Here is a 49237-nt window from a genome sequence, read left to right as displayed (position 1 = left end):
CCGTCCAGGCATCCCACTGTGATGGGTATGCAGAACACGTCTGCACGACCCGCGTCAGCTTCCGACCCTCATCCGTACTCATCCGACGATGGTCGCGCAGCCTCAGGCGCCCGCCAATCGACTTCAGTCCGTCGTCGAGCCTCAAGCAGGACCAGACGAACGCCATCGTTGACCGGCCGGACAGCTCCTGGGCGAGGGGTCTTCGGGACCCGCGGCGTGGTCGGCCGACTACACGTTTGCTGGGCCCGGCACCGCTGCTTGTGGCGCTGCCGGGGAGTTGCCCTCCCTGGTCACTACCAGGCTCGCTGTGCTCGGTGAACGAGCTTGCGTTGCAGGCAGGGAAGTCCGGTCTGGGGGTGAGCGGCGGAGAGCTGCCCGGCGGGCCCCGTTACGGCGAGCCGGACGCGGCGACGTTTGGGTGGTTTGAACTCGGCGCCGATCGTTCCTGTCGCACACCAAAGGAGGCCGGGGGAGCGGGGCGTGGATTATACGGCAAATGGTCAGGGTCGGAAGGTCAGTTGGGGATTCAGTCCGGATTGCAGTCGTTGTTTCCATCGGATGCAGGTCACCCAGAGGAAGAAGGGGTGACGCAAGCCGATGGGCAGGGAGGGATCCCCATGAATGGTCAGACGGATCGAACGGCAGTGCTTGTCCTCATTGGGTGTGGGGTGGTGTACGCGAGCCTCGAGCACCCGGCGTTCGGCGCCGCACTGCTGGTGGGAGCCGGCGTCGTGACGTTGCTCCATCTCCTGTGGAAGGACCAATGACGGTGTCGCAGCATGCTGATGGGGATCTCTGCAAGGGCGGAGGAGTATGAGCGGTTCGACGGCTCTACGACCGGATCGCGGACGCCTTGTCGCTGGTCGCCCCGTCAGGTCCGGTCGCCGAGCTGTCGGGCGGCCAGGCGCCGGGATTCCTTGTCCGGGGATGCCCCCTCGCCGCTCGGGCCGCCGACGGCCAGGGCCAGGCCCACCGCGCCGAGCGTGACCGCCTCGAAGAGGATCACCAGGGCGCCGACCAGGTAGAACCCGCCCGGGATCCGGCCGAAGGTGTTCTTGCCGCGGCCGGAGTGGAACGCGCGTCTGGGCTGGGATGTCTGCGTCATGCCGTCCCCCCTCACGCCCGGCCGCTGTCGCCGGACCGGCGGCCGGCCGGCTCGCCGGCGAACCGCGTGGCCAGCAGCCCCGCCTCCCGCGCCTCGTCCAGCATCCGGTGCAGGTCCTGGAACCGGGACCGGCCGGCGAGCCCCTCGATCTCGGCGACGGCCAGCTCGTCGCGCACCGTGTTCACCACCAGCTCGTGCATGTCCTCACCGAGTTGCTCCAGCTCCCGTACGGCCCCCCCACGCGCGGTACGCCGCGTCCGCCGCGCGCGTGTTCTCCGCGTACCGCTCCGGCGCCTTAACCCGCTCCTCCAGCGCACTCGACGACAGCCGCAGCGCCTGCCGCTGAGTCCGCAGCACCTCCTGCCACCCGCGAGCCGGAGGCGTCCCCGGCAGCGGTGCGCACCTTCCGCGCCAGCCGGGTCAGCTCAGCCAGGCGCTGGGCGATCTCGTACTGCTGGGCCGGCAGCGTCACGCCGTTGGCGATGTCGTCCAGCAGGGCCGTCCCGGTCGACCTGCGACTGCAGTACTGCCGTCACGGCGGCCTGGGCGCGCTCCATCCGGCGCAGCGGCGCGTGGCCCAGCAGCCCGCGCAGGGAGCCGTCGCCGAAGTCCTCGGCCAGGTAGTAGCGGCCGTGGCGCAGCCGGGCCACCCGCCGCCGCTCGTCCATCCCGCAGCCCAGGACGACGACCAGCAGCCAGGCCAGCAGGTGCACGCCCACGACGGTCAGGACGAACGCCTCGAACCCGAACCGGACCCCCACCCAGACCAGCCCCGCCTGCGCCGCGAGCCCGACGGCCAGGCCGGGCCACACGCCGATCAGCGCCCACAGGATCGTCACCGGCAGCAGCGCGCACACCGCGGAGACCCCCAGGGCCGCCCAGATGTCCGCCCTGGTACGGCCGCCCAGCCCCGGCTCCCCGGGCAGCGGCAGCGTGGCCGGGAACAGTCCGTCGGCGGACTTCTCCAGCAGCGCGCGCTCCGAGTCCTCCAGGGCCGGATCCACCACCGGCCGCAGCGCAATGTCCCGCGCCATTTCAGCAACACCCCCCACAGATTGGGGGAGATCGTGACACACGCCGCAGGGGCTGCCCACGCCACCCCTGTTCCCGGCCGCCGACTGAGACGGCGCGAACCCGAACACAAACTGTCTTCCACCCCTTGGCCTGATGCTGCTGAGGCCGACGGCATGCGACACGCAGCCAGACGCGCGAGAGGCACCCCTGTCCAGTGGCCGGCGCCCCCAGTCCTGCGCCCGGTGACCCCTGTCCGGGCGCTGGCAATTGCCACTTCACACGCTTGTGTGCATTGCCTTGGATGTAACTGGCGCGTCCCGCCGGCGACCGCGTTGTGCCCGACACCGGCCGGCCGGTCCCGTACACGCCACCGCACGGCCCGTCACCTGGCGGGAGTTGCGCAGTGCTGGCCCTCGGCGAGCGCATGGATTGACTTTTGCTGACTGTCTCGCCGGCAGAGGCCGGGGACCAGCTGTCTGCGCCCCAACTCCGGCCTTGTCGTTTGCTGGACGAGAATCGCCCGCGGATTCAAGGGCCTTGACATGCTGGCGGAACTGGGCTGTTGCGTCTCGTTCGGGTGGCGGCGGGGGGTGGTGCTGGCGTGGGCCGGGCAGCGGGCCGGCGGATGCTCGCGCCGTCGCCAACACGTGCCGGTACGTCAATTGATCGGCTCAAGCTCTTCACCGTGATCGACGCCGGGGCCTTGATGAGGCTCGTTGAATTTCCCCACCCGACGCTCAGAGGTTCCCCAGGCCTGCTCACGCTTCTCCGCACCCGCAGCGCGTGGACCTGCGGACGGATGTCACTCAGGAGGGGCCGCTCGATAACCAGCCCAGCCCGAGCTGGAGCGGCCGATGCTATGGATGCTCGGTCGCCGCCGGCAGGTTGTGCCATGCATGTCCGCAGGCGCCTTTGCAGTACCTCTCGCGGCGGCGAGTGTCAGCAACGGCGAACACGGAAACGAGGACGCGGAACGCCTTGACGTGTTCGGCGGAGGGCAGGCCCGCGAACCCGTAGCGGGGCGGGTCCATGCAGATCATGACCGAGGGGTTAGCCGTGGGCTTCACACCAGACCGCGCCACCCCCGCACGGCCGTCCGCAGCTGTAATGTGCGCCTGCATCGCATAGTCAGCGACTTCCTGAAGAACCATCTGCTGGCGTGTCGGGGCGAGGTCGGAGAACCAGCTCACCCCGGCGTCCAACGTGCGGAGCTCTTGGGCGATCTCGTTGACGACCCGCTCGGTCTCGCGCCGGCATGTGCGGCCGTCGTCGCTGCTCGGTTCAGTCATCGCTGGATAATTTCACGACGCTGCTTCCGGGCGAGGAGCGGCATCAGCACCCGACACAGCGCGGGCGACGCCGGCCATCGTTGCCTCCGGCAATCAAGCGGGGGGCGAAGAGCAGCACTGGCCGATTTCACAGATCTTCATCAGCCTTGGCGTGTTCGTCTCCTGGGTTGGTCTTTCCCGGCCGCCTCGCGGTCTTGGTCAGGTCTGTCGTGGTCTGCTGGTGGGTTGTTGGTGGTGGTTGAGGGTGTGCCAGCGGCGTTCGTAGTCGGGTGTGTGGTCGGTGATGTAGGTGGTGGTGACGGGCCGGTTGTATTGGGCGGTGATGCCTTGGGTGGTGCATGCGTGGGCGATGGTGTCCGCTGTGGGCGGTTCGCCGCGCGTTCGGTACGCGGACCATACGTTGTAGACGCGCCAGGACAGCAGGTAGCGGCGCAGGGTGGAGGGGTGGACGGGTTTCCCGCCCCGGCCGTGGATGTTGTTCTGGGCGAGGTGGGCGGACAGTTGCTCGGCGGTCGGCTCGTGGCCGTGCTCGTTGTGGTACTCGCTCCAGGCCAGGTAGTAGCGGTCGACGGTGGTCAGGACGGTCCGCTTGCCCCCCTGATCCTCGGCGGTGGCCTTCACGGGCGCAGGGCGCTGCCCGGCGGCGGCGCCCGCCTGCACGGGGCGTTCCGCGCTGGTTTGCGCGCCCGTTGCTGACGGTGTGGTCTGGCCGTCGCCGCGCAGGCGGGCGTCGTGAGCTGCCGGCTTGTCCTCGCCTGGTGAGGTGGATGGTGTGGGCGCGGGGGCGGGTTGCGGCTGCTGGGGTTGTGGGGTTCGCGAGGGTCTGGTGTGCGTGGCGTCGTGGTGGACCCGCTGGTGGTCGGGGAGAGCGCCGGTGCGGGTGGCGCCTTGGGCGTGGGTGGCGGGCTGGCTGTTGGTGTGCGGGAGGCGGGGCTGTGGGTGGGCGGCTGCCGCGCGTTCGCCGGTGCGGGTGGGGTGTGTTCCTTGCGTGGGGGTGTGCCGGGGGCGGGGGATCGTCGGGGGCTGATGGCGGGGCGGTGCCGGTGGGGTCGTGTCCTGGGTGTTGCTGTGGGGGGTGTGGGGCTGTGCGTGTCTGCCGGTGTCCGCCTCGGTGTTTTCCTCTGCACGCTGATGCCCTGGCAGGGGTGGCACCTGCCCGCCTTCCGCAGTAAGCGGTGCGCCGGCTGTGGTGGAGGGTGTGGTGCGGTCGCGGGGCTGCGGGGCGTGTTGCGAGGTGGCGGGCTGGCTGTGAACGTGTGCCGCGTCTGCCGCATGGGGGTTGGCGAACCGGTCGTCGGACGTTGCGGTGGAGCTGTGCGGTTCCTGCGGGCGCCCGGGCGCGGGCGCTGAGGCGCGGGCCGCGGCAGGCTGCTGCTGTGTCGCTTCCACTCCGGTCGGCTCGGGCAGGGGCACTGACCGCTGCGCGGACCCGATGGGCGGCGGGGGCATTGCGGCGGGGTCTGCGGCGGCGGGTCCTGCCGGGATTGTGTGGGTGAGGGGGAGGCCGTGGCGGGCCAGGCGCAGTGGCATGAGGGCTTCGACGGGTGCCCTGTGCCGCCAGGCGCGTCCGTAGCGGGCGCGGAGGCGAGCCTGGTAGACGCGTCGTTCCTGCTCGAGCGTGATGGCCTGGTCGTAGGAGCGTTGTTCCCACAGCTTCATCCGGCGCCACAGCAGAAACGTTGGCACCGGGCTGAGCAGCCAGCGGGTGAGCCGTACGCCCTCCATGTGCTGGTCAGCCGTGATGTCCGCGATCCGGCCGATGGCGTGCCGGGCCGCCTCCACGGCGACCACGAACAGCACCGGGATCACCGCGTGCATGCCGGTGGCGAGCGGGTCCGGCCAGGCGGCCGCCGCGTTGAACGCGATCGTCGCGGTGGTCAGCAGCCACGCTGTGTGCCGCAGCAGGGGCAGGGGGATGCGGGTCCAGGTCAGCAGCAGGTCCAGGGCGAGCAGCACGCAGATACCGGCGTCGATACCGATCGGGAACAGGGGGGAGAACGTCCCGAAGCCTTTCTTCGCGGCGAGTTCGCTAACGGCGGTGTAGGAACCGGCGAATCCGATACCGGCGATGATCACCGCGCCGGAGGCGACCACGGCGATCAGGACGCGGTGTGCCCGTGTCAGCTGGACGGGTGCGCTCATCTCTCCTGCCTTAGTTCTGCGTGCTGTTGTGCCGCGTCACTGATGGCTGCTGTCCTGCCTGCGGGCGGCTTGCTCGGCCGGGGCCCGCGGTACGGGCTGCCGGGCTCGGGGTGCGGGGCCCGCGGTACGCGGTGCCGGGCTCGGGGTGCGGGGTGCGGGGTGCGGGGTGGGGGGTGTCGGTTACGGCCTGGTGTGTGTGTCTGGCTGTCCTGGCCGGGGGTTGAGGAGTTGGTGGATGAGGGTTTCGGTTTCGGGTTCGAGGGAGCAGTCCAGCGCCCGGTTGACCTGTTGCAGGCGGGTGATGGCGGTGTGCAGGCCCTGGCGGTTTGCGGCTGCGTGTTCGGTGCGCATCCAGTCGCGGTAGAGGAGTTCTGCGCTGTCGTCGGTGTCGAGGCCGGTGGCGACGGCCCGGCGTGCGGCGCTGAGGTCGTGGTGGGGGCCGGGTGTGGTGCGGTGGGTGGCTATGGTGTGGGCGACGTCGATGATCCGGGTGGTCATTTCCTGGGCGTGGGGCTGGGCCCAGGCGGGTGGCCGGCCGCCGAAGGGTTTGCCCCTCACCAGGGTCAGTGCCTTTTCCAGGTCGGCAAGGCCGCTCGTGCCCTGTCGCAGGGCGTGTTCGACGAGGTGCAGGAAGCGGGTCCAGTCGCAGCGGACGGTGGGGGCGAGCCGGTAGGGGTCCTCGGCCGCTTTGCGGCGCGGCACATACGGGTTGCCCGATGTGTCGTGGCCCAGACAGCTGCGCAGGCCCTGCATCCGTGCGTTGAGGGTGCTCGTCGACCAGGGGCTGACCGGGTCCATGTCGGCACACAGCACATCCGCGCTGCGGCCGGGCCGGAAGTACAGCAGGGCGGCGAGCTGCGCCATTCTGGGGCCGTGGCCGGTGCTGGCGACGCCTGTCACCTCGAGTGGCCCCAGGACCCGGATCTCGGGGGCGTGCAGGTCATGCGCGTCCTCCTGCGGCACCGGGTGCTCCGTGGAGGGGGCTGGGGTTGGGGTTGGGGTTGGGGTGTGAGCCTTCGCAGGTTGTGCCGTGCCGGCCACATTCACAGTGGTCGGGGACATGGGGGCATCAGACGCCGCTGCTTCGGTGCCCGGTCCGGTGGTTTTGTCGTCGGGCTGGGCCGGCGGTGCGGTGGGGGAGAGGAGACGGAGCCCGGCCGGGTCGGTGCCGGCGGCGAGGAGGGCCGGGAAGGCCTCGCCGGCGTCTGTTGCCGCCTCGGGTGTCGGGAGGGAGGCGGCAGTGGTTGCGGGCGCCGTCTTGTCCGGCGACGCCGGTTCGGGCTGGTGCGTGGGGGCGGGCTCGTCGGGGACGTCCCTCCAGGGCCCCTCGGCGGGGTGGGGCGGCTGTGCGGACACTTTCAGCGCGGTGGTGATCTGCTGGTAGGCGGCGTGTTCCAGGCGCTGCACGGTGATGGTGGTGCCGGTGTGGTCGAGTGGCTGGGGTTCGTCGAGGGAGGCGTTGAGGATTTCGGCCTGGGGGAAGTGGGCGGCGGCTGTGCCCGCGGGGGCGATCAGCGTGACGGGCAGGGGGCCTGCTTTGTCGATGACGTCGGCGAACTGCCAGGCGGTGTCGTCGTCCAGGGCGGAGGCGCACAGCAGCAGGTAGGGCCGGTGCCGGGTTTCGGGCATCTGGTGCGCTTCCAGCAGGCGTTCGCCCAGATCCCTCAGTGCGTGTGCGGCCTGGCGCATGTGGGTGATCCGTGTGGTGGGCAGCAGTTGCGGCAGGTCCTCGCCGAAGCCCACGGTGACGATGTCGACGTCGGCTGCCCACGGACTCATGGCGAGTTCGAGGGCGAGTGAGGTGCACACTTCGGTGATGTGGACGGGGTTGCCGTCCAGCAGCAGTGCGGGCTGCTGCGTGAGGTTGAGCAGCAGCAGGTCGCCGGCCTTCGTGCTGCCGATCGTGACCAGCCCCGGATACGGTGCCGGCACCTCGTGGGCGGCCTTCTCGTCCAGGAGGGCGGCCTCGGCGGGAAGGACCCACCAGCCGCCCGGCCCGGAGACGAAGGGCGCCGTCGGTTCCTGGGCGAGGTCTTCGGGCAGCACCTGAACTGCGCGAGTTGTGATGCGGGCGGCCCGCAGCGGCGGCAGGACCGCGTCCTCTTCCTGCTGGGCCACGTGGTGGGCCAGGGTCCGCAAGCCCGTATCCAGGCGGGCAGCGCTGCCGGGCTCGGCGGCCGCTGCCAACTGGGCCTCTGCTGGGGAGGTCTCGGCTGCGATGGCGATCTTCTCGCCAGGCTTGCGGCGTCGGCGCTGCAGCGTCCGGCGCAGGGCGAGCGCGCCGGTGACGGCCGCGGCGAGCAGTGCGCCGGCGCCGAGCACGATCCGCAGGTTCAGCGGGCTGGCGCCGACCGGGGGTTGTCGCCGGGGCGGCGGGCGTCAAGGAGGAGGCAGCGGAGCCGGACGGCTCGGCCGCTGCCGACGGCGGGAGGGCAGAAGGCGAGGCGCTGTCGCTTGGCTGGGGTGCCGCCGGCGTTGCTGCGGAGGGTGAGGGCCCCTGTCCGGGCTGTGCGGCCGGGCTGGGCGGGGTGGCCGGGCGGCTGGACGGCGCGGTGGGCGCCGGCGACTGCGGTGCAGGCACCTGGGGTTGGCGGGATGCGGGCGCTGGTGCATGGCCCGTCCTGTTGTTCGGCGTCTGCGGGTCGTCGGGATCCTGTGTGGTCGGGGGAGCGGTTGCCTGGCTGCCGGACTCCTCACCATCGCTCTGCTCGTGGGGCGGCTGACCGGTCTGGGTCTCGGGCACGGTGACCTGCTGCCCCGCGTAAATGGTGTTCGGGTCGGTGATGGTGGGCAGGTGGTGCGGCTGCGGCTTGCCGCGGCTGGCGTCGAACAGCTGCGGCCATTCGGCGCCGTCCCCGAGCTCCCTTTCTGCGATCTTCGACAGGTAGTCGCCGGAGTGGACCGTGACGACGTGCGCGCCGTCTTCGCGGGCCGCCGGCAGGCTCTCACCTGGCTGCGTACGGACGCCTGCCGCGGCTGCGGCGGATTGCGCTGTCTCACCGCTTTCGTCGTCTGCCGCAGGGCTGTCGTCCAGCTGTGTGCGGGCGCCCGCCGTGGCCGCTTGGGGCATGTTCAGCTGCCAGCCGGGCTGCAGGAAGCTGTTCGCGCGGAATACGGTGCCGTCGGCCATGGTGCGGCCCTCGTTCAGTTCGGCGATCTCCTGCCAGCGCTCGCCGTCCCCCAGTTCCCGTTCGGCGATGCCCCACAGGTTCTCTGCGGGCCGCGTCTGGCGCACCGTGTAGGTGGAGCGGGTGGATGCTGTGCCCGCCGCGGGCGGCTGGGCCTGCTCGCCCCCGGCGGGCTGGGGTGCCTGGGCCTGCCCGGGGTGGCGGCTGGCGGTGGGTGCCGGGGCGGCCTGGGCGTCAAAGGCGAGTGCCGAACTGGTAGGCACAAGGACGAGGATGCTGCCGATCAGCAGGGCCGCGGCGCGTTGCGAGGCGCCCATCCCGCGCGGCGGATGCCAGGTGCGGCCCCGCACCTGCGCGGCCAGCTCGCGTACGGCGCAGAACGTGAACTGCGCCCACCCGGCCCACCCCACGGCCACGAGCAGCAGGAGGAACACACCGCCGGTGTCCTGCCGGTCGAGCAGGTGCAGGACGTCGTCGTGGGTGGCGGCCCAGATGACGGGGGTGGCCCAGGCGAGCAGCAGCGGCAGCCCGGCGAGGGCGGCGGCCAGGACGAGCAGGCTCGTCACGGCCTTGGTGACCCGGCCCAGGGTGCGGCCCGCCGCCGCGGCGGGGGAGCGGGTGGTGGTGCGCATCAGTTTCCTTCCGCGGCGGTGACGCCGTGCAGGAGGGTGGCCTTGCCGTGGCCGGTCACCGGCAGAGAGCCGATCCCGGCCACCGACAGGAACTTCGTGTCGTAGGTGCCGTTGACCGTGACGGTGAGTGTCTTGCCGTCGCCGGACACGCCGACCGTGCCGGTGGCACCGGCGGATCGCAGGTAGGACTGGGCTGCTGCGGCCGCGGCCTGCGGGTCCACAACGATCGCTCTCCCGCTGATCGCGTCGGCCGGGTCGATGGCCTGCCCGCCTGCCCGTGCGGCCTCGCCGGCGACATAGTCGGCGCGCTCGGTGGCGCGCATCTTGCTGCCGCCGTCGACGGCGACGCCGATAATGCCGATCAAAGCGAGGACGCACACGGCGACAAACACGGTGACACCTCCCGCATCGCCCAGCCGCGTCCGGCGCCGCAACAGCCAACGGGAGATCATCCATCCCCCCGCGTCGCAAGATCCTGCCGGGCCCGCCGGTCCGCGAGCGCATCGCCGCCTGCCTCGGCTACCGCACCGCCACCTGGCCCGACACCGCCGACCCGCACCTGTCCAACAACGCCAGCCTCCGCTACACCGAAGTTGTCGACCACCCCGGCTTCACCGACACCGACCCCTTTGGTTGACCGATCCCGCCGAGCTTGAGGCCGAACCGCTCCCGTACGCTCACGGCCATGCCCACCGGTCTCACCCCCTGCCACTGCGTCGTCTGCCAGGACATCAACGAACTGGACCCCCGCACGCAGTCGACCGTCGACGTCATTCAGCAGCACGGCTGGCAGGTCACGATGATTCCCGCCGATGACCAAGGACCGGGCTGGGCCTACACCACCGGTCTCTGGCATAGCAGACGGATGCCTGAGGTTGCGATGTTCGGCTTGGACGTGCGTCTGATGCAGACGATCCTCAACCAACTCGCTCAGCGAGCTGTCCAAGGACAGCCCTTGGAAGCCGGCCGCGAGCGCCACGATGTCGCAAGCGTCCCCGTGGTATTCCGGGCCGTCGACTACCGCTGGTACAAGGCGTTCTTCGGAACCGCGATCAGCTACTACCGCAAGCCGCCGTTCCCGGTCCTCCAGGTCGTCTGGCCCAACCGCGACGGAGCTTTCCCCTGGCAGGCCGGCGGGGAAGGCCTCCTGTCCCACCAGCCCAGGCTCGACCTGCACCCCGACGAGCATCCCGTCGGCGTATGGACGCAAGACCTGTAAGCGTGCGACGGCGGCGTCGTGGCGGACCATGACGGCATGAGGCACTGGTTCCGCAGCTACTGGACCGAGGAAGGCACCTGGTTCTACTTCGAGGTCGACGCCGACGGCTGGGTCACCCGCCAGGTTGAACTCCAAGGCCCCAGTGCGAAGCCGATCGCCGCAGCGTCCCTGGCCGAATGGCAAGCCGCCCGGACTGCCGGAACACTGGCGGACTGCGAGAAGACGTTCGGCGCCGCTGCTGAGGTGCCCGTCCATGAGTGGGACAATCACGAGCTGCACGGCCTCGTCCTCGAAGAGTTCGAGACCGTCTGGCTCGCAGCACGAACAGCCTGCCAAGCACGAGCGCGGAATCGCTCGGCGAGCGGAGCTTGAACCCAAGTACTCTCGCACGCTCACTGCACGGCCCCCCTACCTCGGTTCGCGCCCCATGACCCTTCAGGATTCGCGAACCCGAGAGCTCGCTGCCGGTACTGGTCCACGACCGACGTCGCCGTCGAGGTGAGCGTCTTGGCCCCCGGCACGCCCGGCAGCAGCAGATCCGACAGAGTGACTGTGCAGGTGACGGTCACGGTGACCGTGCCGACCTGCCCCACCGGCACGCTCAGGCCGCCGGTGTTGACGGTCACGGATGTCGACGCGCACTTGATTCCCTGGTCGCCCAGGGATTCAGCTGCTGCTGCCTGTGCGGCGCTGTGGGCGGCCGCCTGTGTGCGGTGGATGGACGCCTCCCGGGCTGCGTCCTCGGCCGCCGCGTCGATCTTCGAGCCGGAGGTGACGATCCGGCCCCCGGCGAGCACCAGACACAGAAACATGATCAATGCCGGGAGGACGAGCGCCGCCTCGATCGCAGCACTGCCCTCATCCCTGCGCAGCCCCCCGGCCCGAGGGGCCGGCGCCGCCTGGATCGCGGCACTGCCCTCGTCGCTGCGCAGCCTGCCGGGCCGCCGGGTCGGCGCCGCTTCGATTTCGGCCCTGCGCTCATCTCCGTCAAGTCTGCCGGCCTGGCGGGTCAGCGCCGTCTCGTTCGCGGCACTGCCTTCGCCGCTGTGCAGTCTGCGGGTCCAACGGGCCATGGATCGCATCGGATTCACTCTCCCGGGACTGTCCAGCGCTCCACGGGCCCGGACGCCGACTGGGTGATCCCAAGGCCCGGTACACCGGGGATCATCGACAGGGCCGTGCCGGACACCTCAACGCGCACACGCTGGCCGTTGCTGTACGCGCTCACGCTGTAGCCGTTCAGGCTGTCACCCGCGGTGCGCGCCAGCACGGCCCGCGCCTGGGCCGCACCGTCGGCCGGGCCCGACTGGTAGGTACGCGCCGCGGTGGCGCCTTCGCGGGCAGCGGTCAGGGCGATCTGCCGGGCGTAGTACCACAGGGAGGCCTGGACGACGGCGAGGGTGGCGAGCAGCACGAGGGGGAAGACGATCGCCATCTGGATGCTGGTGTCCCCGCGGTCCTCGCTCCACCTGCGCCCCTGCCACCGGTGCGACAGCCGCTGGATGTGGCTCATCACAGCCCGTTGAGGATGCCGTTGTACCTGGCGAGCACCACGGCGATGGTCCCGGCGATCAGGATGGCACCGCCGACGGCGGCCACCCAGATGATGACGGTGGTGGTGGAGATGTCGCCGCGGTCGGGCCGGCGCCAGGCCTCCTGGAGGCCTTGGCGCACGTGCCCGGTCAGTCCGAGGACCGCACCCTTCGTGCGCGCCCGCACGCGCGCGCTCAGCGCGGGGACCGGACCGCCTGCGTGCGCCCGGGCATGCGCGCCTCGGTGGCCGGGCCCGTGGCCCGGTGCGGGTAATGCGGTGTGCGGGCCGGCGTGCGGGTGCGGGCTCGCGCGGAGCACGGCACGGCGGGTGCGGGCTGCGGTGTGCTTCATGTTCCTCGACCTCTCTCAGCAGGTGGTGAACAGGGGCGATGGTTTTTTAGACGGTGAGCATGCGGATCACGGCGGGGAAGGCCATCAGCAGCATCACCAGGACCGCCAGCAGGGCTCCCGGCGCGGTCATCTTTTCGCTGGCCGCGTTCGCCTCGGCGGCCTGATCGGCCAGCAGTTCGGCATTGAGCGCCGCGGTGCGGGCGCGCAGCGCCTTGTAGACGGCGGCTCCGTCGGTGGCTGAGCCGCGCATGATGTCGGCGACATCGTCCAGGACAGGCAGGCCGTACTCGTGGGCGAGTTCGGTGAGCGCCTGGTACGGCGGAATCTTCTCCAGCCGGGCCCGGCGCAGCGCGCCCTGCAGATACAAAAAGGGCCAGCCCTCGCCGACCTCGGCCGCCTTCTGAAGCGCCTCAGCAGGTCCGGCGTCGGCGGCCCGCTTGAGCGCGACCAGGTCCAGGTAGGCGGACAGGGCGTGCGCGAACTCCTCCCGCGCCCGCCTGGCCTGGTCCCGCACCGCGAGATCGGGTGTGATGAACAGCAGGGCCGCGACGAGGAGTCCGGCGCCGGCGGGCACGTAGAACGGCAGGCCTACGCCCGCGATGATCCACGGAACCGCCGCGATCACGGGGCAGAGCAGGCCCAGCACGGCGAGCGCCGTCTTCTTGAGCATGAACTGGCCCGGACCCTGCCCGAGCAGAGCGAGGTTGACGGTGGGAACCTTGACGCCCGGAAGCCGCTCGAGGCGGGCCAGCAGCCACCGGCCCCACACCTCCTCGCGCTCCAGCTCCGGCTCGGGCATCGTCAAGGTGGCCGGGGCACTGCGCGTCAGGGCCGGCCGCAGCGCGGGCTGGGACTGCAGCAGTTCCCGGATCAGCAGCGCGAGACCGGCACCGGCCGTGCCGCCGGCCACGACGGGGAGCAGGTTCACGGGGCGGCTCCTTCCGGCTCACGGGCGGCGACCGGCACATCCGCCTCCGGCCCGGGCGTGGGCGCGGGCAGGCGGACGGTGCTGGCCGGGTCGGGAATGAGGAAGCGGGGGATACGGCGGAAGGACCCCAACTGCCGCATCAGAGCGAGCACGCCGACGAATCCGGCCGCCATCAAGGCGAGCACGAGCTGTCCCAGGAGCGTGGAGTACGGCCTGGTGTAGCTGGGCACGAAGAACCCGGCCACCACGACACCCACGGTGATGATGGTCATCCACCGCACCGTGGTGCGCGGTTTTGCCCGGTCCGCCTCGATGCCACGCTTGCGGGCGACCTCCTCGCGGACGGTGCCCGACAGGTCCTCCAAGGCCTGCGCCAGGCCCGGGCCGCGGTCGCCCGCGGACAGGATGAGCGCCGCGGCCACCTTGTCGGCGGTGACATCGTCGAGTTCGTCGGCGAACGCGCGCAGCGCTTGCTGCGGCCGCCACCCCAGGCGCAGCCGGTCGGACAGGTTGACGATCTGCGGGGCGAGAGCGTCCGGCGCCCCCTGACGGCTGGTGATCATCGCCTGTTCCAGGCCCATGCCCAGGCGCAGCAGGCCGGCCAGACGCTGCGTCCACTCGCTCAAGCCCTCCAGCTGCCCGATGCGCTCCTGCGCCATCTGTGCCGGCGTGATCAGCCACGGCACGCCGATCACGGCCGCGCCCAGCACAACCCCGCCGGCGAAGTTGCCGGAGACCAGCCACACGACGACGAAGACCACGACGGCCGCGACCCTGAGGGTCCGCCGCCGCATCCGGGCGTCCCCGCTCTGCCTCTTCCTGCCGTGCAGGGCCAGCCAGCGCTGACGCAGCGAGGGCCGCCGCGGCGCCGTGGTACCCACGACACCGGCCACGACCCCGATCAGCCCACCGGCCACGGTCATCCCGCACAGCAGCCCGAACAGCCACGTCATCGACTCACCCCCACCTTCAGCGGCAGCGGCGCCGCCCAGGCGCCGTAACGCTGCTGAAGCAGGCCCGAGTCGAAGCCGACACGGCGCAGGTCATCAATGCACTGGGGATCCATCCGCGGAACCGCCCGCAGCTCACCGAACTCACGGCCGGGGGAGAAGATCTCGTTGGTCGCGGGCCGGCCCGTCTCCCCGATCCCGGTCAGTTCCAGGACGTGGGAGACGTAGCGGTGGCGGCGCCCGCCGATCTGCGTCTCGTCCGTCATATCGACGTAGACGATGAAGTCCAGGCCGTTGGCGGTCTGCCGGTAGGCGAGCTGCTCGGACAGGTTCCCCTGGGCCAGCGCGTACAGCTCGGCGATCCGGTCGAAGATGATGTCCGGCCGCCGCGCGTGGATGGTGCACAGGTTGCCGCCGGAACCGTTCGTCAACGCCTGCATCATCGCGACGACTTCGCTTCCGCGGACCTCGCCGACCACGATCCGCTCCAGCGACATCCGCAGCGCCGGATGTATCAGATCCAGGAGCGTGACCTCACCGGCGCCGCGCCCGGTGACGTCCTTCTCCCCGTTGGACTCGCGGCCCACCAGGGACACGACCTGCCTGTGGTAGCCGCCTGCATGAGCGAACAGCTCATCCTCGGTCTGGATGGTCGCAAACCGGCACTCCGGGTCGAACTCGCGGAGCATCGCCCGCAACAGCGTGGTCTTCCCCGCCTTCTGCTTCCCCGCGATCATGATGTTCTTCTCCGCGCGCACACACGCACCCAGGAACTCACGCAGGATGGGGTCGATCGTGCCCAGTCGCACGAGGTCGTCGAGCGTCGCGTGGGAGATGCGGTGCCGGCGGATGACCGCATACGTCATCGGCCCCAGCCCGGTGATGGCCTGCAGACGCGAGCCGTCCTGCAGGGACAGCGCGAGGGTCGGGTTCGCGGTGGAGATGGTGCGCTCGCTGTGCCCGGACCCCCGGGCCAACTCCCGCAAAAGGTCCAGCAGTTCCTCTTCGGAGTCCGCGACGGGGCCGACCCGGCGGCGCTCGCCGTCACCGTAGTCGAGCCACACCTCGCCCGGGCCCTGGATGATGATGTCCTCAACCCGGTCATCGTCCAGGTACGGCTGCAGCCGTCCGGCCCGAAAGAGCAGGTCGTACACGGCGCGCCGCAGCGCCTCGTCCTCGGGCGGCGTCATCGCCTGGGCGTCCGACCACAACGCGACAGCCTCAGCAATCCAGTTCAGACAGCGCTGCTCCTCGCTGGCCCGGTCCATGTCGGGCTTGGTCTTGAGCAGTTCCTCGCGCTGCTTGGCGACCTGGGACGCGATCTCGCGGGCCACCCGGTAATCGACGGTGACCTCAGGAGCCGCCGCGCCGAGCACTTGGGTACTCGAGGCAGCACCGGCCGGCGCCGGTGTGCCGCTGGACTGCCCAACCCGCTCCTGAGGCAGCGGCGCCACCGTGGGGTCCGGGTGCAAAGGCCTAGCGTGCACGGCTCACCTCCCCGCCTGCCCGGGCGGCGCGCGGATCGAGGCGGGCCCGGCGCATGGCGGCCTGCTGCAGCAGCAGCGTGCTGGTCGTGCGGGCGGCCTTCATCAGCGGCGATCTGGTGAAGTGGCGTGGCTGTTCGGCGCCGTCGGACAGCACGCGGGCATCCTTCGGCGCATGGGGCAGGGTGGCGGTCACCGGCACCTGCAGAACGCGCTGCACTTCCCCTGCGGGATAGGGGCCCTCGTTGATCATCAGCACGCTGACGTCTCCGACGCGTTCCGCCAGCGCGCGAACCCGGCCTTCAGCGGCCTGCAGACAGCGCAGGGTGTTACGGACCACGACGAAGGTGGCGTCGGCCTGTTCGGCCAGGACACCGCAAGGCCCGTAGGCCCCTCGGCGGCCGAGGTCGATCAGGACGTCGTGGCCGCTCTCGGCCTCGATGCCGCGGAACATCTGCGCGAGGATCTTCCAGACCGAGGTGAGGCTCGCCGACTGTGCGGGGTCGGTGATGCCAGGCAGCAACAGCCGGTCGCGCGGGGACATCTGCTTGCCGTCCTCGCTGCTCAGGTCGATCAGCTGCCGCCAGAAAGCGTCACTGAACTCGCCTTTGCGGGCAGCGACCGAGAGGTTGCGCAGCCCGTACCGGTCCCCGAGCGTGCCCTGCAGCAGCCCGTGCAGCACGGCACCGCCGTCCGGGTCACACTCGGCCAGGATCATCCGCCGGCCCGCCTCCAGCGGCCACGACAGCAGCAGGGCGAGAGCGCTCGTGGTCACACCGGGAGCACCGCTGCAGCCTGCAAGCGCGATCACAGCCATCAGCTGCCGTCCGGGGCAGCAAGGACCAGGCGCAGGGCGCCTTCCGCTTCCCACGCGGCGGCCGTGGGACCGTCCGTGGCGGAGGTAGCCACGTCCACGACCACAACTCCCGTGCCCGGGGCAGCGCCGGAAGCCTTCACCACCCTTGCATCGATGGTCCGCACCGCGGCGTCGGCCGGCTTACCCGCCTCCGTCGTTCCCTGAGCCGGGACGTGCACCAGCTGCAGCTTCTGGCCCGGCACCAGAGCGGTAGCCGGGATCTCCTTGGGCTCCAGACCGACCGGCACCAACTGCTCGCCGGACTTCACCAGCGAGTCCCTCGTCACCTGCGAGGGTGCAAGCAAAGAACCGGACTTGAGTTCCACCGCGGCCCGCTTGCCCACCACCGACTGCAGATCGTCGGCGCGCACCGCCCTGACAGCCGGGTCCAGGGCCACGGACGCCCTGCCCAGGTCGTCCTCGGAGCGGACCTGCCCAACCTGGACGTCACGGACCACGGTCACGACCTCCGTACGGTGGCCGACCTGCAGTAACAGGACAGCCACCCCGGCGCCACCAGCGGCGATCAACGCCAGCGACAGTGCGATGACACCCGGTCGCCGCCTGCGAGCCGACACCCGGGGCGGCGCCACTGGACGAGCCACACGCACCTGCTGGGAGACCCCGCTCGGGGCTGTGTCTAAACGTTCCTGGATCTTGCTCACCGTCTTGTCCTTCCGGTGGCGTTACCTGACGACCTGTACTTCTCCGATTGCCACATCCACGTTGTTCTGCCGGACCTCGGTGAGCTGGCCGGCCTCTCCGCCGCCCTGCCAGTTGACGGTCCACGTTGAGGTCGCGGTCACTGGAAACCTGCCACTGGGGGCGCCGGCCGAGGTCTTGGAATACACGTGTCCGCAGGTCGGGGACTGGGCCATGCCCTGGGACGACGTATAGGGCGTGCCTGGGCCGTTGCAGGTCACAGAAGCGCCGTCGCCCATCGTCCACACGATCTTCGACACCTTCGCGACAGCGGTGACGGTGATCCCGCCAGCCGACGCCGAAGCGCTGTTCGGCCCGTAGGTTGTGGCGCTCTGGTTGACCCACATCCACATCGGGACACCCACGGTGTACTTCCCGGCCGCACGCGGACTGGCTATATCAGGTCCCAGCAGCAGCATCTTGTCGACCGCCTGCTGAGCAAGGATCTCCGGATCCACCGCCTGCTGAACAGGCGGATTCGCCAACCAGACCATTCGGGCAATTGTGTTGGTGAAGTCCTCCCAGCCGCATTCCTGTTCGTACACCGCGCCGTCGCCAGGCTCATGGCCTTCCCAGTCCAAGCTGCCAGCGGGCGGCTGCGGGTCTGCGAGTTTGTAACTGCATACCTTCTTGCTGCCGTCGTCCCCGGCAGACGAACCGCTTTCGCCGGTTGCAGTGTCGCTGCCGCCCGCCTGACCGCCGTCCTGGCCGGGGACGGTGACTTCGACCTGGCAGGTGAACAGGTAGCAATCGGTGCTGCCGCTGCCCTTGGGGGCCTTGTCTGCGTAAGCGTTGGGGGAGACGGAGAGCGTAGCTAGGACAGTCATTGTGGTTATGGCGACGCTGTGACGTCTCAGCATGACTTTCCTTGTGGCTCGTCGCGGGTGACGCGCCACCCCTCGGGATACTTCTCGACGGTGCTGACGACTACGTACTTCAGCAGCCGGTTGGCCGGGAGGTTCGCCGGCTCCTTGTTCTTGGCATCGACCGTCTCCCACTTTGAGATGTCCAGACAGTTCGACAGGGTGACGTTGGGAACCTTGCCCGTCGTGTCGGTCTTCGTGGCGGTGGAGCTAGAGATCGTTACGCTGCCGATGATGATGTTGCCGTCGTCGTGGGCACGTTTTGCGTCGGTCTGGGCATTCTTCAAGGCCGCGGATGCTGCGTATCGATCAAGATGGGCGCTTTTGCCGGCGGGGTCGGCGTAGAGCTTCTCCATCTCACGCCAGTAGGCGCGGTAACGGGCAATCGCCTCCTGCTCCGCAGCCAGTGCCGGGTCGGTCGACGCCGAGGGGCTGGGTGCGGGAGCAGTCGTGGAAGTCCCAGACGTGGACGGAGAGCTGCGTGATGGTTTGTCGGCAGCCTCGTCGCCTTCGCTCGACGAGCTGCACGCGCAGAGCGCCAGCAGTGCTCCAGCCGCCAGAGCCGCGGCCAGCAGATTCCGGCTGCGAACAGCGCAACGTTGGTTTCCGTTTACCGGGACGTTCACATTGCCTCCCCGTGCGACGCCCTGGCCGTTCCGTGCCCGGGTCGCTGGTGCACGGCGGCAGCCCATGGCTGCGCCAGGGGCCAAGTGCGGTGATGTGACTGCGAGGTCGCAAGGCTATGCATATGCCATTCAACTTCCCAACGGGGTTATCGAGTTCGTCTGAATAACTCGGGACGTATCCGGTCACTTCTGGAACGGGATGGCGATTTCCAGCCGCCTGTGTTCGCTGCGTTCCGTCCGCACACAGCCCCCCGAGCGCGATGGCGTGGCGCGAGAGCGGGCCGGGATTCGGCGTGGGCTGAGAGGCCGTGCGGATGCGGGTGCGAGTGGATCGCGTGCGGCCGCGTGTTCCGGGCGCTGCGGCCCGCAGGCTGCTGCGCAGGGGGCGGGGTGGTCACCCTGTTCCCCGGGGCCGGGGCCAGACGGTGATGACGTCGCCGTCGAGGGTGACGCGGTGGTGGGGGAACTGGCGGCGGACGAGGTTGAGGTCGTCGATGTCGAAGTCGCCGCAGGCGTGCACGACGTAGGCGTCGTCGAGGTGGGTTACGGCGAGGGTGGCGCCGGGCCACGTGCGAGTCGGTAAGTCTTCGTTGCTGCGAATGTCTTCAGCGGCGTGGTTCATCGGCTGTCCTTGAGTTGGCAGGTGTACAGGGAGATGGGTTGTGTGGTCCGTAGTCTCGGTAGAAATCTAAATGTTCGCGTGAGCAAAGTTCAAGAGGTTTTGGGGAGTTGGATGATCCGTCTCGGTGTGGACTCGTGCTCTTGTGCGCCGCAGGCGGTCCGCCTCCCGTTCGGCGGTCGGCAGACGGCGGCCCTTGTAGAGCCTCATCGGTTGCTGTGCTGCGGCAGGTGGATGGGTGCGTGCCTGGGCAGGCGCCGTGAGCGAGAAGGGGCCTGGTGTGCTGTGAAGCGGTTGCGGGGAGGCGACCGGCTGCCGGTCGCGGGCGTACGTGCGGCACGGGTGTCATAGCTCTACCCATGACCGCCGTTCACCGCTGGTCAGTGGGGTCCACACCGTGCCGGTGGGGCTGTGCTGTTGGAGGTCTTCCAGGGTGGCCGCGCCAAGGGGTACGTGCCGGGCAAGTGTGGCGACGAGGGGATGCTGGTCGGCCATGGCTTGAAGGTCGCTGATCCGGTTGGCGAGGACGTTGCGGGACGCCCCGGTCAGGACGAACAGCACGCGGGGGAAGACGGGATACCAGCGCAGCCAGACGGCTGCCGCGGGTGTTTGGCGTGTGCGTTGCCGGCTGTTGGGTTGTGGCTCGTAGGCCCAGAGCCTGGCGTATTCGATGAGTTTGGATGCGAGGCGTTCGCTGCTCATGGTGGTGCGGTCGACTTCGATGAATGCTCTGAGCTTGGTGCGCTGCTCCTGGTCGTGGCCGGTGAGGGTGTAGTGCATCAGGGCGTCTGCGATGACCTTGTTGCCGTCGCTGAGGGGGTGGGAGACCTCGGGTGTCCAGTCCAGATAGCCGTGCTCGTCGCCGCGTGTGCGGGCGTCGCGGACGAAGGCCAGATGGGTGTGCAGGACGGTCAGCGTGTGCGGGGTCTTCAGCGAGGCGGCGGTGGCGGAGGTGATCGGGTACAGGGGGCGGCCCCGCAGGGCGGGCAGGTCCCGTGTCAGGCGGGCGCCTTTCGCGGTGAGGTACCAGGCGCGGGTCCGGCCCGACTGCGGCAGCACGACGTAGCCCACCAGGTGCTGGCGGCGCAGGGTGTTCAGCGGTGTGGAGACGGCCTGGCGTGTGGCGTCGGGCCGCAGCAGGTCGTGGAGCTGGCCGGTGGTGGCGATGCGGTGCTGGGCGAGTGCGGCGAGGAGCTGGTGCGGCAGCGGCTCCGCCGGGCGTGGCGGGCGGACGGCCGGCATGGTGGTGGGGCCGGTGGTCGAGTCGGTCACTGGTATCCCTTCTTCTGCAGCCCTGTGGCCGGTTCGGTGGTGCGGGCGAGGTGGGTGAGGAAGCCGCTCACCCGGTCCAGTTGTTCGTGGGCGCGGGTGGTGAGCTGGTGCAGTGGTGCCGCCCCGGCTGTGGCCCGGGCGGCGCGCTCCAGCGCTGCCGCCTGCCGGGGGCGGCACTGGGCGGCGTAGACGTCGTCGAGGTGGGGGCCGGTGATGGGGAAGGGGCCGACGCGGCGGCCGTGCACCGTGACGGTCATGTAGTGCTCGTAGCGGTCGAGGGCGGCGACGACGTCCGCGCTGGGCTGGTTGCCCCACTCGGCGGTGATGGCGGTGATGGCGGACTGGGAGCCGGCGGTGGAGGCGAGGGTGGAGGCGTTCTGCACCAGCGACAGCCGGACAGGGGCGGGCAGGCGGGCCAGGAGCTGGGTCATGCCGTGGACGTGGACTCTGTATTTGCGGAAGTCCTCGAACATGGCGGCGATCGTCTCGGGAGCGGCGCCGGTGAGGGTGATCAGCTCGTCGAAGTAGGCGCGGAACGGCACGCGGTGGGCTTCGGCGGTGTCGCGGCGGGAGCGCACGGCGCGCAGCAGGTCCCGGGCGAGGAGTGCGGTCAGCAGCCGGTCGGTGGGCCCGTTGCCGCCCGGGCACACCCACACGATCATGCTCGTGTCCATGGCGGCACGGATGTTGTAGATGCCGGCCGCCTGGCCGAGAAAGGCGCGGGTGACAGGGTTGGCGGCGAGGCGGGCCAGGGGGTTGAGGACCACGGCGAAGGAGTCGGGCGGCAGGGCGGGGAACACGGTCTGCCACCAGGAGCGGGTCTCCGCATCCAGGCGCCCGTGGACTGCGGTGAGTGCGGCGGCGCGGAAGGCGGGGTCGGTGAGCAGCGCCCGCACGTGGAAGAGGGTGCTCTGGTCGTCCGGGCGGCCGGCTCGGCAGGCGGCGTCGTTGACGGCGGTCAGCACGGTGAGGGCGGCGGTGAGGATGGTCAGTGCGCGGGGTGCGCTGGCGTCGTCCCAGGCGAGGGCGGAGGCGAAGGCGTCTGCGGTGGACTCGACGACTTCGTGCGCGACCTGGCCTTGGTGCATGCCGAGCGGGTTCCACGAACTCACCTCTGCTGCGGGGCCGCCTGCGTTGAGGTCGATGAGTGCGATCCGCTGCATCAGCTCCTCGTGCGCGAGGAACGGCCGGGCGCGGGGCCAGGAATCGCGGTGCGGGTCGACAAACAGCAGCCCGCCGCCGGCGTGGGCGTAGCCGATGGCCTGGGCGAGGGCCCGTTCGGTCTTCCCGCCGCCCGCCTTGCCCACGGCGACTTCGAACAGTGTCTCTGCGGCATGCGAGGCGACCAGGCGGCGGCGGCCGTCGGGGCCGCGGTACAGGCCCTGCAGCAGCAGCCCGGGATTGCCGAACTCGAAGGTGGGCAGGTCGGCGGGGAGCAGCGGCAGCCGGCAGTGGACCGTGGGCGGCTTGAGCAGGCCGGTCAGTTCCTCAAGGCGCACCCAATTCTGCCGGGGCGGCCGGCACTGGCCCAGCTCCCAGCGGCGTTGGAAGCCGCGCCGGCTGGGCCAGCGGTCCGCGCCCAGCCTCCACGGTCCCACCCGCCAGCCGCGCATCGCCCACCGCGAGCGGCCGCCGAACACGTCGAGCGCGGCCTGCAGCTGAGCAAGGCGTGCCTGGGCACGCCCTTCGGTGTTCGAGGCGCACATCACGAGCAGCTGCACGCGCACCAGGTGGTCGTCCTCGGCGAGCTTGCCCAGCGCCTCGGCCGGCTCGACCCGGCGCGGCACCGGCGGCATGACCAGACGGCGCCCGCCTTGCTGGCCCCCGCCGACCAGCTGCCGCAGCTGCCAGGTGAGGGAGTCCTCGACGCCGCCGGCGTCCTGGCGCAGCCACCGGGCAGCGCGCTGGGCCTCACGCCGTTCCCGGCGCCGTGCGTCCGCCATCAGCTGCACCCGCCGGGCCCGCAGTGCCCACTTGGGGGCGCGCTGGATGTCGAGGCGGATCTCGGCCAGGTCCCCCAGCCCGGGCTGCAGATCGGCGACGGCGTCGATCAGCGGCTGCAGCGGGTCCGGATCCAACGGCACCTCACGCAGCGGCGCGGTCGGCCTGCCGCGCAGGATGAACTCCGCCCGCACGGTGTGCGTCCGCGGCCGGTCGATGATCGGGCGGGCCCGGTTGACGGTGACGTCCGGCCCGAACGGCGTGATGGACAACAGGCGTTCCCCGCCCGCGGGGCCCTCGATGCGGTAGCGCAGCGCACTGGTGCCGTCCGCCCGCAGCCGGACCTGCACCGTCTTTGTGCGGCGCGGCGCCCACCACGGCATCGCCGTGGAGGCCCGGGCCAGCTGCACGCCCCGGCGGAAGATCTCCTCCAGTCCCGGATCGAAGTGCCGGGCGGGCACCAGCTCCAGCGACATCCGCTCAGCCGACGCCCTGCGCGCCAGACGGCGCACCACCACCGCACCCGCCACCCAGAGGAGAACGGCGGCCGCCGCGAACAGGTACCAGTACGTGATCGTCCAGCCGGCGGTGCGGACGATGCCGGCGAACACGTCGGCCACCGAGCCGGGGAGCGAAGCGGACGCCGGCACAGTCGCTGTTGCCTGGCCGGTCAGGTGCTCGGCTGAGGAGTCCACGTGGACACTCCCTTCTGGCCGGAAGCCGTGCGGGCGAAATGGAGGTCGGTGATACGGAGGTCGGTGTAGGTGCCGCCGCGGTCCGTGCCGGCCCACACCAGATGGACCACCGCTTTGTCCGGGCTGCCGTTGCGGCGGGCGACCGAGGCCTGGATGCGGAAGCGGGCGGTGGCGAACGCCGGCGCGATCGCTTTGCCTGGGGCATCGAAGAAGACGGGCCACTGTGCGCGGCCGATGCCGGTGGCGTCGGCCCGCAGCAGCGCACGGCCCAGCGTGCGCAGCACTTGTTCGTCGGCCGGGGTGAGGTCTGCAGGCCAGGCAGCCTCCAGAGCCTGCTGGACGACCCGGTCACCGGACACGCCTTCACCGTGGGGCGGCAGAAGGGAGGCGGCCGGCGCCTTCGGCGCCGGGGCCAGCGCGGACCTTTCACGGCCCGCACCGTGGGGGCCGGGGTCCTTCACGGGCGACGGCCGGATCGGGTGAACAGCCCGGCTGGGCCTGGCTGTCGGCGCGGGAGGGGAAGCTGCGTCGGGTGTGTGCGTGGGCATCAGCAGGCCCACCCCGGTCACGGTCAGGAGCACGGCCGTGAGGAGCAGTAGGCGCGGCGAGAGCGCGAAGGCCGTTGTCACAGCAGCCGTGCCCCTCCCGCATAGCCGGACATGGCATTGACCGGGTCTTGGCGGATGGTGGTGCCGGGGCGGGCGGCGTTGATCATCTGACCGTTTCCGAGGTAGATGCCGACGTGATAGATCGTGGAGTCCCGTCCTGGGGCGTAGGCGTAGAAGACGAGATCGCCCGGCCGGAGCGCGCTGGTGCCGGCGCTTGCGGGGATCCGCCGCCCAGCACCGGCCTGGGCGGCCGCGGTGCGCGGCAGGCGCACACCAGCCTGGGCGTAGGCGTACAGCGCCAGCCCGGAGCAGTCGAAACCCTTGATGCCTGTGCCGCTCTTGCCGCTGGGGGAGCAGCAGATCCCGTACGACGGTCCCTGGGCGGTGCCGCCGCCCCACGAGTAGGGGACACCGCGCTGTGCCAGCGCCGCTTCGATGACGGTGCGCACCGTCCCGGACACCCGGCTGAGCTCCGGGTTGCTGGCGGCCGCCGTGTACTGGCCGATCCAGCCCAGCACGTTCGCCACATATGCGCCGGAGTGGTTGTACTGGAGGATCGCGGCCCGCAGCTGCGTCTGCCGGGTCAGGTCACGGCCGCCGCCGCACAGGTAGATCGCTGCGCCGAGGGCGGCGTCGTCGGCGTTGTGCGGGTCCGCTGTGCGGTCGCTGTTGGCGTCCTTGGCGATGCTGTCCCAGGTGGAGGGCAGGAACTGGAAGGGGCCGACGGCCCGCTCGCTCATGGCGGTGCCGTCCCAGCGGCCGTTGTCGGTGTCGGGGAAGGCGGTGGTGTTGCCGCCGGCGCCGGAGCCGTTCAACAGCACTCCGTAGATCTTCGGGCGGATGTCGCCGTTGTCGGCGATGTTCCTGCCTACCGCGTGGTTGGACTCGACCTTGGCGATGCCTGCGAGGATCGGCCAGCGCATGCCCCGGCACTCCGGCACATGCGTGCCGGCCTGCTGGACGGCCGTCTTGTAGGCGGTGAGCATCCGTGGCGGGATGTCCGCGGCGCTGCCGCCCTGGGCGATCCCGCCGCCGTCACCTGCGCCCGTCTTCAGTGCCACGTACGCGCTGATCGCGTTGCCTGCCGGTGCGGCGCAGCACACGGCGGCGAGCAGCAGCAGCCCTGTCACACAGCCCCATTGCTTCAGCCGGCGGCCAGACGGCTTCATTCGTCCTCACCGTCCTCGGGCTGCCGGGTGTGGTCCTGGCGCCGGTTCTCGGCGTCGGCGGCGGTGCGTCGCATCAGTTCCTCAAAGCGGGCTCGGGCCTGGTCGCGGGTGCTGCTTCGGGCGGTGCGGCCTCCGGGCAGAACGGGCCCTGGCTGGCCGGTCCCCGGGCGTGCGGCACGTCCCGGTGTGCCGCCGCGCAGCGGCCTGGGGACGGGCGGCGTGCCGGGCACCGGTGGCGGGGGCGGGCTGGGCGGTGCGGAGGCCGGCCGTGCCGGGGCAGGGGCGGGGGCGGGGGAGTGCTCGGGCAGACGGGGACGCGGCGGCGGCGAAGCGGTGGGCAGGCGGCGGCCGGTGAAGCGGCCATGGCGGCCGCTGTCGCCTCCGTCACCGCTGTCGCGGACGGCATGTGCGGTGCGGCGCGCGGCATCGCCCCAGGCGCGGGCGTCTTCGCGGACGGTGTTGCCCCACACGCGTACCTGCTGACGTGCGTCGGCGGTGAAGCGGGTGGAGCCCTGGCGGGCCCGGCGGAGGGTGGCGGGCAGGCCCAGGGTGGCGTCGTAGGCGGTGCGGGCGGTGCGGTTGGCGATGCGATAGCCGCGCAAGCGGACGAGCCGGTTGTGGGCGCGGGTGGCGAGCAGGGTGCGGTGAGTGTTGTCGTCGTGCAGGACCTGTCCGGTGCTGCGGTCGACAATCTGCCCGTCCTCGGTGCGGTAGCGGTCGGACGGCCCCCGTCCCTGCGGCCGCACCGGCCCCACCCCACCACCGCCGGGCCCACCCCCAGGACCGACGCCAGGCCCGCTGCCAGGACCGGGCGGGCTGGCGGGGTCGTCTGCGGCCCCTGGGGGGCGTTGCCAGCGGGCGAGCTGGGCATGGTCGGGCCTTCGCCCGATCAGCAGCCAGTGCCCGCCCTTCGCCCCCAGGCCCGCGCCGAGGCCGGCGACGGCCGCGGCCGCGGTCAGCGGGGCGAGTCCCCGGCCGGCTTCAGCCGTCGCGTCGGCGAGCACACGGCCGGTGTCGACCGGCATGCCAGCCCCGTCGGCCATCGAGGCGAGTGCGCCCATCAGGCGCCGGCGGGTGCCGAGAACCCCGAACCGGCCCGGGCCAGGGCCGGTGAGGGAGCGCAGTCCGCCTCCATAACCGCCCAGCACAGCAGGGGAGTTCATGGCGAGGGCGGCGCCGAGTTCGGAGGTGTCGCCGGGCAGGTGGGTACCGCCCACCCTGGCGTAACGCATCCGCATCGCCATGCGCCGGCCGAATGCGGAGATGCCGGCCAGCACACGCCGGTGCAGGGCTGTGCCGAAGACCGCGAGGGCGACCAGGAGCAGCATCCGCTCCACCATCAGATCGGGGCCGTCGGTGATCGTGGCATCGACGGCGATGGCGAAGAACGGGATGAACGCACACACACCGACGACGGCGAGGCAGGCGATCCCCCACACAGACAGCCACTTCCACACCGACTGCCGTGCAGGGCCGGGCAGCATCGCGGCGACGAAAGCGACACCGGCCGCGGCCGCCGCTGCCGCGCACGCACCCTGGGTGCCGAGGAGCACGACCGCGCTGGAGAGGATCATGCCGGCGATGAACAGCGCAGCCACCAGCAGCAGAAGTGCTCCTCCGACACGCCACCAGGTCGGTTTCTCGGCGTAGGCGGCACAGGCCTTGCCGACCTCACCGGCCTGCGCCAAGTCCATGAGGAACTGCTGGAATTCATATGCGTCTTTGCCGCGCTGGTCAAAGGCGGGCAGGTCATCGTAGGGGATGGAAACAGCTGGGCCTCCGGCGTCATCGGCTTCGCAGTACCTCTTGGCCGGCCCCCAGATGGCGCTGCACGGACCGTCCCCGCCACCCTTGTCGTCGTCGGTACCGGGCCCGTCGCCGCCAGTGCCGTCCCTGTAGCCGCCGCTGATCCATTTCAGGTGCAGGCCGTACGCTTCGCGGTCCGATTCCTTGGCGGGGTCGAGGATGCGACCGTACTGCAGCAGCATGTACGGCTTGACGATCAGTGCGTTGGTGAGGGAGTCCTGCAGCGGGCGGGCGACCTCGGTAGAGGCAACCGGCCCCTCGCCTTCCCGCTCGAGGCATTTCAGTTCCTGCCGGCCGGCCATGCCGTCGCAGGGGCTACGGCTGGCGAGCTTGCCGCCCCAGTCGTAGGAGTTGACCGTCGCTTGCGCGACCGAGGCTCCCACCTGCTGGGCCTGCCCCAGCGGACCGTCGACGGCGAGCAGGGTGTCGGGGCGGATCAGCGCCGAGGCGGCAAAGGCTGCGATCAGCAGGGTCAGCACCATCTCGCCCAGGCCGCGTCCGACCCTGCCGCGCACGATCATGAAACCGGTGAACACGAACGACCAGGCCAGCAGGAGCCCTTTGAGGCCCAGGGTGTCGACGACGATGGTGTTGTAGGTGTCGGCGGTCTTCTGCGCGGGGGCGGTGAGGATCTTCAGCAGGGGGAAGCGGAAGGCGGCCTCGATGGCCCATCCGGCCCCTCCCACCAGCAGCCGGATCAGCATGAACAGACCCGACAGCGCGAAGGCGAGCGACTGCGACTTGAAGTCGAGGATGGAGCCGCCTTCGGCGTTCAGCTCGTACCCGTCGATCGGCACTCCCTCGGAGGAGCGGATGTTGAGCGGGGCGAGGAGGTCGCCGGTCTCGCTGTTGCTGCTGGCCGCGTACACGACCTGGCTGTTCACCATGAGGAGCACGCCGGTGAGCAGCACGACGAAGCCGGCCGAGCGCAGCGTCGCGCGGTCTGGACGGAACATGTCAGCGCCGCCTTTGCCCAGCAGGGCTACGGATCCGCCACAGCACGAGGGCAGCCAGGCCTGCACCGGCCGGAACCAGCCTCCACGCCGCACCGGCAACGCCCGGCTCCTCGGCGGAGGCGGCCGCCCTGGTGCCGCGCTCGCAGTAGTCCCTGGCCGGGCCCACGATCGCCTCGCACGGATCCTGGCCCGCAGGGCGGGCCTCAGCGGCGAAGGCCTGTCCCGTGTGCGGCCACCACGCCTGAGGGAAACCAACCTCGACGGCCAGGACGAGCACGCCGACCACGACGGCGATCACAGTCACGACGCTCGCGGCCGCGGCAAGGCGTCGGGTGCGGTCCCAGATTGAAGAGGTCATCAAACGTGTTCCTTCGGACGGGTCCCTGCGGTCTCACCCGCGAGCGCCTCAGGCACGGAAGGCGAGGCAGCGCTCGTACGGCGTCCCGGTGTGGTGGTGATGGACGTGGTGATGCGCGGGATACGGGGGATGGAGACCTTGACCCGGCCGGTGTTCTGCCGCGGGCAGGTCAGCAGGAACTCGCCCTCCCGGCCCTTGCGGCCGACAGGAGACAGACCGGTGGTCACAAGCCGCAGCAACTCGCGGTCGTTCGGGTCGAGGCCGACGAACTCAAGGCCGCGGCGGGCACGCTCGCGGTCGGCAGTGCGGGCGAGCGCGCGGTAGGCCATCAGGCCGCGGTCGGGGCCGAGTTCCTCGGCGTCGTGGGATCCGGCGATGAGGCCAGCGCCGTGCTTGCGGCCGTCGTGGAGGATTTCGTGGACCAGGGCGGTGCCCTCGGCCGACGAGGTGAGCCAGTACAGCTCATCCAGCACCACCGCGGTGAACCGCTCGGGGTCCTCGAACGCGGTCTGCCGGGCGATCGCAGCGATCAGGTAAAGCACCGCGCGGCCGATCAGGGCCTCCAGTGGCTGCTGGTGCAAGACCTCCGGATGGTCGAACGCCGCCTTCGGCGGCAACTTCAAACCGGCTGTCGTGATCACGATCATGTCGGAGGCGCTGGAGGCGTCCAGCTGTACCGGAGGTAGCGTGGGGTCGAACACCATCCCCGCCAGGGAGTTGGTGGCCACCACTCGGACGAGGCCGGCGAGGGTGGCGGCTGCGTCCTGCCGTTTGCCCGCCTCGCTCGCAGCCATCTCCTCGAGGACCTCCAGCACTCGGTGCATGGACGGCCGGCCGCTGGAGGCGGCCTGCTCGACGGCGTGGTGCAGGACCTCGCCGCTGCTGCTCATCGGGCCGATCCCGAGCTGCAGAGTGAGGTAGGACAGGGCGTAGTGGCGGCCCTCAGGCCCGTCGAACATCCGCAGCGGGTCGATGGACACCTCGGCCTGGGCGGCGTCGATGATTTGGACACGGCCCTTGGCTGCGGCGCGGGCGAAGGTCGCCCACTCGCGCACGGGGGTGCGGTCGATGCAGATGGCGCAGCCGCCGCGCGCCCACACCGCCTCCGCGATCAGCTTCTGCAGCACGCTCTTGCCGGCGCCGAGGTCCCCGACGATGCCCATGGAGGCGGACGCGTCTACCTTGGGCGCATCGGCCACATTGATCATGACCGGGCGGGTGGTGCCGCTGTCCAGGTCGATACCGAGGAACATGCCGTTCGGGTCGCCGACCTGGGGGGCCGTGAAGGCCCCGCCCAATGCCCAGTCTTCGGAGATCTGGTGCTGGGTGAACTCCCGCACCACACCCGGGCGTACGGTGCCGGGCAGGCCGAGCGTGAACAGGGCCTCTTGCAGGCCGGCCGGGCGCACGGCGCGGTAGTCGGCGCCACCCAGCAGCGCCGCCAGGGCGCGGGCCCGGGCGTCGCACACGGCGCCGGTCGGCCCCCACACGGTCAGCACGGTGACGGACTGCACCTCGACCTCCACACTGGTGCGTGACAGGCGGGCGTCCAGTTCGCCCAGGTCGCGGGCGGCCTCGGTGAGCGAGGTGGGCATGCCGGTGGGGCGGGCGTCGTACTGGTCGGCCTGGTCGATGAGTTCGTTCTTCTTGCGCCGCACCTGGTCGCGGGCCTTCTCTGCCGGGACGAGGGTGAGGTCGATGGTGTAGTCGACGGGGAAGTCGAGCATCTCGAGCTGGGCGAACAGGTCAGCGGCGTCCTGGCTGACCGCGGGCGGGCACTCGGCCAGGGCGAGGTGCGCCTGGTAGCCCGTCCCGGCGTCGGATTCGACCTGCAGCCAGCGCCGCCCGAGAGGTGAGCCGGTGTTCACCCGCCACCAGGCCTTGCGCCCGGACCGCGTGATCCGACCGGTGTTCTTGAGGTCGCCCGTGTCGTCCAGGTCGGGGTCGATGCCGCCTTCCTGCAGGCGTACTTGGCCGAGGTCGGCGTAGCTGGGGGAGCGCAGCACCCCCTCGTGCAGCTGCCCGCCGTACAGGTCGCTGGTTTCGGCTTCCGCCAGCAGCGGCTCTGCCAGGCCGCGGTGGAGGGCGTGCTGGATCATCCACACGATTTCCGCCGGGCGGGCCGGGCGGAAGGCGATCCCGCCGGCGAGCGCGGCCTCCACCCCAGAGGCCTGCTCGCGGTAGGCGGACACCTCCCGCTGCGCCACCGGCGCCGGCCGCATGCCGAGCATTGGAGAGATCTCCGCCCATGCCGCGCCGAGGGAGGCCGATACCTGAAGGCCGGTTGTCTCGCCCTGCAGCGGAACCGCCAGCCACAGCGTGCGGTGGTGCATCTCCTGGTCGTCCAGCAGATTCAGGGTCGCCTCGACGTTCTCCACCCACGGACGCGCGCCTGCGCCCGATGCGGTGTCGGCCGGCTCGATGCCCTCGATCATCTTGAGGGCGATCTCTCCGGGATCGACCTGCGCACACAGCCCGAACAGCCGCGGCGCCCCGGACAACGACCTCACCAAATGTGTGATCTTGGCGAGCTGTTCGTCACGGACCGCGGCGGGCACGTAGGTGCCCTGAACGGTCTCCTCGTGCTGCCCTTGCGCGTCCGGGCCCGGGTGCAGGCGGTAGACGGCCCACACGCTGCCGTGCGTCGACCAGACCAGGTGCCCGGCGATGTGACGGATCGGAACTCTCACCGCACACCCCCGCCTTGCTCAGCGAGGGCGAGCAGCTGCTGAACACCCGACACCGGCCCCACAGGTAGTGCGGGAGTAGTCGGCTCCGTGCGGTGCCGCGCGACCGAGCTGCTGGCGGCTGGGCTCGGGTGCGGCGCCCGGTCGATACGCGGCCGCACCGCAGGGAACGGTGCGGCGGCCGTAGCGGGGACGGGCGCCTCCTCGATCGTGAAGCCGCCGATCAGCGGGTGGGGAGCGCGGTCGCGGGCTGCACGCCCGCCGATCCGCCCTCCCTGGGGCTGCCACAGGAGCAGCGCCCAGCCCAGTGCCGCCTGCAGCGGGGCACGGCCGGCGATCTTCGGACGGCGGACCACCCAGATCGACAACAGCCAGGCCGCGATCGGGATCGGCCCCATCCACGACCACCAGCTGATCGTCTTGATCAGAAGGAAGCCGCCGCCGACGGCGACCGCGATCTGCGCAGGCGTGTAGGGGCCGAGGGGGATCTTCCAGTCCGCGACCTTGCCCAGCACCCAGGGATGGCGACGGGCGGCGGTGTAGAAGCGCCCGACCCGGCCCGCAGCCGCTGCGGCGCTCACAGCCGGCCTCCGACGCCAGTGGAGTGCTCTCGTACGACGGGCTCGGGACCGTGCACGAGGCTGGGGACAGCGGGCGCGCCCTTGGCAGGGTTCTTGACCTCGTCCTCGAACATGTCCGAGAGGTCCTCGCGGGAGTTGTACAACCCCAGCGCGATGATCATCAGCAGCAAGGCGCCGATCCCGGCCTTGAGACTGAACTTCTGGACCATGATCACGACGACGAGCACGAGCAGACCGGCCTGCAGACCCTTGGTCGCCCAGTCCTGCAACATGGTGATCCACGAGTCGCCCAGGTCGTCCAGCTGACCGGCGAGGACCACGCTGCGCACCGTGTTCACCGGGCACCCCCGTCCAGGGCCGTCCCGGACTCCAGCGCCGAGACTTCCCAGCGGCCCGAGCGGGCCGTGAGCGCGAGCTCGTACGCCAGCGGCCACCGCCCGCCGGTGTCCCGGGCTTCCACCTGTGCCAGGACACGGACCTTGGTGCCGTCGGCCGACACCTGCTCCGCGGCCGCGGCCTCCTCGACGGCGGACACCTGCTGCACGTCGACTGCCGTGTACGGGGCGGGGGAGACCGGGGACAGGCTTACGCCGGGGGCGAGGTAGCGGTCCACCTCTCCGGCACCGGTCAGGTAGGCGGCGAGGAACTCCCCGACGGCAGCCGACAGATCACCCTCCGGGACACTCACGCCGTACGACGACTTGCGCACCTCGGCCCGGGCCGGGCCGGCCACCACAGCGGGCGCACCGGTCACCGTGAACGAGGCGCCCGTACGGTCGGCGGTCACCGGCACCGCGTAGTAGCGCACCGCTCCTTCGGCGAACTGCGCAGCCACTGTCACCGACCACGCGCCGTCCGCGCGCTGCGCACTGCGCACCGCCGTCACCGACGCAGGTCGCGGCTGCGCACCCGCATCCGCATGCGCAGTCGTGTTGGGTAGTTCGATGTCCGGCGCCATCGATTGCGCAAGCCGCGCCTGCGCACTTGCGGCGTCATCCGCGCTGCTGCGCAGCCACGCATGGACGAACAGCTGCGCGTAGCCGGCCGGGTCGGCGGCCTGCACGCTGGTGCGCACGGCGGCGGTGGGCCTGGACTGGGTGGCCGCCTCGACCGTGGTCGGGCTGGAGGTGATGGCCACGCAAAGGGCGATCGGGCCGGCCGCGATGACGGCCCAGAGGGCCAGGCGGGACAGACGCACTCGGCGCCGCATCGCCTCCAGCCGGGCGCCTGCCGCCATCGGGGCAGCGGCCTCGCTTTCCGAGGCGTGCTTGCCAGGTGACATGGTCGAACTCCCAGGTCAGTACGAATGTTTCCGACCTGGAGAAAACCCGCGGGCCCCGACCCGACCACCGACCACGAACCCCCGACCACGGTCACGATGGGGGCACGAAGTCCATGGTCGGGCCCATGGTCGGCCCGACCCCAGCCCGACCGTGGGCCAGCCGCCAGTGGGAACCGGCACATCCTGCCCGCCACAAGCCCGCGGCGCTGACGGCGGCGGTGAGACCTTCCTGCCGCACGGCCACCGGTACCCGCCCACCAGTGCGCAGACGATCGCCGCCAATGGCTTCGGCGAGCCTGCGCAGTGCGGCACACGAACCTGCCCCACGAGAAGATCAGGAAGCCTCGAGCGGACTGCGCAACCGCTCGGCACCACCCGACTGCGCACGGCCCTCGACCGGTTGCGCAGCCCCGTTGCGCAACCGCCCGTCCGGCGATGCGCAATCCGGCGGCGTGCTCCGCACGAGGCCCCGGCTGCGAGCGCGTGGTCGCCCCGACCATGAGCCCGACCACGGCAGCCAGGCGTATGCGTTGCCCGATCGTGACGGATGGTCGGCTCTGGTGGCCGTCAGCCTGGTCGGGGCCGGCGAGTGAGCTGTCGGCATGGAACACATGCACGCCTGCACGCCCCAGGCCGCCGGCCGCCATGTCTCGGCGAGCCGGGGGCTCGGCCGTGGCCGCGGTGCGTGGCCGGCGCCGGGGCAGTGGTGGTGAGCGGCTTCGGGGCGGGGATCCGCCGGGGCGTGATGGCGGCGAACCAGTTCACCCAGGTCGCCAACGCGCTGTTCCGTGACTCCCAGTTGTCGTTCAAAGCAAAGGGGATCTTCGGGTTCGTCAGTACGCACCGGACCGGCTGGCAGGTGACGATCGCCGACCTCGTCCGCGTGGGTCCGGACGGACGGGAAGCGGTCCGCACCGGGCTGAGGGAGCTGGAGGCGCGCGGTTACCTGATCCGTGAGCGCCTACGCCGCCCGGACGGCACCCTCGGCGAGATCGTCTACTGCATCACCGACCGCCCGGCCACCCTGGTGGACAGCGCGCTGATCGAAGCCGACTCGGTGATCGCGGACCCTCCCGCTGGGCACGCGGGCGGGTTCGAGGCGGGGATCCGCCGGGGTGTGATGGCTTCCGATCAGTTCACACAGATCGCCAACGGCCTGTTCCGCGAGGCCCGGTTGTCGTTCAAAGCCAAGGGATTGTTCGGTCTGCTCTCCACGCACCGGACCGGCTGGCAGGTGACGATCGCCGACCTCGCCCGCCGCGGCCGCGACGGCGAGGCGGCCGTCAAGAGCGGGCTGCAGGAACTACAGCAGCACGGCTTCCTCGTCCGGGCCCGCGAGCGGGAGCGTGACGGCACGCTCGGTCCCGCCGCGTACGTCATCACCGACCTGCCCGCCCTGCACAACAGCAGGTCGCAACCAGAGTCGGGTTTTCCACCAGTGGATGACCCTACGTTGGCTGACCGGCCCCTTAAGAACACCAACAGAAAGAAGACCAACAAGCAGAACACCAGACCCCTCCCTCCCCGCGCCCGCACAGCGCGACCGCGCCCCGAAGCCCGGCCGGCTCGGACGGCACCAAAACCCGCAGACCTGGACCCAGGCGTCCGCCTGCTGCTGGCGATCGGCGCACAACACCCCGAACTGCTGCTGACCGACCAGGTCCTTACCGAGCAGGGACGCACCGTCACCGCGATGCTCGAGGCCGGATGGACACGCGAGCAGCTACGCCACGTCATCAGCGACCGCCCGCTGCCGAGCCCGGTCCGCACCAGTGTCGGTGCGATCATCGCCGCCCGGCTCCGCGCCGCCCAGGCCTACCCACCGCCCGCCACCGCCGCCTGCCCCGACGACCACGACCGGCCCGCGTGGGCGCAGCCGCCACCACGCCCAACCACCACCACCGCCTCCTGCGTCGCCCGCACGGTGAGCGAGGCCGTGGCCTACCGGGCCCTTGTGGAATGCGCGGGCTGCGGCGTCCCCACAACCGTCCCCGGCGAGGACCTGTGCCCCGCCTGCCTGGGCTGGCCGCCATGCCGCACCTGCCCAGGGCCGACTCCCCGCCGCGCCCACCCCGACGGCGACGGCCGCTGCACCACGTGCGCCTCCACCTTCACCGACCACCTTCAAGGAAGCAGCCCGTGACACAGACGCCCCACACACCACCGCCAACCTTGGCCGCGCACCACCAACGCCCCGAAGACTCCGCTACCGACGACAGCGTCGCTGGCGCGGACCACACGCGCGAGCCCTGGCGGCACCCGGGCCCGTACTCGCCAGCCTTCCGTCAGACGACACCTGGCCCCACACCCCGCAACTCACCGCTGAAGGGAACCGTCCTCATGTCTTGCCCCCAGCCGGCGGCGCAGCCGCAGTCCGAGCTCCAGTCCGAGTCTGAGTCCACTGCGGCCGTCCGCAGCGCGGATGTCTACCTGCTCTTCGCGCACGAGCCCTACCATCCCGGCCCCGGCACGAAGGAGATCAACACCACCGTCGTGGCCGCCGACTCGTTACTGCACCCGCTGGTGCGCCAGCCCGACGGCGTCCGCATCCACGCCCTCCTCACCCGCGGGCGCCAGCCCCGCGAGATCGTCCCGCTGGCCACCCTCACCCACGAACTGAACGGCGGCGCCGACTGGCCGAAGACCGGCGACTGGGAAGGCGTCACCGCCGACCTGATGCACCTGGTCCGCAACCAACGCTGCGACGCCCTCAGCCTCGGCCTGTCCACGACCGCACGCGCCCTGGTGTGCACCGGCCCGCACAGCCACGTCCGCGCCTACGACGCCACGACCCGCGCCTTCATCACCTACGGGCCAGCGGAGCGCGCCACAGTCCTGGACGAAGCCGGCCAGTTCCTCACCGATCTCACAGCCGAGCGGCCCCTGTGGCCGGGAGACGCACTCCTCCCACCGCTGCGCCACCTGCCCTGATCCCCGCCAGCCATTGAGGATGAGGGGGCAGGCGGTGTTCGGATACGAACCGCGAGCAGTCTGGGCCGACCTGCGGCGCCTGCTGCACCGACTCTTCCACCGGCGCAAGGTCGGCCCACCCAAGGGATGAGCGCAGCACGCGGCGGGAGACGGGGGACCCGTGTCGCTCTGTGCGCGGCGGGCCGATGGGCTGGCCGCGTGCCGCGCGAGTGGAGCCGGGCCGGATTCCAGTGCTCCCTTGGGGGAACAGGCGGACCACCCGGCCCGGCACCCCGGCACAGAGGTGGCCGTACTTGCGTGTCGTCAGCTCTGCTCCGGAGACAGGGTGTTCCCCCGGGGAACACCCATCGCCCCAGCGGCCGCGGCCAAGCGGCCCATGTGGCCGGGGGACGGTGTGCTGCTCCCGCTGGGCCGGCTCACCTGCAAGCGCTGACCCCGGGCCGCAACCGACGACAACAGACGATGTCGGCCACCGACCGCGAGGCTGCCTGCGGTGTAAACGGTGGCGCTGATGAGGATCTGGGGAGACCGACTGCGGCGGATATGTTCGTGACGGTCGGCGCAGATGGTTCCGGTATGTGCATGAGAGAGAGTGTGGTTGCGGGAAAATCCCTGGTGGCGGGGTGACGTACTGGGTGATGCTGCGGCCGTGATCGATCGGGATGACGCGGTACGCATTGTTGAGGAAGAGTTGGAGCGTGGCCTGCAGGCGCAGGCTGCTTCCAGCGTCGAGCCGGGCCCGCGCAGCGTGGTTGCGCGGGTGGTCGAGCATGAGCTCGTCTGGAAGGTCTATGTCCAGTCCGAGGAGTATGAGCGAACGCGTGATCCGGCCGCGATGCTGGTGGGACACGGCCCGTATCTGGTCGACCGCGTCGATGGCGGGCTCCACTCCATCGGCGTTCTCTCCGCGATCGCAGGGGCCTGGGAGGACGACTACCGCGGCCGTATCCGAGGACTGCCGGTCCGCACTGCGGTGGATGATCTCCACGACGAGCTACGAGCTGTAGCTGACGCAACGGGCGGACGCGTGGCTGCTGTCCGTGTGCTTCGCCGTAAGGTCACGGGGCTCTCCCCGGTGCAGGCCCTCGCCTACGTGACCGGGCTGCTCGAAGGTGAAGTGCCCACTGAGCTCCTGGCCATCGCTCATCAGGAGCTTGTGAACCCCGTCGACCGTGTGCTCGCCGTACACACCTTCGGCGTTGATGCAGGTTTCTGACAGGCGAGGAGTCGAGATCACCGCTGACCCGTTCTGGATGTCACGAGTTCGGTACTGGCTCAGCTTCTGGGGCCGAGGCCCTAGCGCCGGCGTCTTCGTCTGGCAGGGGAGTGCTGAGGTACTGGCTCCGACGGCACCGGTCGGTCTGCGGGGCCGGCATGCTCGTGAGGGCAGAGCGGCGCGTGGGGGCCTGTCTGCGGTCGAAAGGCACTGCGGACCAAGGTGCAGCGGTCGTGGGGGACACGGGGGGTGCACCATCCCGTGTACGGCGCGGGGGCGTTGGCGTGGTTGACGCTGCTTGCCAGGGCTTCTGCGGTGTCTGCGAAGGCCCAGCTCATCGCGTAGGCGCTGCCCGCATGGAGCCACTCCATACGGATCACTGGTCTGCTCAGGACGGTCTCGAACCATGTGGCGCACTGCTCGGCGAGCTGTTCCGCTGTTCCGCTTGCGCAGAGGAAGCCGCTCTCGGGTGTTTCGTGCAGGTTGAAGAGCTGGTCGCAGACCTTGCCGGCACGCACATACGTGCCGTGGAAGTGCACCGCCCATTCGCCGAGTATCAGGCGCCGCTCATGGTCGCTGAGAGAGACGTGCACCAGCAGCGATGAGTCGTCTTCAGGTCGGCCGACGCTGCTGTATGTCAGCGGCACTCGCCAGGAGGCAGCCCTGGCCTGCAGGGCGGAGATGAAGACCAGCTCGCCCGCATCGAAGTCCCAGGGCTCATCGCCGTCCTCCTGAGGGTCGTCGACTACGAACCATGGGTTGCCGTCCACGAGCCGACTCTAGACCTTCCGCCAGGACGTATGCCCACAGCACGAGTCGAACGTTGTGGACCGCCGACCGAGCCGCATTTACGGCAGGAGAATCGGCAAGTGAGGCGCAGGGACTCACCCCCTTGCCTGCTTGCGCGTACGCAACATACGGCCAAGGACCCGCACGTCGGTGCGGGCTACACCCTCGGCCTGAGGCGGCAGGACGGCCCCCGTCCGCGGGCGGTGCGCTGTTGGGTTGTTTGTCAAGGGTTGTTCGGAGCGCCTGGCGTTGGGCTGGTGGCGTGGCGCGTACCTGTAGAGCGTGGTGCTGACACCCCCCATCGAGCCGATGCTGGCCGAGGCCTGGCGCGGGCTGCCCCCGGATGAGGCGCTGCCGGGCGGCTGGGTCGCGGAGCAGAAGCCGGACGGTTTCCGCGTGATCGTCTTCGCGCGTCCTGGCCGGGTGATGGTGCAGTCCCGGCAGGGCGCGGATCTGACGGCGGCGTTCTGCGACATCGCGGCCGCGGCGGCCGGGCTCGGCGAGCGGCAGCTGGTTGTGGACGGTGAGCTCGTTGTGCCGGGGGAGGGCGGGCTCGACTTCGGCCGACTGCAGCACCGGGCCCGCCGCCGTGGCCGCAGCGCCGCCCTGGCGGCCGCAGATCACCCCGCCTATCTGATCCTCTTCGACGTGCTGGAGACCGAGGGCCGAGAACAGTTGCACCGCCCCTACCGTGAACGGCGGGCCGTCCTGGAGGGCCTGTTCGCCGACGGCGTCCTGGCGGCCCCGTTCACCCTGTGCCCGGCCACCGAGGACCGGGCACAGGCGCAGGAGTGGCTGGATCCTTCCTGGGGAGCGGTCGGTATCGAGGGTGTGGTGCTCAAGGGACGCGAGCAGCCCTATCTGCCGGGCAAGCGCGCCTGGATCAAAGTGCGCTCCCGCATCACGTCCGAGGCGGTGATCGGCGGCGTGACCGGCTCTCTTGCGGCCCCGGCCACCTTGCTGCTGGGCCGCTACGACACCGGCGGGGACCTGCGGCTGGTCGCGCGGACCACCGTTTTGCCCACCGCCGCTCGCCGTCTCGTGACCCAGCATCTGTCCCCCGGCGGCCCAAGTCATCCGTGGCACGGCCGCCGTTTCGCGATCGGGTGGGGAACCCGCGGCGAACTCGAGTACCACCCCGTGCAGCCGGATCTGGTCGCGGAGTTCGTCGCCGACACCACCATGGACGGCGGCCGCTACCGCCACCCGGTGCGCTTCCTGCGCCTGCGGACCGAGTTGCGTCCGGCGGATGTGCCCGGGTTCTGACACCCTGCGCGGGGTGGTGCTGCGGCCGGCGTGCGCAGTACTACGGGCCTGGTTCTTGGTGCAGGTCGATAAAGAAGCGCAGACGGACGCCCGCTTCGCCTGGCTCGTGGAAGGTGCGGTCGGCCGGTGCGACGGCGCAGTACGCGGCGAGCAGGTTCTGCACGGCGAACGCAGTCTGTTCGTCAGCAGCCGCTACCTCCACCACGGCCAGCCCCGCCTCTGCCACATGCACATCACTGATCTTCCTCATAGCCGGCATGACGTGCCGGACGGCGCAGCAGGTTCGCCGGCCGGTGTCTGTTCATCCGGACGGGGTGCCGGCGGAAGTAGGTCAGGGGCGCGTGTTGACGTAGCGGGCGCCGGGGCCCCACTGCGCGAGCGCCGCCTGCAGACACCACTGGCACAGCGGGTTCTCTGGGGGAGATTGTGTGGCGCGAGGCAAAGGGAGCGCGATCGATGCAGCTCAGCGCCGGATTCGTCCAAGGTAGTTGGTGCAACACATGTGGCGCTATCACTGGTTCGGGTGAGGCTCGGCAGCATGGCTGCGCGCAGAGGTACGGCACCGGTACTGATGGGCTCGCGTATTCAACTGTCGCTAGTTCGCTGAGGAGTCCAATCGACTGGCGACTTTGTGTGATCGCCAGTGGCGTACGACTCCAGGGCCAGGAACCTTCGACACCGCTGATAGATTCCTGCGGTGAGCGAGCAACTACCCAGCGGGGGCATCGAGCTGTCACCCGACGAGATCGAAGCCCTCCCTGCTAGGTGGTCGTTCTGCTGGACCCCGAGTGAGGTCGCGCAGCAGCTGGCGGGGATCAGCACGCCCTGGTACGTGGCTGCGGGCTGGGCGCTGGACCTGTTCCGCGGCAAGCAGACGCGCGCTCATGGAGACATCGAGATCGCGATTCCGGCCACGAGCTTTCCAGAAGTCCGCGATCGCTTCCCCGGCTACGTCTTCGACGCGGTCGGCAGCGGCCGGATCTGGGAGGACGCCACACCAGAGGTGCTGGCCGCCGTACATCAGACATGGCTCCGCGATCCGGCCACCGGAAACTACCTGCTCGACGTGTTCCGCGAACCGCACAACGGCGACACCTGGATCTGCCGACGCGACGAGAGGATCCGGCTTCCCTACAGCAGCATCATTCATCACACCCAGAACGGCATCCCGTATCTGGTACCCGAACTGGTCCTGCTATTCAAGGCCAAGCACCTCCGCCGAAAGTATCAAACAGACTTCGAGGCGACCGTCCCCCACATGACCTCAGCTCAGCGCCAGACCCTGGCCGAGCTACTCGCCTGCGTACACCCGGGACACCCCTGGATTGCGGACCTGTAGCCAGCGCCTTATTAGTGGGCTCGCGCATTTAGCGCTGGGAGAAGCCGGCGCAGTGGTGCATATCGGGGCCTCGTCAGTGCCTGTTTCACATTTCCTGACCCGTGTCAGTGGCTCGCGCTCCGCAACGCGGTCGGGGCTGCTGGACCGCTGACGTCACACAGCCGGCGGGGACGCGGCCAATGCCGGGTCACGAGCTGGATGCCGATCCGTCCGCTCCGTACCGGAGGCCGTCGAGGAGCAGGTCGAGGAGGCGTCCGGCCCGTTCGCGCTGGTCGGGAGCGCTGGTGATCAGCCCGATGCCGGCCAGGCTGAAGCCGACATCGAAGGGGTCGATGTCCGGGCGCAGGAGACCGGCGTCGGCACCGGCGTGCAGCAGGGTGCCGAGGGCGGTGGCGAGCTTGTCGAGGGTTTCGGCGAAGGGGTCCGCACCGGATGCGGCCGCGGCCCGCAGTGCGTCCGCCATGCCCTGCTTGGCAGTGAGGTAGTCCATGAAGTCGTCCATCCACAGGCGGATCGCCCGGTCCGGTGCATGGTCGGCGAGGAGGTTCGTGGCGCTGTCGCAGACACGGGCCAGCTCGTTGCGGTAGGCCGCCTCGATGAGTGCCTCGCGTGTGGGGAAGTGGCGGTAGAGCGTGGCCGAGCCGACGCCCGCGGCTTTGGCGATGGTGTCGATCGCGACGTCCGGGCCCTTCTCGGAGAAGGCGCGCACGGCCGCTTCGAGGATGCGTTCCCGGTTGCGGCGGGCGTCGGCGCGCAACACGCTCGGCTTGGCGGTCAAAGCTGTTCCCTTCGTCGTGACCAGTCTATCTGGACAACCGGGGAGTTCCCCGCTTACCGTGATGGCTAACCGGGGAACTCCCCGGTTACGGCGTTGACCCTGACGCTCCACGCGCAAGGAATGGCGATCATGACAGCACAGCAGCCCATCGGTTCCGGCTTCGGGGCCCGCAGCACCACGGCCGACGTCCTGGCCGGCCTCGACCTCACCGGAAAGCTCGCCGTCGTGACCGGCGGCAGTTCCGGACTGGGGCTGGAGACCACACGCGCCCTGCGGGGCGCCGGCGCGAGCGTCGTCGCAGCCGTCCGCCGCCCGGAAGCGGCCGTGGAAGCCTTCACCGCAGTGGACGGGGTCGAGGTGCGCCGTCTCGACCTGGGAGACCAGGCCAGCGTGCACACCTTCGCGGACGAGTTCCTGGCAAGCGGCCGCAGCATCGACATCCTCATCAACAACGCCGGCGTGATGGCCCTGCCCGAGACCCGCCTCGGACCCGGCTGGGAGGCGCAGTTCGCCACCAACCACCTGGGCCACTACACACTCACGAACCGGCTGTGGACCGCCCTGGCAGCCGACGGCGGCGCACGCGTGGTCGCGCTCAGCTCCGCCGGACACCGCTACTCGCCAATCCGCTGGGACGACGTCATGTTCGCAAACGACTATGACAAGGCCGTCGCCTACGGACAGTCCAAGACCGCGATCGCGCTGTTCGCCGTCCACCTCGACGCCCTCGGCCGCGAGCACCAGGTGCGGGCCTTCGCCGTCGCCCCCGGTGCCGTCATGACCCCGCTCCAGCGGCACATGACCCGCGAGGAGATGATCGCCTTCGGCTGGATCGACGACCAGGGCAACACGGCCCCCAGTTTCAAGACCCCCGAACAGGGTGCCGCCACCCAGGTCTGGGCGGCCACCTCCCCGCAGCTGGCCCACACCGGCGGCGTCTACCTGGACGACTGCGACATCGCCCCGCTCTCCCAGGACGACGCACCCGGAGTCAGGCCCTACGCGGTCGACCACGAACAGGCCGCACGCCTGTGGACCCTGTCCGCTCAGCTGACCGGCACCAACGCGTTCGCGAACCGGTGACACAACGGCAACGCGCACTCCCCTCCAAGAAACCCGCATCTGAAATCTCCGCAAGAAGGGTCACGAAATCATGACGCACACCGCTCTGGCCGCCGTCGCGAACGAAGCACAGGCATGGTTCGACAGCTACGTCGAGACGTTCATCGCACTGGCAGCAAAGGGGAGCACCGATCCCGCGCCGCTCCTCGACTACTTCTCGGTGCCGATCAGCATGACCACGGGGACGGCCCACACCGTTCTCACCTCCGCCGATGCGCTCTCCCAGGGACTCGCACACGAGCTCGGCGCACTTCGCGACGCCGACTACGGGGGCAGCAAGGCCCTCGACCCGGTGGTGCGCGTGCTCAACGAGCGGGCCGCGCAGATCGAGGTGACCTGGGCGCGCCAGGACAGCCAGGGGCGGGAGTTCCAGCGTGTCCGTGTGCTCTACCTGGCCGCCCGTACCGACGCGGGATGGCGGACGGTCGCCTCCGTGATCCTGGCCGGCTGACGAAGCACATTGCCCGAGCCTCGCCCGCGGTGCGCTCGCCAGTCAGCGAGGCGACAGGACCCGGCCACAAGATCGCCGACGTGGCAGTACGTGCTGATCGATGTCACGTCGATGCAGTCCCGACGGCTTAGCGTGCCGCGCCGCCCGGCGACGGCGCGGCACTTTCGTCAGCCGACGTTCTTGGGGATGCCAGGCATGGGCGTGGTCGGGTCCATCCGCCGTGCCACCGTCGCCCGCCGCCGTACGCATGCCGCTCACCGCCACGTTCGCCGCCACTGACTTCGTGAACGTCGAGCGCCCAGGTTCCGGAGCGAAGGCAAGGCCGCGGCTCCCTTGCCTTTGCCGGCCTACTGACCTGGCCGGGATCAGTCCGTGCACCGGCATCCGCACGCATGCAGAGGAACCACATGACCGACACCAATCAAGGCACCACGGACCTCCCACGCCACTGTGAGGCGGCCTTGTTCATGGGGCACTGGATGCGCTCGCCCTCACACATCGGTGCCATCGCGCCCAGTTCCCGGCATCTGGCCCGCGCCGTCACGTGCGCCATCCCGGAACGCGGGGAACCCGTCGTCGTGGAACTGGGCCCCGGAACAGGGCCGTTCACCGCAGAGATCCAGCGCAGGCTCGCCGGACGCGGCCGTCACCTCGCCGTGGAGATCAATCCGCGCCTCGCCGAGCTCCTTCGCGACCGTTACCCGGCGGCCGAGGTTGACCGCGTGACGGGCGGTGGGGTCGGCCGCGGATAAGTCGATGATGCGCAGCTGGACGTCGGGTTCGCAGTGGGTGCAGGCGCGCAGCCCGCTGGCCAGCAGGCGGCGGGCTTCCTCCTGGCTGACGGCCTGGCGCCGTTTGCCTGCCATGTGGCAGGTGCCGGCATGGACCCGGACCGGCGGGCGGCCCGCACCGATGCCGAGCTCGACGAGCCACTGCGGCGGCGCCGGCCGCACCCGGCGGCCGTGCTCCTGTTCTGCCTGCCGCTGCTGGACGGCGGCGATTTTGTGCGTCGATGCGGCGCAGCCACAGCGCGTGCCACACCCGCAGGGTGTGCAGGCGCTCCAGATCAGGCGGCAGGTCATCGAACACATTTTTGATTCTATGCACATGATCCACGTCTCGCGCCCTCGCGTGTTCGAATTATCGTTCGATATTGTGAGGGGAGGAGGTGTCGGGGCGATGACCAGCAACGATCGGGGGCAGCGGCCGGCGACCGTGATGCACGTACGGTGCCCGGACCGGCTGCCGCAGGAGACCTACCGGCAGGTCCTGGAACTGCTCGCCGGCCTGTCCCCGGTCGTGCAGGCCCTGCCGCCGTCCGCCGCCCTGGTGGAGCTCAAGGGCGCCCTGCGCTACCACCACGCCGACGCCCGCCGCCTGGGCGAAGTGCTGCGTGTGCGCGCGATCTCCCGTCTCGGTGTCGACCTACGCGTCGGAATCGGGCCGTCGATCACCGTCGCGGCCACCGCCTCCGCGCAGATCGCACCGCCCGGCGGCGTCCTCGCCGTCGGCCCCGGCCAGGTCGCCGACTGGCTCGGTGCGCTCCCCGTACAGGCACTGCACGGCATCGGCTCCCGGCAGGCCGGCATCCTGCACGACTACGGCATCCACACCGTCGGCCTGCTCGCTGCGGTGTCCCCGGCAACGGTGCAGCGCCTCCTCGGCGGGCGCGCAGGCCGCCTCGCCGCCGACCGCGCCCGCGGCATCGACCCCCGGCCCGTCATCCCCCGCGCCCTGCCCGCCTCCCTCAGCGTCTGCCACACCTTCGACCCGCACGTCCTCGACGGCGCCGCCGTCCGCACAGCCCTCCTGCGGCTCGTCGTCGACCTGGCGATGCTGCTGCGCCGCCGCGGCCAGGCCGCCCGCGCGCTGACCCTGCAGCTGACCTTCGCCCAGGGCGGCAGCTGGGAGAAGACCCGCCGCCTCGTCGAGCCGTCCGCGCACGACGACGACCTGCGCACCCTCGCCTACCGGCTGATGGACGCCGCCGGCCTGCAGCGCGGCCGCTTGACCCGCATCACCCTGCGCGGCGAGGACCTGATCGATGCCGGCCAGGTCACGCAGCAGATCAGCCTCGACACCACCCGCGAAGCCCGCCTCGCCGCTGAGAAGACGGTCGACCGTGTCCGCGAGAAATTCGGTCCCCGCGTCATCGGCCCCGCCGCCGCATTCCGCCACGCCTCATAGGCGTTCCCGCCCGGCGCGCCCCGAAGCCGGCAGGACGTGACGGCGCGTCAGTAGCGGCGGCGGACGCCCTCGCGCCGCCCCTGCGGTCCGCCGCGGCCCCGCCCGCAGGGACACGCCTGGGCGCCTGCCGGTGACTCATTGGTGAAACGTTCACTTGGTGTGACATCCGCCACAGTGTTCGAGGTGGCGGGCGGGTGTTCTCCGTCTGAACTCCCGACTCCCGCAGGGCAGGGTCACCGCGTTTGCCCTGATCACGCCTGGTGTCGGAGCGGTCACTGAGCGGCAGGCGTGTGCCTGTGTGTGCCTACGCGATCACGGTGTGTCGAAAAATTGGTCGGCAGGCCCCTGAGCGTTTCCCCCCGGTGATCCGAAATGCTGCCCCTCGAGAGCCCAAGGAGGTGCCCTCCAGCTCATAACCCCACTGGCCAGGGGGAGTTGACGCTGCGTTCAATGGAAGGAACAGGGGTCCTTGTGACCATGAACGAACTGCTCGCGCTGCTCGCGGTCATCACCGCACTGCGCGTCTTCCTCCCCGATGCCGCAGCAGGCATGCGGCGCCTGCTGCGCGCCGGCGCCCGCCTCGGTGTCGCCGAACTGCTGCACCACCACACCACCCTCCCCACCACCACCGAGGCCCCCGTGACCCTCACCGCCCGGGACGGGGAGGCCTAGCGATGACCACGCCCGAGGAGAGCGATGCCCAGCACACCCTCCCCACCTCCTTCGAGGAACTGAACGCCTTGCAGGGCATCCACTACGAGATGCCGGAGAGCCTCGACGCCTTCTACCGCATGTACGCCCGGCCCCAGCTGCGCTACGCCACCACCGTGCTGGGCGACATCAAAGCCGCCAAGGCCGTCGTGCGCCGCCTCTACACCCATCTCGCCCTGAACTGGCCCGCGGTCCTCCTCGAAGAGGGCGGCCCGGAAGCCTACGCATGGCGGATCCTGAAGATGCGCGTCGAGATCCACATGCGCATGAACCTCACCGCCACCGCCGACGGCCGCAGCACCGCCCCGGCAGGCAATGCGCGAACCGTCGCCGCCCACGACGCCGTTCGTGCCACGCTGGAGAGCATGCGCAAGCAGCTCGCAGTCCTGGACTCGCCGATCGGCCTCTACACGGCCATAACAGAGCTGCCGGAGCGCCAGTTCGACGTCATGATCCTGCAATACGTCCTGGGCTATCCCTCGAAGCAGGTCGCCAACATCATGGGCATCAGCGCGGGCACCGTCAGAACCCACCGTCGCCTGGCCCGCAAGCGGATCGCCACCAAACTCGGCATCGACCTCGGTGACGACGAGGAGAAGGAGTAAGACCGTGCCGCGCAGCTTCGACGAGATCCTTGACCAGGCCGAGCTCGTGGACCCCATCACCGACGACGACCTCGACGACCTCCGCCAGGAAGTCGTCCGTGACGTCACCGCCGCCCTCATGTTCGGCGCCCGCCCCGCCCCCCAAGGACACCTGCCCACCAGCCTCGACCGTGCCGAAGCAGAGCTGAAAGCACTGTCCGTCGAACTCCTCCACAGCCACGAAGCACCCGCGCACCTGGCCCACATCGCCGAGGAACTCTTCGACGCCGACGGCGCCCTCTACTTCGGCTGCCTGCTCAACCTCGCCCAGGAACCCGACAGCGCCATGTGGTGGTGGCAGTTCGCCGCCGGCGCCGGCAACGCCACCGCCGCCTACTGCCTGCACCTGCTCCACCTGCTCCGCGGTGAACTCAGAGACGCCGACCACTGGGCCCACCAAGCCCTCACCCTCGACACCGACATCCACCTCACCCCCCCGACCAGACGCCGCCGCCAACTCGACAGCCATACCCAGGAACTCCGCGAAGCCGTCGAACGCCTGAAGGTCGACGAAGTCGCCGGCGCTCAGTTCCACCACCCCGACCACCGCCTCGCCGACCAGATCGAGGAACTCGCCGGCGCCTGCTGACCAACCCCACGCCCCGAGCCGGACGGCCCCGCTCACCAACCCCTCAAGCAAGGAGCACCGTGGTCTCGCGCTCATGGGAACTGAAGAACGGGCAGACTCTTCTCGGCACCCTCACCCTCGCCGAGATCAACCAGCCCTGGTTCATATGCCACTTCACTCCTGCTGCGGGGTGGGATCAAGCCGAGGGACTGTTCCGAGCGCAGGCCGACGCGGTCGACAGCGCAGACCAGGCGCAGATGACCGATGCCGTCGGAGCTGTCCGCAACCTACCGCTCCAACTCCTTCCGCAGGACGGCAGCCGACCCATCACTCCCGTCACGATTCAGATCCGGGCGCATCAGGCAAGCTTCCGCTACTGACCCAGCCTCAGCACCGATGACGCCAGGACGGCGCTGCCCAGGAGCCACGCTCCCGGACAGCGCCGTCCTGGCGTGATGACCGTAGCCGGGCAGCATGAGAGCAGGCGTCGCCGGGCGGCGCCGCCGGCACTGCAGCACGACGAGCTCCGGTGCTCTGCCGCCCGCCGCACCTGACCGCCAGTTCCGTGAAAGACCAACAGAGCGCCAGGAGACAGCCATCAGTGAGACCTGCGACGCCGGGCCAGACGAGCCCCGGTCTCCACGACGCAACCGGTGTGACTTACCACCTGGCCAGGTGAGTTGTGCGTGGATCACCGGACAGGACGAGCGGCCGGCCGCTACGAAGATCACGAACACTGTTCGTGATCTTCGAAAGGAACGCTCGCGTGCGAATCCGCCGCATGGCCAGCGCGGCCGCCATCTGCTCCGCCCTCACCGCCCTGCTCACCCCCACCACCACCCACGCAGCCGAGCCCGGCGCCACGCTCGCCCTGCCCGTTAGGGACGCCCTCGCCCACCTCACCGTCCAGGAAGAAGACCGCACCGGCTACAGCCGCAACGCCTTCCGCCACTGGACCGACGCCGACCGCGACGGCTGCTCCACCCGCAACGAAGTTCTCCTCGCCGAGGCCGTCACCGACCCCGAACAGGGCGCACGCTGCGCGCTGACCGGCGGCTCCTGGTACTCGCCGTACGACGACACCTACTTCACCGCCGCCCGCCCACTCGACATCGACCACCTCGTGCCACTCGCCGAAGCCTGGGACTCCGGCGCCTCCGCCTGGACCGCGAAGCAGCGCGAGGCCTACGCCAACGACCTCGACGACGACCGCGCTCTGATCGCCGTCTCCGCGACCTCCAACCGGTCCAAGGCCGACCAGGACCCGGCCGCCTGGCAGCCACCCTCGGCCGGCTACCGCTGCACGTACGCCACCGACTGGGTCGCCATCAAGACGCGCTGGAGCCTCACCATCGACAAGGCCGAACAGGCCACACTCAGCGACCTGCTGGCCGACTGTCCGAACGCGCCCGTCGAGGTCACCCTCGCCCGCTGAGGCGAACCATCGCGCCGCCGGCACCCACAGCCCCGGTCACGGGCGGAAGAACTGTTCCGAGGCTCACGATGTCTCAGGACGTGGCGAAGCCCCGTCCATCCGCCGGGGCGGACGATCGGGGCCCATCGGGATGGCAAAGCACCGCTCACGGATCAGACGCAGCATTGGTCAGGAACGGCTGGCGGCGAGAAGCAGGGCGAGCGGACCAGCGGGCAGGAGGAACCGACCGTCGCGGGCTGCTTCGATCGCTTCCTCGATCGGGCGCCAGGTGAGCTTGAAGTCGTGCTCTGTCTCGGTGAGTTCCTGCCGGCCGATGGTCAGCTCGCCGGCTTCGAACAGATGGACGCGTGCGGTGGAACTGAGGGTGATCGCGTACGAGCCGAGAGGGCGCCATTGTCGGGCGGTGACGCCTGCCTCTTCACGCAGTTCTCGGCGCGCGCAGTCGAGCGTGGACTCGCCAGGCTCGAAGCGGCCGCCCGGCAGGAAGAGGTACTCGCCTCCGTGGTTGGGGAAGGCGCTGCTCAGAACTGCGACCCAACCGTCGGCGTCGCGGGCTACAACCACAGAGGCATCAGGCGTTGCGTCTTCGCTCACGGTGGACGAGCGTAGCGGTCAGCCGTGCACCCACGCCGCGTATGGCACGTTGAAGACGGCAGGGTGGGCGATGCCGCGCCCGTGGTAGCCGTCGTCGCCGTGGTCGGCGCACAAGATCACCATCCAGCGGCCGTGCTCGGCGAGGCCGTCGAGGAGGCGGCCGAGGTGCGTGTCGGCATAGGCGAGGGCGGCAGCCTGGGAGGCTGCGGTGTCCTGGCTGGAGTCCAGGTAGTGGCCGTGCGGAACATGCGTCGCACTGACGTTGACGAACAGGAACAGCGGGCGCCGGCCGGCGTAATGGTCGGCGCGGTCCAAGGCCTGGGCAACTTGATGGCGGGTCGAGTCGGGCACCGGGGAGTAGAACTCAGGTCGCCAGTGCGCTTCGTGGAACATGCCCGGCAACACGAAGT

General features: G+C 70.5%; 50 protein-coding genes (1 of these 50 running past the window's edge). 15 read left to right on the top strand and 35 right to left on the bottom strand.

Annotation, left to right across the window (positions count from 1 at the left end; genetic code table 11):
• Positions 1-871: 871 nt before the first annotated feature.
• From RKD23_RS39835 to RKD23_RS39805, 7 genes are all read right to left on the bottom strand, one after another.
• Complete coding sequence (locus RKD23_RS39835) at positions 872-1105, bottom strand: hypothetical protein (RefSeq protein ID WP_424858540.1); 234 nt, start codon at positions 1103-1105, stop codon at positions 872-874.
• Between the two features lie 11 nt (positions 1106-1116).
• Positions 1117-1305 carry a hypothetical protein gene (locus RKD23_RS39830; protein WP_424858539.1) on the bottom strand — a complete coding sequence of 63 codons (189 nt, stop codon included), beginning with the start codon at positions 1303-1305 and terminating at the stop codon, positions 1117-1119.
• A gap of 225 nt (positions 1306-1530) precedes the next feature.
• Entirely contained in the window at positions 1531-2139 is a 609-nt protein-coding gene (locus RKD23_RS39825) for a hypothetical protein (RefSeq protein WP_424858538.1), read from the bottom strand.
• An 837-nt stretch (positions 2140-2976) separates the two neighbouring features.
• The gene (locus RKD23_RS39820) at positions 2977-3408 is read right to left on the bottom strand and encodes a DUF5958 family protein (protein ID WP_424858537.1); all 432 of its coding nucleotides are present in this window, start codon (positions 3406-3408) and stop codon (positions 2977-2979) included.
• A gap of 198 nt (positions 3409-3606) precedes the next feature.
• Entirely contained in the window at positions 3607-5550 is a 1944-nt protein-coding gene (locus RKD23_RS39815) for a DUF2637 domain-containing protein (RefSeq protein WP_424858536.1), read from the bottom strand.
• Positions 5551-5730: 180 nt separating this feature from the next.
• Positions 5731-7872 carry a hypothetical protein gene (locus RKD23_RS39810; RefSeq protein WP_424858535.1) on the bottom strand — a complete coding sequence of 714 codons (2142 nt, stop codon included), beginning with the start codon at positions 7870-7872 and terminating at the stop codon, positions 5731-5733.
• 1437 nt (positions 7873-9309) lie between these two features.
• The gene (locus RKD23_RS39805) at positions 9310-9762 is read right to left on the bottom strand and encodes a pilus assembly protein TadG-related protein (protein WP_424858534.1); all 453 of its coding nucleotides are present in this window, start codon (positions 9760-9762) and stop codon (positions 9310-9312) included.
• A gap of 233 nt (positions 9763-9995) precedes the next feature.
• Between RKD23_RS39805 and RKD23_RS39800 the strand changes: the two genes are divergently transcribed.
• Positions 9996-10529: a DUF4262 domain-containing protein gene (locus tag RKD23_RS39800; protein ID WP_424858533.1), complete on the top strand. Its 534-nt coding sequence runs from the start codon at positions 9996-9998 to the stop codon at positions 10527-10529.
• Positions 10530-10565: 36 nt separating this feature from the next.
• Positions 10566-10901, top strand: coding sequence for a hypothetical protein (locus RKD23_RS39795; protein ID WP_424858532.1), 336 nt, complete (start codon positions 10566-10568; stop codon positions 10899-10901).
• A gap of 20 nt (positions 10902-10921) precedes the next feature.
• On the opposite strand, the gene RKD23_RS39790 is transcribed toward RKD23_RS39795, so the two are convergent.
• From RKD23_RS39790 to RKD23_RS39690, 21 genes are all read right to left on the bottom strand, one after another.
• Positions 10922-11434 (bottom strand): TadE family protein, encoded by a 513-nt coding sequence (locus RKD23_RS39790; RefSeq protein ID WP_424858546.1) that lies wholly within the window; start codon positions 11432-11434, stop codon positions 10922-10924.
• A gap of 182 nt (positions 11435-11616) precedes the next feature.
• Positions 11617-12042, bottom strand: a complete 426-nt coding sequence (locus RKD23_RS39785) for a TadE/TadG family type IV pilus assembly protein (protein WP_424858531.1) — start codon at positions 12040-12042, stop codon at positions 11617-11619.
• Positions 12042-12413: a hypothetical protein gene (locus RKD23_RS39780; protein ID WP_424858530.1), complete on the bottom strand. Its 372-nt coding sequence runs from the start codon at positions 12411-12413 to the stop codon at positions 12042-12044. The genes RKD23_RS39785 and RKD23_RS39780 overlap by 1 nt, the downstream gene beginning before the upstream one ends.
• Positions 12414-12459: 46 nt before the next feature.
• Positions 12460-13341, bottom strand: a complete 882-nt coding sequence (locus tag RKD23_RS39775) for a type II secretion system F family protein (RefSeq protein WP_424858529.1) — start codon at positions 13339-13341, stop codon at positions 12460-12462.
• Entirely contained in the window at positions 13338-14294 is a 957-nt protein-coding gene (locus RKD23_RS39770) for a type II secretion system F family protein (RefSeq protein WP_424858528.1), read from the bottom strand. The genes RKD23_RS39775 and RKD23_RS39770 overlap by 4 nt, the downstream gene beginning before the upstream one ends.
• Positions 14291-15778, bottom strand: coding sequence for a CpaF family protein (locus tag RKD23_RS39765; protein WP_424858527.1), 1488 nt, complete (start codon positions 15776-15778; stop codon positions 14291-14293). The genes RKD23_RS39770 and RKD23_RS39765 overlap by 4 nt, the downstream gene beginning before the upstream one ends.
• Positions 15768-16592 (bottom strand): hypothetical protein, encoded by an 825-nt coding sequence (locus RKD23_RS39760; RefSeq protein WP_424858526.1) that lies wholly within the window; start codon positions 16590-16592, stop codon positions 15768-15770. The genes RKD23_RS39765 and RKD23_RS39760 overlap by 11 nt, the downstream gene beginning before the upstream one ends.
• Positions 16592-17296: an SAF domain-containing protein gene (locus RKD23_RS39755; RefSeq protein ID WP_424858525.1), complete on the bottom strand. Its 705-nt coding sequence runs from the start codon at positions 17294-17296 to the stop codon at positions 16592-16594. The genes RKD23_RS39760 and RKD23_RS39755 overlap by 1 nt, the downstream gene beginning before the upstream one ends.
• A gap of 21 nt (positions 17297-17317) precedes the next feature.
• Complete coding sequence (locus RKD23_RS39750; RefSeq protein WP_424858524.1) at positions 17318-18193, bottom strand: ATP/GTP-binding protein; 876 nt, start codon at positions 18191-18193, stop codon at positions 17318-17320.
• Positions 18187-18822 carry a hypothetical protein gene (locus tag RKD23_RS39745; RefSeq protein ID WP_424858523.1) on the bottom strand — a complete coding sequence of 212 codons (636 nt, stop codon included), beginning with the start codon at positions 18820-18822 and terminating at the stop codon, positions 18187-18189. The genes RKD23_RS39750 and RKD23_RS39745 overlap by 7 nt, the downstream gene beginning before the upstream one ends.
• A gap of 394 nt (positions 18823-19216) precedes the next feature.
• A complete protein-coding gene (locus RKD23_RS39740) occupies positions 19217-19444 on the bottom strand; it encodes a hypothetical protein (RefSeq protein WP_424858522.1) in 228 nt (75 codons plus the stop codon).
• Between the two features lie 342 nt (positions 19445-19786).
• The gene (locus RKD23_RS39735) at positions 19787-20683 is read right to left on the bottom strand and encodes a replication-relaxation family protein (protein WP_424858545.1); all 897 of its coding nucleotides are present in this window, start codon (positions 20681-20683) and stop codon (positions 19787-19789) included.
• Between the two features lie 26 nt (positions 20684-20709).
• On the bottom strand, positions 20710-23349 hold the full coding sequence (locus RKD23_RS39730) for an ATP/GTP-binding protein (protein ID WP_424858521.1): 2640 nt from the start codon (positions 23347-23349) through the stop codon (positions 20710-20712).
• Complete coding sequence (locus tag RKD23_RS39725; protein ID WP_424858520.1) at positions 23325-23708, bottom strand: hypothetical protein; 384 nt, start codon at positions 23706-23708, stop codon at positions 23325-23327. Before RKD23_RS39725 ends, RKD23_RS39730 begins: the two co-directional genes overlap by 25 nt.
• Before the next feature lie 266 nt (positions 23709-23974).
• Positions 23975-25126: a C40 family peptidase gene (locus RKD23_RS39720; protein ID WP_424858519.1), complete on the bottom strand. Its 1152-nt coding sequence runs from the start codon at positions 25124-25126 to the stop codon at positions 23975-23977.
• Complete coding sequence (locus RKD23_RS39715) at positions 25123-27888, bottom strand: hypothetical protein (protein ID WP_424858518.1); 2766 nt, start codon at positions 27886-27888, stop codon at positions 25123-25125. The genes RKD23_RS39720 and RKD23_RS39715 overlap by 4 nt, the downstream gene beginning before the upstream one ends.
• A 1-nt stretch (position 27889) precedes the next feature.
• Positions 27890-28246, bottom strand: a complete 357-nt coding sequence (locus RKD23_RS39710; protein WP_424858517.1) for a hypothetical protein — start codon at positions 28244-28246, stop codon at positions 27890-27892.
• On the bottom strand, positions 28246-30936 hold the full coding sequence (locus RKD23_RS39705; RefSeq protein ID WP_424858516.1) for an ATP-binding protein: 2691 nt from the start codon (positions 30934-30936) through the stop codon (positions 28246-28248). The genes RKD23_RS39710 and RKD23_RS39705 overlap by 1 nt, the downstream gene beginning before the upstream one ends.
• Positions 30933-31514 carry a hypothetical protein gene (locus RKD23_RS39700; RefSeq protein ID WP_424858515.1) on the bottom strand — a complete coding sequence of 194 codons (582 nt, stop codon included), beginning with the start codon at positions 31512-31514 and terminating at the stop codon, positions 30933-30935. Before RKD23_RS39700 ends, RKD23_RS39705 begins: the two co-directional genes overlap by 4 nt.
• A complete protein-coding gene (locus RKD23_RS39695; RefSeq protein WP_424858514.1) occupies positions 31511-31852 on the bottom strand; it encodes a hypothetical protein in 342 nt (113 codons plus the stop codon). Before RKD23_RS39695 ends, RKD23_RS39700 begins: the two co-directional genes overlap by 4 nt.
• On the bottom strand, positions 31849-32796 hold the full coding sequence (locus RKD23_RS39690; RefSeq protein WP_424858513.1) for a conjugal transfer protein: 948 nt from the start codon (positions 32794-32796) through the stop codon (positions 31849-31851). The genes RKD23_RS39695 and RKD23_RS39690 overlap by 4 nt, the downstream gene beginning before the upstream one ends.
• Before the next feature lie 709 nt (positions 32797-33505).
• Here RKD23_RS39690 and RKD23_RS39685 point away from each other — a divergent pair.
• The 3 genes from RKD23_RS39685 to RKD23_RS39675 all read left to right on the top strand — a co-directional run bounded on the left by RKD23_RS39685 (position 33506) and on the right by RKD23_RS39675 (position 36943).
• Positions 33506-34939: a hypothetical protein gene (locus RKD23_RS39685; protein WP_424858512.1), complete on the top strand. Its 1434-nt coding sequence runs from the start codon at positions 33506-33508 to the stop codon at positions 34937-34939.
• Positions 34940-35136: 197 nt separating this feature from the next.
• Positions 35137-35727, top strand: coding sequence for a hypothetical protein (locus RKD23_RS39680; RefSeq protein WP_424858511.1), 591 nt, complete (start codon positions 35137-35139; stop codon positions 35725-35727).
• Positions 35728-36376: 649 nt separating this feature from the next.
• Positions 36377-36943: a YrhB domain-containing protein gene (locus tag RKD23_RS39675; protein ID WP_424858510.1), complete on the top strand. Its 567-nt coding sequence runs from the start codon at positions 36377-36379 to the stop codon at positions 36941-36943.
• An 80-nt stretch (positions 36944-37023) separates the two neighbouring features.
• Here the strand turns inward: RKD23_RS39675 and RKD23_RS39670 are convergent, their stop codons facing one another.
• On the bottom strand, positions 37024-37713 hold the full coding sequence (locus RKD23_RS39670) for a hypothetical protein (RefSeq protein ID WP_424858509.1): 690 nt from the start codon (positions 37711-37713) through the stop codon (positions 37024-37026).
• Positions 37714-38014: 301 nt separating this feature from the next.
• Between RKD23_RS39670 and RKD23_RS39665 the strand changes: the two genes are divergently transcribed.
• A complete protein-coding gene (locus RKD23_RS39665; protein WP_424858508.1) occupies positions 38015-38998 on the top strand; it encodes an RNA ligase family protein in 984 nt (327 codons plus the stop codon).
• Between the two features lie 40 nt (positions 38999-39038).
• On the opposite strand, the gene RKD23_RS39660 is transcribed toward RKD23_RS39665, so the two are convergent.
• Positions 39039-39248: a DUF6207 family protein gene (locus tag RKD23_RS39660; RefSeq protein ID WP_424858507.1), complete on the bottom strand. Its 210-nt coding sequence runs from the start codon at positions 39246-39248 to the stop codon at positions 39039-39041.
• 447 nt (positions 39249-39695) lie between these two features.
• Between RKD23_RS39660 and RKD23_RS39655 the strand changes: the two genes are divergently transcribed.
• On the top strand, positions 39696-40337 hold the full coding sequence (locus RKD23_RS39655) for a nucleotidyltransferase domain-containing protein (protein ID WP_424858506.1): 642 nt from the start codon (positions 39696-39698) through the stop codon (positions 40335-40337).
• 187 nt (positions 40338-40524) lie between these two features.
• Here the strand turns inward: RKD23_RS39655 and RKD23_RS39650 are convergent, their stop codons facing one another.
• Positions 40525-41115 carry a TetR/AcrR family transcriptional regulator gene (locus RKD23_RS39650; RefSeq protein ID WP_424858505.1) on the bottom strand — a complete coding sequence of 197 codons (591 nt, stop codon included), beginning with the start codon at positions 41113-41115 and terminating at the stop codon, positions 40525-40527.
• A 126-nt stretch (positions 41116-41241) separates the two neighbouring features.
• Here RKD23_RS39650 and RKD23_RS39645 point away from each other — a divergent pair, with 126 nt between their 5' ends.
• Positions 41242-42198: an SDR family NAD(P)-dependent oxidoreductase gene (locus RKD23_RS39645; RefSeq protein ID WP_424858544.1), complete on the top strand. Its 957-nt coding sequence runs from the start codon at positions 41242-41244 to the stop codon at positions 42196-42198.
• Between the two features lie 70 nt (positions 42199-42268).
• Positions 42269-42688 (top strand): hypothetical protein, encoded by a 420-nt coding sequence (locus tag RKD23_RS39640; protein ID WP_424858504.1) that lies wholly within the window; start codon positions 42269-42271, stop codon positions 42686-42688.
• Positions 42689-43179: 491 nt separating this feature from the next.
• On the opposite strand, the gene RKD23_RS39635 is transcribed toward RKD23_RS39640, so the two are convergent.
• On the bottom strand, positions 43180-43770 hold the full coding sequence (locus tag RKD23_RS39635) for a DUF6233 domain-containing protein (protein WP_424858503.1): 591 nt from the start codon (positions 43768-43770) through the stop codon (positions 43180-43182).
• 97 nt (positions 43771-43867) lie between these two features.
• Between RKD23_RS39635 and RKD23_RS39630 the strand changes: the two genes are divergently transcribed.
• From RKD23_RS39630 to RKD23_RS39605, 6 genes are all read left to right on the top strand, one after another.
• On the top strand, positions 43868-44875 hold the full coding sequence (locus RKD23_RS39630) for a DNA polymerase Y family protein (protein ID WP_424858502.1): 1008 nt from the start codon (positions 43868-43870) through the stop codon (positions 44873-44875).
• Positions 44876-45346: 471 nt separating this feature from the next.
• Complete coding sequence (locus tag RKD23_RS39625) at positions 45347-45547, top strand: hypothetical protein (RefSeq protein WP_424858501.1); 201 nt, start codon at positions 45347-45349, stop codon at positions 45545-45547.
• 2 nt (positions 45548-45549) lie between these two features.
• Positions 45550-46191, top strand: a complete 642-nt coding sequence (locus RKD23_RS39620; RefSeq protein WP_424858500.1) for a sigma-70 family RNA polymerase sigma factor — start codon at positions 45550-45552, stop codon at positions 46189-46191.
• Positions 46192-46195: 4 nt separating this feature from the next.
• Complete coding sequence (locus RKD23_RS39615; RefSeq protein ID WP_424858499.1) at positions 46196-46819, top strand: hypothetical protein; 624 nt, start codon at positions 46196-46198, stop codon at positions 46817-46819.
• Positions 46820-46878: 59 nt separating this feature from the next.
• Positions 46879-47178: a hypothetical protein gene (locus tag RKD23_RS39610; protein ID WP_424858498.1), complete on the top strand. Its 300-nt coding sequence runs from the start codon at positions 46879-46881 to the stop codon at positions 47176-47178.
• 401 nt (positions 47179-47579) lie between these two features.
• Positions 47580-48233, top strand: a complete 654-nt coding sequence (locus RKD23_RS39605; RefSeq protein ID WP_424858543.1) for an HNH endonuclease family protein — start codon at positions 47580-47582, stop codon at positions 48231-48233.
• Between the two features lie 168 nt (positions 48234-48401).
• Here RKD23_RS39605 and RKD23_RS39600 read toward each other — a convergent pair whose 3' ends face one another.
• The 3 genes in view from RKD23_RS39600 to RKD23_RS39590 are tightly spaced (at most 18 nt apart) and all read right to left on the bottom strand, a layout consistent with a single transcriptional unit that may run on beyond the window.
• A complete protein-coding gene (locus tag RKD23_RS39600) occupies positions 48402-48827 on the bottom strand; it encodes an NUDIX domain-containing protein (protein WP_424858497.1) in 426 nt (141 codons plus the stop codon).
• Between the two features lie 18 nt (positions 48828-48845).
• Positions 48846-49220 carry a sulfatase-like hydrolase/transferase gene (locus tag RKD23_RS39595; protein WP_424858496.1) on the bottom strand — a complete coding sequence of 125 codons (375 nt, stop codon included), beginning with the start codon at positions 49218-49220 and terminating at the stop codon, positions 48846-48848.
• A 16-nt stretch (positions 49221-49236) separates the two neighbouring features.
• Position 49237, bottom strand: partial view of a hypothetical protein gene (locus RKD23_RS39590; protein ID WP_424858495.1) — a 1-nt sliver only. Its footprint extends 155 nt past the window's final position; just 1 of its 156 coding nucleotides falls inside the window; its start codon lies beyond the right edge, outside the window — the gene reads right to left on this strand; the stop codon is cut by the window's right edge — 1 of its three bases falls inside, at position 49237.

It is taken from the genome of Streptomyces sp. SAI-170 (genome assembly GCF_049739565.1).
Lineage (GTDB): Bacteria > Actinomycetota > Actinomycetes > Streptomycetales > Streptomycetaceae > Streptomyces.
This window is presented reverse-complemented; position numbering and strand designations above follow the sequence as displayed.

Coding starts and splice junctions, on each gene's coding strand:
- RKD23_RS39835 (WP_424858540.1), bottom strand. CDS start 1,105: ATGACGCAGACATCCCAGCCCAGACGCGCGTTCCACTCCGGCCGCGGC.
- RKD23_RS39830 (WP_424858539.1), bottom strand. CDS start 1,305: ATGCACGAGCTGGTGGTGAACACGGTGCGCGACGAGCTGGCCGTCGCC.
- RKD23_RS39825 (WP_424858538.1), bottom strand. CDS start 2,139: ATGGCGCGGGACATTGCGCTGCGGCCGGTGGTGGATCCGGCCCTGGAG.
- RKD23_RS39820 (WP_424858537.1), bottom strand. CDS start 3,408: ATGACTGAACCGAGCAGCGACGACGGCCGCACATGCCGGCGCGAGACC.
- RKD23_RS39815 (WP_424858536.1), bottom strand. CDS start 5,550: ATGAGCGCACCCGTCCAGCTGACACGGGCACACCGCGTCCTGATCGCC.
- RKD23_RS39805 (WP_424858534.1), bottom strand. CDS start 9,762: ATGATCTCCCGTTGGCTGTTGCGGCGCCGGACGCGGCTGGGCGATGCG.
- RKD23_RS39800 (WP_424858533.1), top strand. CDS start 9,996: ATGCCCACCGGTCTCACCCCCTGCCACTGCGTCGTCTGCCAGGACATC.
- RKD23_RS39795 (WP_424858532.1), top strand. CDS start 10,566: ATGAGGCACTGGTTCCGCAGCTACTGGACCGAGGAAGGCACCTGGTTC.
- RKD23_RS39785 (WP_424858531.1), bottom strand. CDS start 12,042: ATGAGCCACATCCAGCGGCTGTCGCACCGGTGGCAGGGGCGCAGGTGG.
- RKD23_RS39780 (WP_424858530.1), bottom strand. CDS start 12,413: ATGAAGCACACCGCAGCCCGCACCCGCCGTGCCGTGCTCCGCGCGAGC.
- RKD23_RS39770 (WP_424858528.1), bottom strand. CDS start 14,294: ATGACGTGGCTGTTCGGGCTGCTGTGCGGGATGACCGTGGCCGGTGGG.
- RKD23_RS39760 (WP_424858526.1), bottom strand. CDS start 16,592: ATGGCTGTGATCGCGCTTGCAGGCTGCAGCGGTGCTCCCGGTGTGACC.
- RKD23_RS39750 (WP_424858524.1), bottom strand. CDS start 18,193: ATGCTGAGACGTCACAGCGTCGCCATAACCACAATGACTGTCCTAGCT.
- RKD23_RS39740 (WP_424858522.1), bottom strand. CDS start 19,444: ATGAACCACGCCGCTGAAGACATTCGCAGCAACGAAGACTTACCGACT.
- RKD23_RS39735 (WP_424858545.1), bottom strand. CDS start 20,683: ATGCCGGCCGTCCGCCCGCCACGCCCGGCGGAGCCGCTGCCGCACCAG.
- RKD23_RS39720 (WP_424858519.1), bottom strand. CDS start 25,126: ATGAAGCCGTCTGGCCGCCGGCTGAAGCAATGGGGCTGTGTGACAGGG.
- RKD23_RS39715 (WP_424858518.1), bottom strand. CDS start 27,888: ATGTTCCGTCCAGACCGCGCGACGCTGCGCTCGGCCGGCTTCGTCGTG.
- RKD23_RS39710 (WP_424858517.1), bottom strand. CDS start 28,246: ATGACCTCTTCAATCTGGGACCGCACCCGACGCCTTGCCGCGGCCGCG.
- RKD23_RS39690 (WP_424858513.1), bottom strand. CDS start 32,796: ATGTCACCTGGCAAGCACGCCTCGGAAAGCGAGGCCGCTGCCCCGATG.
- RKD23_RS39680 (WP_424858511.1), top strand. CDS start 35,137: ATGTCTTGCCCCCAGCCGGCGGCGCAGCCGCAGTCCGAGCTCCAGTCC.
- RKD23_RS39660 (WP_424858507.1), bottom strand. CDS start 39,248: ATGAGGAAGATCAGTGATGTGCATGTGGCAGAGGCGGGGCTGGCCGTG.
- RKD23_RS39640 (WP_424858504.1), top strand. CDS start 42,269: ATGACGCACACCGCTCTGGCCGCCGTCGCGAACGAAGCACAGGCATGG.
- RKD23_RS39635 (WP_424858503.1), bottom strand. CDS start 43,770: ATGACCTGCCGCCTGATCTGGAGCGCCTGCACACCCTGCGGGTGTGGC.
- RKD23_RS39630 (WP_424858502.1), top strand. CDS start 43,868: ATGACCAGCAACGATCGGGGGCAGCGGCCGGCGACCGTGATGCACGTA.
- RKD23_RS39620 (WP_424858500.1), top strand. CDS start 45,550: ATGACCACGCCCGAGGAGAGCGATGCCCAGCACACCCTCCCCACCTCC.
- RKD23_RS39605 (WP_424858543.1), top strand. CDS start 47,580: ATGGCCAGCGCGGCCGCCATCTGCTCCGCCCTCACCGCCCTGCTCACC.
- RKD23_RS39595 (WP_424858496.1), bottom strand. CDS start 49,220: ATGTTCCACGAAGCGCACTGGCGACCTGAGTTCTACTCCCCGGTGCCC.